This window comes from Parapedobacter sp. ISTM3 (assembly GCF_016533505.1).
In the GTDB taxonomy this organism is placed as follows: Bacteria; Bacteroidota; Bacteroidia; order Sphingobacteriales; family Sphingobacteriaceae; genus Parapedobacter; species Parapedobacter luteus.
Genome location: NZ_JAENGN010000014.1, coordinates 57,672 through 115,342 on the forward strand (window position 1 = coordinate 57,672; position 57,671 = coordinate 115,342).

A 57,671-nucleotide genomic window follows, 5' to 3' on the forward strand; every position below is an offset into this window, starting at 1 on the left:
ACCTAAGGGGCGTCAAATACTTGTTTGAAAAAGGACCAAAAATCGATAGTTATTTGGCGGTAGACGGTAGCGACATCGGCCAGATTACCAATCAAGGGATTGGATCACATCGTTATCGCATTACATTTCAAGGTCCTGGCGGTCATTCTTATGGCGCTTATGGCATTGTCAACCCCCATGTTGCCATGGCTAAGGCGATGGCCCAATGGGATGAAGCGGCACGCAAACTCATTGACAAGGGAGGTGCTAAGACCACTTTCAGCGTAAGCGTCGCAGGTGGCGGCACGTCCGTCAACAGCATACCTTATGAGTCGTGGGTTATTGTAGATATGCGATCGGAAAGTCAGGAAAAACTGGCAGAAATTGATAGGCTACTGCATGATGCCGTGGCGGGAAGCGTTGCCGAAGTGAATAAAACGAAGAAGACAGGGAACGATCTTGCGGTAACCATCGAACTAATAGGCGATAGGCCGACAGGCACAGCTGCACCCGAATCCCCCTTGGTACAACGGGCCATGGCCACGGCTAAGTATTTAGGAAAAGAGCCCTCATTGTCGGCTGCATCGACGAACGCCAACACACCCCTCTCGTTGGGCGTCCCTGCGGTAACTATCGGGCGTGGTGGCAAAGGCGGCGGGGGTCACTCACTCAACGAATGGTGGCTTGATGAAAATGGAGACGAAGCCATTCAATATGCCTTGCTTCTTTTATTGGCGGAAGCCGGTATAAGTGCTAATTAATACAAAACTCAATATAAGCAAAACATGAAAAGAATCAAAAACTACACTTCTTTATGGTTGCTATGCCTATGGCAAGCGGTAGCGCTTGCCCAGTCCATACCAACACCTCAATCGCATTTCGGCTTCGCTATGGGGGATGATTATAGCTTAACAAATTACACGCAAACAGAAGCCTATTTTAAAAAATTAGCGGAATCCGATCGGGTCCGGCTGGTGGACATCGGCAAAACCGAAGAAGGCCGTCCCCAATACATGCTTATCATTACGTCGCCGGCGAATATGAAAAAGTTGGATGAATATAAATCAATCTCAACGAAACTGGCTTATGCTGAGGGATTAACCGACGACGACGCCAAAACCCTGGCTTCCACAGGCAAGGCCATCGTGTGGATTGACGGAGGCCTGCACTCCACGGAAATGGTGGGTACACACCAATTGATCGAAATGGCTTACCAACTCACCTGCAAGACCGACGAGGAAACGCTCCGCATATTGGATGATGTCATTGTCCTGCTAACACACGCCAACCCGGATGGGCACGAGCTGGTTGGCAATTGGTACATGCGAAACAACGACGTAACCAAGCGCGCCATGAACATCCCCGTACTGTACCATAAATACATCGGCCACGACAATAATCGCGATTTCTATATGGTAAATATGAAGGAATCGGAAAACATGAATAGGCAGCTCTTCCTGGAATGGATGCCACAAATTATGTATAACCATCATCAATCGGCTCCCGCGGGTGCCGTGGTCGCCGGCCCTCCGTATACGGACCCATTTAACTATAACATCGACCCCTTGCTAATGACCGGCATTGATGCTGTCGGTGCCAGCATGATCAATCGGCTTAACGTGGAGGACAAACCTGGCTTTACTCGTATGAAAGGCTCCCCTTTCAGCACATGGTACAACGGTGGGCTACGCACCACCACTTATTTCCATAACATTATTGGCCTGCTGACCGAAATCATTGGAAATCCAACTCCCATGGAAGTGCCTTTGGTCCCCGAACGGCTTGTGCCCAATAACAATACGCCGAATCCGGTCACTCCGCAAAAATGGCTTTTCAAACAATCCATCGACTATTCCATTTCGTTGAATTACGCCATTTTGGATTATGCGGCCCGTCATCGTGAACAGGTGCTTTATAACATCTATAAGATGGGCAAAAATTCCATTGAAAAAGGAAGCAAAGATTATTGGCAGCTGACGCCCAGAAATATCGATCAAATCCAGGCAAATTATGACGCAGATAAAGCCCGCGGGGCGACCACCGAAACCGCCGAATCCCTTGGCGGACGCATGCCAAGTAGCCGACTGCCCACTTCATATTATGAAAGTGTCTTTGGCAATCCAGAAAAACGGGACGCCCGCGCATATATACTTCCGGCTGACCAGAAAGATTTTCCCACGGCAGTAAAATTCATCAACACGTTGATAAAAAACGGTATCTTCATTCACAAAGCAACTGCTGATTTTACCCTGAATGGCAAAAAGTATCAAAAAGGCTCTTACATCGTCAAAACAGATCAGGCATTCCGCCCCCATATCATCGACATGTTTGAACCGCAAGATTACCCTAACGATTTTGCCTATCCGGGAGGCCCTCCGACCCGTCCATATGATGTTGCCGGCTGGACATTGGCTTACCAAATGGGTGTCACCTTCGATCGCGTCCTCGACGGGGTGGATGGCCCATTTGAACGGCTCCCACATGGTGTATTGGAAGTACCTCCCGCAAAAGCTGTTCCCACTTCGAGCAGGGGATTTTTTATCAGTGCAAACGTAAACAATGCATTTATCGTGGTCAATGACTTGCTAAAAGCGGGTATCGATGTACACCGCATCCAGCAAGCGACGGATGGCATGCCTGCTGGTTCTTTCTACGTATCTGCCAAAGGCGCCGATCTACTTAAGCAAGCCGCCACCGAATTGGGAATAGAGGCTGTTCCAGTCTCCCGGACACCAACCAACACGGTGCAAATCAAGCCCGCACGTATAGCACTTTTTGACAACTACGGAGGCTCCATGCCTTCAGGTTGGGTGCGATGGATGCTCGAGCAATATCATTTCGAATTCAGCCTTATTTTCCCTCAAGAAATAGACCGCGGCAATCTCAAAGACAAGTACGACGTCATTCTATTTATTGAGGGTGGAATCCCGCCGTTTGGCCGTGGTGAAACGGGAGGCCGCGGATTCGGCGGACGAGGCCCAGACCCTGCCGACTTACCGGAGGAATATCGCCACATGGTAGGCAGCTTGACGGCAGATAAATCTATCCCGCAACTGAAAGCGTTCCTTGAGGCTGGAGGCTCCATTCTTACAACAGGAAGCAGTACTGCCCTCGCCTACCACTTGGGGCTTCCTGTCAAAAACGCGTTGGTTGAGACTGTCGACGGCAAGGAACAACCTATCCCCGGCGAACGATTCTATATACCGGGGAGTGTGCTGCGGGTAAAGGTTAATCCTGAGATTGACGCCGCTTGGGGAATGTCGGAAGACACCGACGTGATTTTCAACAGCAGCCCAGTCTTCGGTTTGAAGCCCCAAGCGAGCTTACAGGGCATCCAAGCGCTGGCCTGGTTTGCCACGGACAAGCCCTTACGGAGTGGCTGGGCCTGGGGGCAAAATTACCTTGAAGACGGCATTGCAGCCTTTAAGGCGCCTGTGGGCAAAGGCTACCTCTATGCCTATGGCCCTCAGATTACCTATCGGGCGCAGCCGCATGGCACATTCAAGCTCTTATTCAACGCGTTATATCAAAAGTAATTTTAGGGTGTTAGGCCGTAAGTTTTCCTGTCTGCAATGTAGGCAGGAAAACTTACATTGACCAGTAGTTATCCCCGAATAAAGCAACATTAATTTAGTACAAATTTTGTGTAATCAAACCGGTATTCATATATTTGTATATCGCTAGCCAACAGTACACCAAATATTAAATTGCTATTTTTTTATAGAATGTAAATGGCAAATTAATGGTTACAAAATGAGCGTTCATTTCAATGAAAGAGTTGTGCTGGAGGAGTTAAAGGCGGGAAGCGAGCAAGCTTTTGAAAAAATCTACTTCCAATTTTGGGAATCACTATTCAACCATACCTATCAACGGGTCAAAAACGAAGATGAGGCCAAAGAATTAATTCAGGATTTGTTTACGGATTTGTGGCATAAGCGGCATAGCCTTGATATCCGCACCTCCCTAAACGCCTACCTGCATGCTGCAATTCGCTACAAGTTATTTAAGCATACGAAACTGAAAATTGCCCATGAAAATTATGCCAGTAACTACAAGCACGTTAATTCGGCAAATTCAACAGGCGATAGGTTGGATTTTAATGAGCTAAACCAAGCTTTTGAACGTGCGCTCGCCTCGCTGCCTTTGCAACCTCGCCGGGTATTCGAGTTGAAATATTATCAGGGCATGAGTTACCTGGAAATCGCCAATTCTCTGCATATATCGATAAGCACCGTCGAAAAACACATGATAAAAGCCCTCAAACGCATCCGGAAGCAGATAAAACGATTTTCGGCCTGCTGACCGTGAGTTGTCCCGCTGAGCTGCGCTCCTTTGCGTTGGATGGTCAGTCGATTCAATTTTTCTATACAATCCATGGATATCACAAAATTTAGCCCTACCTTAGCGCTTATAAAAAAGGTATTGTTATGTTGAGTATAATATTCGCCTTCCTGAACATTGGAACAAGTGAAATGATGCTTATCGTGTTTGTGGCATTGTTGGTGTTCGGAGGCAAAAAACTACCTGAATTGGCGAGGGGCTTGGGCAGGGGCATACGCGAGTTTAAGGATGCCTCAGAAAGCATTAAACGTGACATCAGCGATCAAATTAATAATTTCGAGAAAGATTTGGAGGTGAAGGACGTAATAGTAGAAGATGAACCCAAAAAATTAAACGAAAATAATCCATCTGCCCCGGCGGGCACTTACCAACACAATCCTGGGCGCGAACCAGACTACTATGGCAGTCAGGGTCCGTACTATGGCGACGCCTATCAAACATCGGATAATGCTGCTTCAACCCCGGAAAGTGGGCCAGTGGAAGAGAGCGGAGAGAAAACGCACAAATAGGTGGGATCGATCGCGTATCAAGCCCCTTAGCCTCCCCAGATAATCAGTACGCTTAAATGACACACGAAATACGTATTTCTAAGGAGCTTGCTTTGTCCGAACGCCAAGTAAGCACCACAATAGCCCTTCTCGACGAAGGTGCAACCATTCCCTTCATTTCCCGCTACCGCAAAGAACTAACGGGGAGCCTCGATGAAGTACAAATCACCGGTATCCGGGACAGGCTTCAGCAATTGCGAGACCTGGACAAACGCAGGGAGGTCATCTTAAAGTCCTTAACAGACCAAGGTAAATTGACGCCGGACCTTGAAGCCCAGCTTTTCGCGGCTGAAACAATGGCCAATTTGGAAGATATTTACCTTCCGTACAAACCGAAACGGAAAACGCGGGCAAGTGTAGCCCGCGAGAAAGGCCTTGAACCGCTTGCGCAGCTCATTCTTGCCCAGGATGGTACAGATATTAATCAGGCGGCACAAGCTTTGGTAACATCCAATAGCGGAATAAAGGATGCGGAAGAGGCGCTTGCCGGGGCACGTGACATTATCGCCGAGGTCATCGCCGAAGACGCGTCCATCAGAGCGAAAACCCGACAGATTTTTCTTGAAAAAGGGCAATTTGTTTCTCGGGTAGTGCCCGGCAAAGAAGAAGCCGCGATTAAATACAAGGATTACTATGAATGGGCCGAGCCATTGAAAACAGCTCCTTCGCACCGCATCCTTGCGATGCGCCGCGGGGAAAAAGAAGAAATGCTCTACCTCGACATTGAAATCTCCGAAAACGAGGTATTACCTATTTTAGATAATGCATATATAAAAGGTTCTGGACCTGCCAGTGCGCAGGTACGTATGGCCATGCTCGATGGGTATAAACGGTTGCTAAAGCCTTCCATGGAAACCGAAGTGCGCATGCTTACCCGTCAACAGGCGGACGAGGAGGCTATACGCGTTTTTGCTGAAAACGCGCGGCAATTATTGCTTGCTGCACCACTGGGCCAACGACGGGTAATGGCCATTGACCCGGGGTTCCGTACGGGATGTAAAACGGTGTGCCTTGATGAACAGGGCGCATTACTGGAAAACACAGCCATATTTCCGCATAATGGCGCCGCGAAAGCAGACGAAGCGGCTAAAACCCTTCGCTACTTGATTGAAAAACATCGTATACAAGCCATCGCTATCGGCAACGGGACGGCTGGCCGCGAAACCGAAGAATTTGTACGCCGATTGTCGCTACCCGAAGTCGCTGTGGTGATGGTCAATGAAAGCGGTGCCTCTATTTATTCGGCATCCGAGGTGGCGCGCGAGGAATTCCCCGACCACGACGTCACAGTCCGTGGCGCAGTATCCATCGGCCGCAGACTGATGGATCCCCTGGCAGAGCTCGTCAAAATTGACCCTAAGTCTATTGGTGTAGGGCAATATCAGCACGATGTGGATCAAGCTAAGCTGCAAGCCGCGCTGGATGATACGGTGATCAGCTGCGTCAACGCAGTGGGCGTTGAGTTAAATACGGCTTCCAAACAAATCTTATCATATATCTCGGGCTTAGGGCCTTCATTGGCCCAGCAAATTGTCAACTACCGTAACATGCATGGTGCTTTCAAAAACAGGGAGTCACTGAAAGGTGTACCGCGTTTAGGGGAGAAAGCGTTTGAGCAAGCCGCCGGTTTTCTCCGGATTCGGAACGCCGAGAACCCGCTGGATGCCAGCGCGGTTCATCCAGAGCGCTATGCTCTCGTTGAACGGATGGCAACTGATCTCGGCTGTCGCGTGGCAGACTTACTCCGCGATGAAAAGCTCCGCAAACAAATTGACTTAAAAAAGTATGTGAGTGACAGCGTTGGAATGCCCACACTTCACGATATTTTGGCCGAACTGGCTAAGCCAGGGCGCGACCCGCGGGAGCAGTTCGAGCAATTCTCCTTTACGGAAGGGGTCAATAGCATTGCCGACCTCCGTATCGGAATGCGTTTGCCTGGCATCGTCACGAACATCACGAATTTCGGCGCTTTTGTAGATATCGGCGTGCACCAAGATGGCCTTGTACACCTCAGCCAGCTAGCCAACCGTTACATAAAAGATCCCAATGAAGTGGTCAAAGTACAGCAAAAAGTGATGGTAACGGTAACTGAAATCGATGAAAAACGTAATCGAATCAGTCTTTCGATGAAAACGGAAGCCGAGAAAAAATCCGGAAGTCCGAAAAATCAGAAGTCCGGGGGCCAGTACCCGCGCAAGCCGAGTCGCCATCTGCAGCGGAAAGAGGAAGATATGGCCGCGAAGCTTGTCGCCCTAAAAAGTAAATTCGGCTCTTAGCCGAATAAATCACTCGACAAATAGCGATCGCCCCGGTCACACGCGATGAATACGATAAGTCCTTCATCCAATTCTTGCGCTAACCGGGCAGCGCACGCCATGGCCCCTCCAGTACTCATACCAACAAACAAGCCCTCTACCTTGGCCAGTTGCCTGGCCATTTCGGTTGCCTCGGCCTGCGAAACATCCATTACACGGTCCACCCGTTGCGGATCATAGATCTTGGGCAGGTATTCAGTAGGCCACCTGCGGATGCCGGGGATAGCGGAGTCTTCCGTCGGCTGACAGCCCACAATCTGTACCGTAGCATCGCGCTCTTTCAAAAACATTGAATTGCCCATGATGCTGCCCGTGGTGCCCATAGCGCTGACGAAATGGGTAATTTGCCCTTGCGTATCCCGCCATATCTCCGGCCCTGTTGTTTTGTAATGAGCAAGGTAATTATCCGGATTGGCAAATTGATTTAGAATAAAATAATTCGCTTGCTGACCTTTATCTTCCGCATAATCCCTGCAAATCTCAATCGAATCCAACAACGTCACTTTGGCACCGAATGCTTCCATGGTGAGCGTACGTTCTCTGGTGGAATTTGATGGCATAACCAACTCGATATCCAAACCGTAAATGCGGGCGATCATGGCCAAAGCGATACCGGTATTGCCACTGGTCGCTTCAATTAACTGCATACCGGGTTTGATATCGCCACGTTCGATCGCACTGCGAATCATATGGAGTGCTGCCCTGTCTTTTACACTCCCCCCAGGGTTATTGCCCTCAAGCTTAGCATATAGCTTAACGTCGGGATTGGGGTTAAGTTTGCTGATTTCCACCAGCGGCGTATTGCCTACACAATCGATTAACGTCCGCATAAAGTCAATGTGTTGTTTTGGAATCCACAATTTTCACCGTGGGCTGATGGTATACCGTGGAATAAGGGGGTATACTGGACGTCAGCCATACATTACCTCCGATGATGCTATCGTGACCGATAACCGTATCGCCGCCTAAAATCGTTGCCCCGGCATAAATAATCACCCGATCTTCGATAGTCGGGTGCCGCTTGGTATTCGCCAGGAGTTTTTCCACGCTCATTGCACCCAGCGTGACCCCCTGATAAATCTTTACCTTGTCTCCAATCACCGCTGTTTCGCCAATGACAACGCCGGTGCCGTGATCTATGCAGAAATACTCACCTATCACTGCCGCCGGATGGATATCAATACCGGTCTGTGAGTGCGCATATTCTGTAAGTATCCGAGGAAGCAGCGGCACCGATAAATTCATCAGTGTGTGCGCAACACGATACAGCGCAATGGCCAGAAAGCCCGGATAGGTACGAATCACTTCAAACTCACTGACCGCGGCCGGATCGCCTTCGTAGATCGCTGAAGCATCGGAATACATCACACGGTATAATTCGGGGATCGCACTGTAAAACTGTTGTGCCACCAACCCGTTGTTGCAGTCCTGACATGCTTTTGTTCGGTTCAATATGGCGATCAATGTGCGCTCTGACTGCGCAAACTGCTCGCGGATTTGTGCAATAGTCCGGTCGGGATGTGTCTGTCGTTCGGGGAAAAGCAAATCAAGCAAGCTCAATGCCCATGCGGCAATCGCGCCGTTTGGCGGCACGTCGGCTATATCCTGCTGTTTATGATAAAGTTGTTTAAAAAACTCGTCATTCATCGTCTGTTGTTGTTATACAACTAAGGAAACAAATTATTTGGACGCTGGCAACAATTTCGTTTAATTATTACAATAATTTTAATTTCGGCAGTACCGCAGAATCCGACAGTTTTTGTTGGACACATTCGCGAATACCATGCATTTTACCTATGTTTGCACCCAATCTTAGACAGGTATACAACAGCAAAACATGAAGTTACTTGAAGGAAAAACCGCTTTGGTTACCGGCGCCTCCAAAGGAATTGGTCGGAAGATAGCCGAAAAATTTGCCGAACATGGGGCAAACGTGGCATTCACTTACCTATCTTCTGTCGAAAAAGGGGAAGCACTGGAAAGGGAGTTGCAAACAAATGGCACTAATATAAAAGGCTATCGTTCTGACGCTTCGAAATTTGAGGAGGCGGATAAACTTATCAACGACATTGTTGCTGATTTTGGCACGATTGACATCGTCGTCAACAATGCAGGCATTACAAAAGACGGCCTCCTGCTACGGATGACCGAAGAGCAATGGGATGATGTACTCGACGTCAACCTGAAATCGGTATTCAACGTCACGAAGGCTGCTTCAAGGATTATGATGAAAAACCGGAAGGGCGTATTTATCAACATGAGCTCGGTGGTAGGTGTGCAGGGCAACGCTGGACAAGCCAATTACGCGGCTTCCAAAGCAGGCATTATCGGTTTTTCCAAATCGGTGGCCAAAGAGCTGGGGTCACGGAATATCCGTACGAACGTCATCGCCCCCGGATTCATCCGCACGGAAATGACCGATGTATTGGATCCAAAAGTTGTGGAAGGCTGGGAACAAAATATTCCGCTGAAACGTGCCGGGGAGACCGAGGATGTGGCCAACGCCTGCTTATTCCTCGCCTCTGATCTGGCTTCCTATATCAACGGACAGGTGCTTTCTGTGTGCGGCGGGATGCTATAGGTGCGTGTAAAACGCTACCTTTGCTGCGATGAATACAGCAATGGTGATTCCGTCCGCATATGATATTTTTTCCATACGACATGCTCAAGCTTTTGAGGAAGCTTGCCTGCGTATCTTCGCTTTCCAAGCACGGCACTGCGCCGTATATCGCGCGTACTTATCGCTGATCAAACGGGACCCCGAAACGATACGCCGTGTAGAAGATATCCCGTTCCTGCCTATTGAGCTTTTCAAGCACCATAAAATCATGTCGGTGGATCAGGAACCGCAAATTGTCTTTAGCAGTTCGGGGACTACCGGCAGTGTGCAAAGCAAACACTATGTAGCCGATGTATCGATTTATGAACGGAGTTTCCGGCAGGCGTTTGCCCAACACTATGGCAACCCCAAGGATCTAACCATCTTAGCGCTCTTACCGGCATATTCCGAGCGGGAAGGTTCTTCACTCATCTATATGGTGGACGCGCTTATCCGAGAAAGCGATCACCCGTTGAGTGGATATTTTCTTTATAACCACAATGAGTTGCATGACGTTTTGCATGAATTGAAAGCCAAAGGCACAAAAACGCTGCTCATCGGTGTCACCTATGCGCTATTGGATTTTACAGAAACACATGCCATCGATTTTCCCGAACTAACGGTCATGGAAACCGGTGGGATGAAAGGCAGACGGCATGAAATGATTCGTGAGGAAGTACACGAGCGGCTGCGTGCGGGGTTTAATGTACCGCTTATCCACTCGGAATACGGCATGACCGAACTTTTGTCTCAAGCCTATTCGACCGGGCAGGGCTTATTCCAGTGCCCGCCTTGGATGAAGGTCGTTATCAAGGATACCAATGACCCTTTCTATACACTTCCTTCGGGACAGACCGGTGCAATAAACGTTATCGACCTGGCCAATGTATATTCCTGTTCATTCATTGCTACAAAAGATTTAGGGAAAGTGCAGCCCGGTGATCGCTTTGAAGTGTTGGGACGTTTTGATAACAGTGACATCCGGGGTTGCAACCTGCTGTTATTGTAAGTCCAACACTCCACTATTTACAACAAAAAAGCCCTGCACATTGATGCAAGGCCACTTATATTAGATTACTATCTTCTTGGCTATTCCAATTAAAACGAATAATCATCTTTAGATTCCGCATCTTCAGCTACCCCTACCCCATTATTTTCAAACCCAGGCTCATAACGTTTTTCCACTACTTCCTGATGGGCTTTGATGTAATCAACCACTTCATTCAAACCTTCAGCAAATTTCTCAAAGTCCTCTTTATATAAGAAAATCTTATGTTTGATAAACACGCCGTCCTCAAACCGCTTCTTGCTTTCTGTGACGGTGATGTAGTAATCATTTGAACGGGTCGCCTTTACGTCGAAAAAATAAGTCCGCTTACCAGCCCTTACCTTTTTTGAAAAAACCTCTTCACGCTCTTTGTTGTCAAAATCTCCCATTGTTAAGCTTTTAATTTTTATTCTCAGAATCGGGATAAATATAAAAGAATTTAGTCGATTAAAACAAATGTTTGCCGGATTTTGTAAAAAATATTTTTCATTGTCTCTTATTAAACACACTTCGCGGCAAAAGATGGCAGCGTTAACCGAAATAAAACGGCCGTTCACCGAAAAAAAGCCTGCTACCGCCTAATCGCTATTGCATAAGGCGTTTATTCAATATACCTTTGGAATATCATATACAGCAGCGTACAGAACAATAAATTAAGATTTTAATAACATATCATGAATAAGCAGCAGTATCCGACACGTAACAATGCCAATTCTGGAAGAATGTGGGCGGGGATTATAATCTTGGGCATCGGTGCGGCGTTACTTGCCGGAAAATTGGGGCTCGACTGGATCTTTCCGCCGTGGCTATTTAATTGGCACAACCTGTGGCCCGTCATGTTCATTGCCGTGGGCCTGATCATCGGAGGCAACTCGAATTTCAGAAATCCAGCGTCGCTGTTCTTCATTTGCTTCGGCGTCTTTTTTATCCTGAAACGGGCATTTGATTTTAATATTGGCCCGTTTATTTGGCCTATGATCATCATTGGCATCGGTTTATGGCTGTTGGCTGGAAGGGGCAGGTCTGGCACCCCCACACGCGGACCTGGCGGAGGCCATAAATGTTATAGCAGGAACCCGCAACGCCATGAAGAGCCTTACGATTGGAATAAACGAGTGGTAGACGAGACCGACAGCCCTGCATCAGACGGGCCTACTGCGTTTAGCGAAACCGAGACATCGGGCATCGACCAAGGTCCATTGTCCAGTGAAGACTACCTCAAGTCGACAACGATTTTCAGCGAAGTCAAAAAGATCGTGATCTCCAAGCGCTTCCAGGGTGGCGAGATGGTCAATATCTTCGGTGGAACAGATCTTAATCTGATTCAAGCGGACATACAGCATCCCATTGCCATCGATGTTTTCCAGATATTTGCGGGTACCAAAATCATTGTACCTGCCCATTGGAAAATACAGTCCGAAGTGGTATCGGTTTTCGGTGAAGTGGATGACAGGCGGTTTACACAGGGCATCCCTCCCGATGATCAAAAGGTTGTTTATATTAGAGGTACCTCGATATTTGGGGGAATTACTATTAAAAACATCTAACCAAAGCGCAGGACCACAATAACGCATGCCAACAAATACGAACGTAGTGAGTGCCACACCATATACTGCCTCCAAACAACGACTAATCAATATCAGTTGTTTTATTATCTGGGTAGCTTATGCACTTATACAAACCGCATTGCTATGGTGGTTTGAGGTCGATTTCAATCTGGCATTGAATGACAGCCTCATAAGCGCGACCGTCCTTACGTTATGCTGCTATGCCATTGCGAGTGCGTTGAATCATTATTCCCCCAGAAGGAAAGGATATTTTTATATTGTTGTGTGGGGTTTGGTGTTAGCAGGCATTAGCATATCCGCAGACCGATGGATCTTACAATATGTCCTGAACGACAAAACATACCTGGACCGCCTTGATGTATCTCTCCCACTGCGTTTTTTCATCAATGCGTTGCTCATTGCGTGGATAGCCGTCATCAACATTCTGTGGAATATTCAACAGGAATATAAAGAAAATGAACAACGTAAAGCCGATGCCGAACGGCTCGCGCGCGAGGCCGAACTATACAATCTTCGCCAACAGCTTCAGCCTCATTTTTTATTTAACAGCCTGAATTCCATCATTGCGCTTATCGGCCGCAAACCGGACGAAGCCCGGAATATGACTTTTCAATTGTCAGATTTCCTCCGGGGCACACTACGAAAGGATGACCAGCAACTTATCGCTTTAAAAGACGAACTTGAACACCTGCAGCTCTATCTGGAAATCGAGAAAGTACGCTTCGGCCACCGGTTGGAGACACAGGTCGATTACGACGAAGAGTGCCTGAACATGACCTTGCCTGCCATGATCATGCAACCACTCGTGGAAAACGCTATTAAATACGGGTTGTATGACACGACGGATAAGGTAACGATCAGTATCGCCTGCACATGCAGCGACCACTTACTGGAAATTCAGATCGAAAATCCATATGATAGCCAAAGCAACAAAATCAAAAGGGGAACAGGCTTTGGCCTCCGGGGAGTGCAACGCCGCCTATATTTGCTATTTGGCCGTACAGATTTGTTGGAAACTAAAGCGACAACACATATCTTTACCAGCATAATCAAGATTCCTCAGCTATGATTAAGGCGGTATTGGTAGACGATGAACCTTTGGCTCGAAGTATGGTGGCGGAGTACCTCGAAGGTTACTCTCAGGTGGACATTGTGGCAGAATGTAATGATGGATTTGAAGGGGCCAAGGCGATTATGCAGCACCAGCCCGACATTGTTTTTCTGGATATTCAGATGCCTAAAATCAATGGGTTCGAAATGCTTGAAATCATCGACAAACCGCCCGCTGTTATCTTTACAACGGCTTTTGACGAATATGCAATCCGGGCTTTTGAACAACATGCCGTGGACTATCTTTTAAAGCCCATCACCAAGGCAAGGTTTGATCAGGCCATGGCTAAATTCCTTGATACGAGGCAAATGGAGACCGGAAAGGAAAATACGCGGAAATTATTGGATAACGCAGCACATACGCCCGGAAAATTAGAACGACTAGTTATAAAGACGGGTGCTAAAATCAAAATTGTCCCGGTAACCAGCGTGTTATACTTAGAGGCGGATGATGACTACGTAAGGATACATACGGATGATGGTACATTCTTGAAGAATAAAACAATGGCTGCGTTCGAAGCGCAATTGGATCCACTTCAGTTCGTCCGCGTCCACCGTTCTTTCATTGTCAAAATAGACCATATCATCCGCTTAGAGCCCCATGAAAAGGACGGCCATATCGCCATACTCACTAACGGAAAAAACGTCAGTGTGAGTAAAGCCGGTTATGCACGCCTAAAACAATTATTAGGAATGTAGTTTGGTTTCACGTAATTTTGCTGAATGTTTGGAACCATGAATAGCATAGTCTGCGCCTTATTCACATTACTATTATCCGTATTTTCAGCCATTGCCCAAGACGAAGACGCCCAACGCATCAACCAGGCTGTTTTCAATAAAATAGAATATCACTTCAACCTACAGGAAACCGATTCTATCTACGCGCTGGCCGGTCCAAAATTTAAGCAATCATTCTCGCTGCAAGCCTTCCAAACGGTGATGACCCAACAGCTCTATAGCCTTGGACAGATTCAATCAGCCGAATTAAAAAGCTATGAAAAAGGCGTAGGCGTCTATAAACTGAATTTCCTCAGTACCCCCTTACAAGTTGTTTTGGGACTTGATAGCCTTCACCGGATTGAAACATTGCTTTTCCAACCCTATGCCGGTGATCCGGTGGCAGAAAAACCCGAACCTGCCTCCCCCAGCAATGCCGTGGCCGCAAAATTTGACCGATATGTAGATTCTGTTGCCTTAAGTTATAGCCGCAAAGGCCATACCCATGCGCTCGCCATCGGTATCTTCAACGCCGGCAAGACCAGCAGCTTCTACTATGGCGAAACGGAAAAAGGCAACAAACAACTTCCGGATGAAAACACCCTCTTTGAAATTGGCTCAATAACCAAAACATTTACAGCTACATTGCTCGCTTACCTGGATCAAACGCAGCAGCTGAGCATCGATGATACCATTACCAAATACTTGCCAGACTCCGTAGCATCAAACCCTGATCTTCAACGAATTACACTCAAACAATTAGCTAATCATACCTCTGGCCTGCCACGCCTGCCCAGCAATATCAACGCTACTGCGGCTGCACATCCGTTGGATCCGTATCGCGGCTATTCCAAGGAACATCTGTATGCTTATTTAAAGTCTTATCAAGCGGATACGCCTCCTGACTCTGTCTATCTGTACAGCAACTTGGGCTTTGGCTTATTAGGCGACATACTTGCAACGAGCTATGGGAAGCCATACGATGAGATGGTACAAGCGATTATTTGCCAACCATTGGGACTGAAAAACACCACTGAACACCCTAACCCGGAAAGCCAATATGTGGCAAAGGTATACAACCAAAAGGGCGAAGAAACACCATTATGGACGTTCGATGCCTTTACGGCTCATGGTTCACTGAAGTCCACCACGGCAGATTTGCTCAATTACGCCAAAGCTCACTTTAAGCTACCCGAAAGTGATCTGGAACACGCCTTGGCACGCACTCGGCAGTTTACGTACTTCAACCCTCCGGATACCGACATCGGTCTTGCATGGCATATGAACCTCATCGGCGACGAGCTTGTCTATTGGCACAACGGCGGCACGTCCGGTAGTAATAGCTACATGGCATTTACCCCCGACAAAAGAATAGCGATAGTTGTACTTTCCAATACCGCAGAATCCGTAGATACCATCGGCGTAGCAATTTTGAATTTTATCCTGGCCATGCAATAACCGAACTCAAGTTCGTCTATTTTTGTATCTATTCCGTTGCATCATTCCTCTTGTAGGTAGAATTGATATTTTTGCTGTGAAAGAGCATACACACCATGAAACGGTTTCTTTTTATTGCATTAATCGGCTTCGGACCATGTGTTGTGGCCCAGCAGACAGCCTTCGAACGCGACAGCAACACGACGGCCACTTATAACGAAGTGATAGCCTTCTATCAATCACTTGACACAAAATACCAGACTTGCACGCTGCTTACCTGCGGCCTAACGGATTCAGGTAAGCCACTGCATTTATTTGTTATCTCCAAAGACGAACAATTCGACCCCCAAAAACTTCATCAACAAGACAAAACCATTATCCTCATCAACAACGGCATCCATCCGGGCGAACCGGAGGGAATCGACGCCTCAATGATGCTGGCCAGGGACTTGCTGGCACAAAATAGTCTTCCCGCCAATGCGGTATTGTGCATCATTCCGGTTTATAATATTGCCGGAATGCTCAACCGCGGTACATCACGCGCCAACCAAAATGGGCCGGAATCTTATGGCTTCCGTGGCAACGCTCGTAATTATGACCTCAATCGAGATTTCCTAAAGACCGATTCGCGCAACGCTCGTTCCTTTCAGGAAATCTTCCACGTGTGGCAACCGGATGTCTTCATGGACACGCACACAAGCAACGGCGCTGACTATCAATACGTCATGACACTCATCGACACACAGGTTGATAAACTGCATCCCGCAATACAACATACGGCGTCGGCGTTCACGGCCGAATTATATAAACGTATGGAAATAAGCAACTTCGGCATGGTTCCTTACGTCAACTTTCGTGGGCGAACACCCGAATCGGGATTGGTATCGTTCTTTGAAAGCCCACGCTACTCTACGGGGTATGCTGCCCTACACCATACATTCGGCTACATGCCTGAGACTCATATGTGGAAACCTTATGCCCAACGCGTATGGTCTACCTACACGCTATTGAATCATTTTATTACCTTAGCTGATGAACGGGCTACTGAAATCCATGCCCAGCGAAAGCGGGCCCGTGAACAGTCCAAGATCCAACAACAATTCGTACTTACCTGGGAGCTCGACACCGCGCAATACGAGCACATCCTGTTCAATGGATACGAATCCAATGAAAAGCCAAGCGATGTAAGCGGCTTTCCGCGCCAATACTACGACCGCAAGAAGCCATTTACAAAAGAAATCCCCTACTATAACCGCTATAAGCCGGGGATAACAGTGGAAAAGCCATATGCATACGTCATCCCGCAAGGATGGCAGGATGTGGCGGACCTCCTGACATTGAATGGCATACAGGTAAACCGATTGGAGAAAGACACCTCACTCATGCTTCAACTTTATTACATTGAAGATTACCAAACGGCCCGTACCCCCTATGAAGGACATTATCCCCATAGCAATGTCAAACTGCGCACGGATAACCAGCTCATCCCGTGTTACCAGGGCGATTACCTCGTCATTACAGACCAACCCGGCAACCGGTATATCATCGAAGCACTGGAGCCACAGGCGACAGATTCTTACTTCAATTGGAACTTCTTCGACAGTATTCTTAGTCAAAAAGAACATTTTTCGGCGTATATCTTCGAAGATGAAGCCTTCCGGATGTTAAATGAAGATGCCGAACTGAGGCGTCAGTTTAATGCCGCAAAAGCTGCAGACGAACAATTGCGCAACGATGGCCGGGCGCAATTGGAATGGATTTATAAGCGATCGCCATATTACGAGAAAACCCACCTTCGGTACCCGGTAGGAAGACTGCTGGAACGGTAAACCGCCATTTTTGTAAGCTACTTACACCTCCTTTCGCAGGATCTCCAATGGCGGACGTAAGGTAATGGCTCTGCTATTGACCAGACCGACGAACACCGTAAGGACGGTAACAGTAAGCATGAGCAGCAATATCGTAATGATGTCGGGCGCAAATGGCACTTCAAAACTGAAAACGGCAAGCACCCAACTCGCTCCCAAGGCAAGGAATACACCCGTGAGTGACGCAATCATGCCCAAAAAGAAATACTCAAGACCAGTGATGATCAGTATTTGCCGTTTGGACGCGCCCATCGTACGCAGCAGCACACTTTCCTTAATCCGTTGGTATTTACTTATCATCACCGATGCAATCAGTACCACAAAACCGGTAAGAATGCTAAATCCGCCCATGAAACGGATAACAAAGCCAATCTTTTCTAATATTTCGTCCAACACCGACAAAATCAGCCCCAGGTCGATGATGGAAACGTTCGGAAATTGGCGTACCATCGCCTGTTGCATCCTTGCCGATTCCACTTCATTTGGCACCCGAGTCATGAGCACATGAAATTGCGGAGCATTGTCAATCACACCTACCGGAAATATCAATCTGAAATTGGTCTGTACGCGGTTCCAGTCGACCTCCCGGAAACTTCCAACAATAGCTGGTATACGGACGCCTTGCACATTGAATAGCAGTTTATCACCGATATTCACACGGATACGGCGGGCGTAATCTTCCTCCAACGATACGCGGGCTGTATCGCCCGGAGCGGCCGTGCCCGCCCATTCGCCTGCTGTGATTTTTTCCGAATCACTCAACACTGCACGGTAGGTTGCCCTAAGTTCGCCCCCCAAGGCCCTACGCGACACCTGAATGGTGCTGTCCTTGCGGGCATCGTCGGCCGTAATGCCGTTGATTGCCTCCAGCTGAACCGTCACGATGGGCACTTCATCCAATACCGGCAATCCCTGCGCGCTCACCAATTGTGCCACCTCCGCCTTCTGCGAAGACTGGATATCAAACAGCACCATGTTTGGCTGATTTTCGCTTGCCGATAGCGCTACACGACTAATGAGCATGCCCTGCACCAAAATCAACATTGCGATAAATGCAGTACCCAGCCCGATCGCCACCACGAGAATGGCGGTTTGATTATTGGGCCGAAATAGATTAGAAAGCCCTTGTCGCCATAAATATCCCCATGACGCAGGAAAAAGCCGTTTAACCAGCCATATTAGCAAACGGGCCACCATATACAACATCGTAAAAGCCAAGGCGACACCACCGGTGAATAGCAAAGTCTGCGCCATCCCATCGAGCTGCAGGTAAGCATAGACAACGATAAACAACGCGATTAGACCGTAGACAAACCAGCTCCACCGGTCCTTAAGCGGACTGGGTGCATCCAGCGATAGCCGTAGTGTATTCAATGGTGCGATGTTGCGAATACCTATCAGCGGCAACAGTGCAAACAACACGGATATCCACACGCCCAGACCAACACCCTGTGCAATCGCCCCCCATGAAACATCATTGCTAATCTCCACCGGCACGAAATCCTTGAATATGGAGGGCAGGAGCTGTTGAATGAGCGTGCCCAGCAACGCACCTATCAGCGAACCGATAATACCCACCCCAAGCACCTGCACAAGATAAATCAGAAAAGCTTGCCGCGCACTCGCACCAAGGCAACGTAATATCGCAATACTATTTAACTTTTCCTTGATGTAAATGTGTATCGCGCCGGCAACGCCAATGCATCCCAGTAAAAGTGCGACGAAGCCGACCAAAGACAAAAATTTGTTCAAGTCCGAAAATGAGCGACCCGTCTCCTCTTTACGTGACGCGATGGTATCATATCCCATGCGATGCGTTTCCAAAAGCGAATCGCGGTTCGCCACAATGGCATCAGCATCCATCCCATTTTTCAAATGGAAATAATAATCGTAATTTATCCGACTTCCTTTCTGGTTAAGTCCGGTAGCCGGCAAATATTTCAATGGGATGAATACGGCCGGGGCTACCGTCGCGGATATTCCGCTTTGTCCCGGCGCCTGTTCTAACTGGCCCGCGATTTCGAAGGTCAGCGCACCTATTTTAACCGAATCTCCCACCTTAGTATCGAATTGCAGCATCAATGTCTTGTCAACCAAAGCCTGCCTAAAATTTCGGAAACTGGTTCCAGCAGTTTCTGGTATTGTTTCCAACTGCCCATAATAAGGGAAACCTTCGCTCAAAGCCCGTACTTGTACCAATCGGGTGCCGCCATTACTTGTAAACAGCACCATAGATGCAAAGCTTTGTTCCTCTGAAAAACCTTGACTCAATCCACGGATCGAATCAATAAGCTGCCGTGCTTCCCCTGTCAATTCGCGGTTGCTGTGCAATACCAGGTCCGCCCCTACCAATGTAGCGGCTTGATTGTCGATATCACGTTGGAGGTTATGGCCAAACGAATATATGGCTACAAGCGCAGCTATTCCAATAATGATGGATGAAATGAAGAGCAACAACCGCGAACGGCTCCTACGGCTGTCACGCCACGCCATGCGGATAATCCAGTCCATCGCAATCTTGTTTTGTAATGGCTGCATGGCTTACAACGCGTTGTCTTGTACAACAGTATCCGATACCACTGCGCCCCCTTTCATTCGGATGACACGTCGTGTTCTGGAAGCCAGATCCAAATCATGGGTAACGAGTATCAGGGTCGTTCCCATCTCTTTATTGAGGTTAAACAATAAATGTTCAATGGTCTCACTTGTATCGGCGTCCAGATTACCGGTCGGTTCATCAGCAAAAAGAATTTTAGGGGAGTTCGAAAATGCCCGCGCGATAGAAATACGCTGTTGCTCGCCTCCCGACAATTGCAATGGATAATGGTGCCCCCTGTTGGCCAACCCTACCCTATCCAACAGCTCAAGCGCTGTAGTCCGGCTGTTTCGTTGTCCACGCAGTTCGAGGGGAACCATTACATTTTCAAGCGCAGTCAACGTCGGGAGCAGTTGAAAATTCTGGAATACGAAGCCGACATGCTGATTGCGAACCCTCGCACGTTCATCTTCATTGAGGTCATCAAGGGGAATCCCGTTCAATACAATACTTCCGGTGCTCGCGCGGTCTAAACCTGCACATAGCCCAAGTAAAGTGGTTTTACCACTACCTGACGGGCCAACAATGGACAGCGTTGAACCCGCCTCTACTTCGAAATTGATATGTTGCAAAACCGTCAGCGATTTACCGCCGCTCTGATACGTCTTTCCGACGTTTTTTATACTTAAAATAATGGTCACGTACTCGCTAATTATTGATCGTTCTCTGTAAAAATAAACGATTTAACACCATAAAAGGAAATCCAAAACGAAAACAGGACAAAAAACCTTTGGTTTGACGCATTTTTGACGTTCTTGTTACGCTACAGAAATGACGGCAGTCAGCCCATCGAGTGATTTTATGTAAAAATGATATTACAGCCCCTTACAATAACATCTTTTTGTGCCAATATTGCACCATGAATACCCAACCCCACTTAACCATGCAAAAGATTGCTACCTTTTTTTTACTACTTTTTGTCGCCGGTACAACGCTAGCGCAAAAAAAGCCCCTTGACCATAGCGTTTACGATGGCTGGCAAAGTATCAGTACATCTGCGATTTCTAAAAATGGCCAATTCATTTATTATATCATCAGTCCACAGGAGGGCGACGCGGAACTGGTTGTTACCACGCCCCAAAACCAGCCGTTGGGCCGCATACACAGGGCAGCCAACCCAAGTTTCTCGCCCGATGGCAAGTTCTTGATAGCTCAAATCAAGCCATTTTTCCAAGATACCCGCGAAGCAAAAATAAAAAAGAAGAAGCCCGATGAGATGCCGAAGGATTCGCTGGCCATTATGGCATTGGGAACAGCTGACGTATACAAGATACCAGCCGTAAAATCATATAAGACACCTGAAGAATCAGGCAATTATATCGCCTATATCAGCGAGCAGAACCCTGTGCGTCCGGATACGACGGCGGCAGACACCAGCAAAGCGGGCAAACCCGAACGCAAAAAGGCCCAGTCCGTTCTGCATATCCGGCACCTCACGGACGGCGAAGAAACAACCATTGAACGCGTTGAAACGTATTACTTCAGTAAAGACGGGCACGTACTGATATACGTACGTACTGCCGCCGAAAAGGACAGCATTGGCACTGATGCGGGACTATACTATTATGATTTGGCCACCAAGACATCCAGACATATCAGCCGTGGCAAGGGTGTGTATAAAAATATAGCCTTCGATGAATCGGCCTCGCAATTGGCGTTTGTAGCCGATAAAAGTCCGGAAAAATCGCTTCAAAAAACGTTCAACTTATATTATTACACATCCGATCAGGACACGGCCATAATCATTGCGCATCGGCAAACCGCCGGCATGCCGCAACATTGGAGTGTCAGTGGCGAAGGCAATGTACGGTTCAGCAAAAATGGGGCGAAGCTCTTTTTTGGCGTGGCTCCCATTCCTGCGGTCAAGGATACCACGTTGGTTGAGTTCGAACACGCCAAGGTAGATATCTGGCATTGGAAAGACGACTACTTGCAATCCCAGCAACTGGCTAACCTGCGCCGCGAACAAAATCGGAGTTACCTGGCGGTAACCTATCCCAAACAGGGGCGCAAGATCATCCCATTGGCAGACGAACAACTGCCGGACACCAGGCTTACGGAAGATGCTGATAATGAATATGCACTTGCAACTACAGACGTAGGCAGACGCATTGAAACGCAATGGCAAACTGGATCATTCCAAGATATCTACGCAGTTTCCACCGTTGATGGAAGCCGAAAAAAAATAGCGGAAAACGTCAGGGGCTCCATCAGCCTTTCCCCTCAGGGCACCTATGCGGTATGGTTTAACCGTACTGATGGCAATTGGTACAGCCATGACATCCAACGCGGCCATACGGTGCAATTGAATACTGACGTACCTGTTAGTTTTGCAGATGAAGATAATGACGTACCCGATGAGCCCAATGGATATGGAATAGCCGGGTGGGATGAAGACGACAAGGAAGTCTTTATTTATGACAAATACGACATCTGGGCATTTCGCCCAGATGGCACCAAACGCCGGTTAGTCACGAACGGCGCAGGAAGGAGCAATCAGATCACCTTCCGTTATCAGGACTTAACAGACGGGCGGCCAAGCATGTTCAGACGGGGTGGCGCTGCTGTCATCGACGTAAAGAAACCTTGGATATTATCGGCTTTTAGCCACGTAACCAAAGAAAACGGCTGGTATACCACCGATGGCCGCAATAACCGTGATCCCAAAGCCATTGTCATCGGCCCATACCGATACGGTCAAATAAAAAGCGCGGAAGATACTGATTTATATGTTTATACAAAAGAAAATTACGTATCCCCGCCCGATCTCTATACATCTACCGATCTTATCAGGGAAACAAAACTCAGCAGCATCAATCCACAGCAACAACAATACAACTGGGGGACTGCTGAGTTGGTGAAATGGACCACTCCCAAAGGTTATGCTGCAGAGGGCATTCTTTATAAGCCCGAAGATTTTGATCCCAGCAAAAAATATCCCGTCATCGCGTATTTCTATGAGCGGTTGTCAAACGGACTATACAGCTATATTCCGCCATCCCCTACACCTTCACGGCTCAATATTAGCTTCTTTGTAAGCAACGGCTACCTCGTCTTCGCTCCAGATATCCGGTATGAAATTGGCTATCCGGGGCAATCTGCCGAAGAATATGTAAACTCGGGCATGGAGGCCTTAAAAGCCCAGCCTTGGGTAGATGGTGAACACCTGGCCGTCCAAGGCCAAAGTTGGGGTGGGTACCAGGTCGCCCATCTCATTACACGCACCGACATGTATGCGGCGGCTTGGGCTGGCGCACCGGTTGTCAACATGACTTCGGCCTACGGTGGTATCCGTTGGGACAGCGGAATGAACCGGCAGTTTCAATATGAACGCACACAAAGCCGCATCGGTGCGACATTATGGGAAAACCCACAACTGTATATCGAAAATTCTCCCTTATTTCATTTACCCAATGTCATGACTCCTGTGGTCATCATGAGTAATGATGAAGACGGCGCAGTGCCCTGGTATCAAGGAATCGAAATGTTTACGGCATTACGCCGTTTACAGAAACCCGTTTGGATGCTCAATTACAACGGCGAAGCGCACAACCTCGTACAGCGGCAAAACCGTAAAGATATTCAGCGAAGACAACTGGAGTTTTTTGACCACTTCCTGAAAGGAAAGCCAGCAGCTCCTTGGATTGAAAAGGGTGTTCCTGCTGTATTAAAGGGTATCGATTGGGGCTTCGGCAAATAACGTCCACCACTCACGGATATTTACTTTTTTCATGATTCAGCGTCCAAAATCACTTGGTATTTTGGGCGCTTTCTTATGATCGGAAAAGCAACCTTATTATAAAATAAGCAATAGAAAAAAAGCAAGTCCAACAAATCTGCATAAAATGTTATTTTTATTTCCACTTTTAGTAAAAAAATAATGAAATGTCATTTTTTTTTTCGAATATTGGAGCAGAAAACAAAAAAACAACAAAGCGTATCAAACAAATAAACACAAATTAAATGTCAGGTTTGAGATTCAAGGCAGTTGAAACTGCCATATCCCGGTTAAACAACAACAAAATCTACGAAACGATTAAACCTTCTTCCTATTACTGCAAAAATGTTTTTACAACGGCGAAGATGAAGGAATATCTTCCTAAGAATGCCTATGCCGAGTTGGTAGAAACTATTGACGAAGGAAAAGCCATTAGCCTTGACCTCGCCGAGCACATTTCTCAGGCAATGAAAAGCTGGGCTATCAGCAATGGTGTAACACATTATACCCATTGGTTCCAGCCACTTACGGGCGCAACTGCCGAAAAACATGATGCGTTTTTCGAACCGCTTCCGGATGGTTCGGCTATCGACAAATTTACAGCAAGTGCTTTGGTACAACAAGAACCAGATGCTTCCAGTTTTCCAAGCGGTGGTATTCGTAATACATTCGAGGCAAGGGGCTATACAGGCTGGGATCCCTCTTCTCCCGCATTTATTTATGAAACTGGGGGCGGCAAAACACTTTGCATTCCTACCATCTTCGTATCGTATACCGGTGAGGCCTTGGATTACAAGGCACCGTTATTAAAAGCAGTCAATGCTTTGGATAAGGCGGCGGTGGACGTTGCCAATTTCTTCGATAAGTCCATAACCAAAGTCAATGCCTCCTTAGGGGTAGAGCAAGAGTATTTTCTCGTAGATTTGGCGTTGTTCAATGCCCGACCCGACTTACAACTTACTGGGCGCACGTTGTTTGGCCATATGTCTGCTAAAGGTCAGCAATTGGAGGATCATTACTTCGGTGCCATTCCTGAGCGGGTATTGGCCTTCATGGTGGATCTGGAGCAAGAAGCACTCAAATTGGGTATTCCGCTGAAGACCCGGCACAACGAAGTAGCCCCTTCACAGTTTGAATGTGCACCGATGTTTGAGGAAATCAACCTAGCTATTGATCACAACCAGCTATTACTCAATGTCATGGAGCAAGTAGCCCTACGGCATAAATTCAAGGTGTTGATCCACGAAAAACCTTATGCCGACATCAACGGCTCAGGCAAGCACAACAACTGGTCAATGATTACCAACACTGGGGTAAACCTGCTTTCTCCCGGCAAGACACCGAAAAACAATTTGATGTTCCTTTCGTTTTTCGTCAATGTCATCAAAGCGGTACATGACAATGCAGACCTCCTGCGCGCATCCATCGCAAGTGCCGCCAATGACCATCGCTTGGGTGCTAACGAGGCCCCACCTGCCATTATTTCCATCTTCCTTGGCAGCCAACTAAATGCTGTGCTTGACGAAGTAGAAACCGCAAGGGTAGCAAAGAAAGTCAAAAACGAAACGTTACTTTGGCATGGTATTCCCAAAATTCCTGAGCTGCAATTAGACAATACCGATCGGAATCGAACGTCGCCATTTGCGTTTACGGGAAACAAATTTGAGTTCAGGGCAGTCGGTTCGTCGGCAAACAGTGCCAGCCCGATGACCGTCCTCAGTGCTATCGTAGCAAACCAATTAATCGAATTCAAGTCGGAAGTTGACAAGCAAATCAAAAAAGGCACGAAGAAAGATTTGGCGCTGCTTAACGTTGTACGCAAATACATCAAAGAATCCAAAGCTATTCGTTTCGAAGGCAACGGATACAGCAAAGAATGGGAAGAAGAAGCGCATAAGCGGGGCCTTTCCAACATTAAGACGACGCCAAAAGCACTGGACGTTTACGTTAGCGAGAAATCACTCGAACTTTTTGAAAAACTTGGCGTACTAAGTAAGCGGGAGAGCAAGGCTCGCCACGAGATCTTACTGGAAAACTATTATAAGAAGATCCAGATTGAGGCACGGGTATATGGTGAAATTGTAAACAGTCTTATCGCTCCGGCCGCTTTTAACTATCAGAATGATCTGATAACCAATGTCAAAGGGCTAAAAGACATCGGATTAAAAGCGGATACTTATAATGCTCAAGTAGAGCTTATTGAGCGTATATCCACGCATGTCAATACCATTATTGCTGAAGCTGAGGCCATGCGCCAAGAACGCAAAAAAGCCAATGTATTGGAAGACACACGCGAAAAGGCCATAGCTTATGATGAAAATGTAAAACCTTATTTTGACAAAATCAGGTATCACATCAATAAACTTGAGCAGATAATTGACGACCGCAAGTGGCCATTGCCAAAACTGCGGGAGCTCCTTTTCGTAAGATAACTTACCTCCCTCTAAACTTAAATTTAGTGGCCCTCCGATTGAGGGCCACTTTTTTTCTTATCAAACTTTTTCTTGATGTAGTCGACCAGTGACCTGTCATCTCCTTCTTCCATATCGCTCAACTCCAGTTCCAGGGCTTTATTGCTGACCTGAATCTCAAGCAACGAAATAATGAGCGATATAGCAAAAAAAAGCAGGCTCAGCGCAAAGGTCAGCTCTGAGAAGTAGTTGTTTTCAATATAAATGCAGTACATGCAAACGATGCAGGCGACGAAGCTCAATACACCCATGGCCTGCATTTGCTTAATCAACTTCAACCGATACCGAAGATTCTGAATCTGTCCATGCAAAACACCGCTTTTATTGTGTTCAAGATATTTTGCATGCAGGCTGCGGACCAACGCAGCTAACGCCAAAAACCGATTGGTGTAAGCCAACATAATTAAACTGATTGCCGGAAATAGCAGCGCTGCTGTATTAAATGTAATATTCATTGGTACAAAAAAATCAAAAATACTTTGCACATACAAATCGCACAACCTATATTTGCACTCGATGTGTGCATGCACACACAAATCAATTCCTCTTCAAAAGGTCTTGGTTTATAAAGAAGTGGCGAGAGACTGGCTCAATGACCCACTGGCAACCATCTGAAGCGACGGAAAAGGTGCCAAATCCTGTCCCAACCAACATTGTTGTTGGGAGCATATAAATAAAAAGACAATGAACATGTATCCAACAAGCAGCAATCGTTATCCAGCCAATTGGGAATCTGGGCATCAGACCGCCTCCCTTACCGTCATTCAAGCCATCCGAATGTGCAGCGGAACGATGTGTACATGCTGCTAATCCCGTACACGCAATAGGTATACAAGTTGCTGGCTAGCGCCCGCAGCGATACTGGTGTACCGTAGCGCATGCATCCTTTGTAATATCAGATTAATCCACAAATAAAAACAGCAGATTATGGCTAATGAAAATCTAAAATTTGAGACCTTGCAAGTACACGCTGGCCAAGAAATCGACCCCACTACGGGTTCGCGTGCGGTACCCATCTATCAAACCACGTCGTATGTATTCAATAGTGCGGCACACGGCGCGAATCTATTTGCCCTGAAAGAATTTGGCAACATATACACACGGATTATGAACCCAACCACTGATGTGTTTGAAAAGCGCATCGCTGCGTTGGAAGGCGGAGTGGCCGCATTGGCTGTTGCGTCAGGACAAGCCGCTCAATTCATCGCATTGACCAACATATTAGAAAACGGTGATAATTTTGTCAGCGGCGCAAACCTATATGGTGGCACATTCAATCAGTTCAAGGTATCCTTCAAACGATTAGGCATAGAAGCACGATTTGCAAAAGACGACGCTCCAGAGAATATCGAGGCGCTCATCGATGACAATACCAAAGCGATTTATGTAGAAACGATCGGCAATCCGAGCTACAGCATTCCAGACTTTGAGCGGATTTCGAGTATCGCGCAAAAATACGATTTACCACTCATTGTAGATAACACATTCGGCGCAGCCGGCTACCTTTTCAAACCATTGGAACATGGTGCACATGTTGTGGTTGAGTCGGCCACTAAATGGATTGGCGGCCATGGCAACAGCATCGGCGGCGTAATTGTTGATGGAGGAAACTACAACTGGGGAAATGGCAAATACAAGCAATTCAGCGAGCCGTCTGAAGGCTACCATGGCTTGGTATTCAGTGACGTGTTCGGCGTGGGCGGCCCATTCGGGAATATTCAATTTGCTATTCGTGCACGTGTGGAAGGGCTTCGGGATTATGGCCCCGCGCTGTCGCCGTTCAATGCCTTTCTGTTATTACAAGGCCTGGAAACACTTTCGCTACGCGTACAACGCCACGTAGACAACGCCCTTGAAGTAGCCAAATGGCTTGAAAGCCACCCACAGGTTGAGCGGGTAAGCTATCCGGGCTTAAAAAATCATCCACACCATAACAACGCCCAAAAGTATCTAAAAAATGGTTTCGGCAGCGTATTGTCATTTATCATCAAAGGAGGTGCGGATAAGGCCAATGCATTCATCGATGCCCTGCAATTGATAAGCCATCTGGCAAATGTTGGCGATGCGAAAACATTAATCATACACCCTGCAGCCACCACACATCAGCAATTGAGTGAAGCTGACCAGCTGAACGCCGGCGTATTTCCTGGTTTACTCCGTATTTCTGTGGGTATCGAACACATTGACGATATCAAAGCCGATCTGCAACAGGCATTTGATAAGATTAGGTAACCCCGATCACTAAGCAGCAAACAAACACAATGCATGTTACATATATTGACAAATTCCAGAACATTTAACTTGAAAGTGGAGCGCACGTTGCCACGTTAGCTGAGCCAGACATTAAATAACGTAACAGTAAACATGAACAACAAACTTACCTTGGGGATTTTCGGTTTTGGTGTAGTGGGGCAAGGGCTGCACGATATCATCAAAACCAAAAATCTCAACCTTGCAATCAAACGATTCGTCATCAAACACCCTGAAAAGAAACGCACATTACCCGCCGAACTGTTTACCACCGATGCCAACGCCGTGCTGGACGACCCGGAAATCAATACTGTTGTAGAGCTTATCGACGATGCGGAGGCTGCCTTCGATATCGTGTCCAGCGCCCTCCGGTCGGGGAAAAACGTCGTTTCTGCCAATAAAAAAATGATCGCAACCCACTTAGCTGATTTGATAGCCATCCAGCAGGAGTATGGCACAAGTTTGCTATATGAAGGGGCGGTATGCGGAAGCATTCCCATTATCAGGAACCTCGAAGAGTACTATGACAATGAACTGCTCCATGCAGTGACGGGTATCTTCAATGGTTCATCCAACTATATTTTATCTAAAATATTTAACGAAAATCTGGCATATGCTACGGCGTTGAAACAAGCTCAGGACCTCGGTTTTGCAGAGACTGATCCTACATTGGACGTCGGTGGGTACGATCCAAAATTTAAGCTGGCTATTGTAGCATCGCATGCTTACGGCCTTTATATCGCCCCGGAAGCGATTTTGAATATCGGAATAGACAAGCTTAGCGCATCCGATATCCAATTCGCCAAAGAAAAGAATTTCAAAATCAAATTGGTCCCTACAGCGCGGGAAATCAATGATAAATCTGTCATTTTATATGTGTTGCCAAAGCTGATTCCTCGCGACAACATATTGTATGGCGTAGAGAACGAATACAACGGTGTGCTGGTTAAAGCCGCATTCGCCGATGAGCAATTTTTCTATGGCAAAGGCGCCGGCGGCCATCCAACGGGATCCGCCGTACTATCCGACATAGCGGCTTTGCGGTATGGTTATAAATACGAGTACAAAAAACACATTGATGCCAACGGGCTTGCTTACAGCACGGATTGGGAAATAGAAGTCTACCTACGTTACAAAGAGGAGAGCTTTATTGAACATCTCAAGTTCACTTCGATCAGCGAGCGCTATTATGCCCAGGACTTTAAATATATTATAGGAAAAGTTAATCTGAGCAATATCCTAAAAAATCGGGATATTATCGATAGAGAAGGGTATTTTCTCGCCGAGATAGCGTAGCAAGCCAGGTATTTGATAAAAAAGTAAAAATAATAAAACATAAGCTTCGGTTGTGCATTTAAATATATATATTGCTTTAAAAATCCTGATATTATGCACAGTATTGCTGCCTTATTACTTTTTTTATTGACAAACTCCGCTAATATTGCGTTCGCCCAGCAGCACGATACGGTCCAGGAAACCGCATGGCAAACTTATGGCTATATCGTATTAGGCGCGATCGTGCTCATTATAGTCGTAGTGGTTTTGATTCGGAGACAGTATCGGAAGTTCAATGAATGAACAGATGGGATTGCCCACGGCCTGGTGCCGTGGGCATGAAAACCTAAGCTTCTCTTTTTAAACCGTATTTTTCTATCTTGCTATAAAGGTGGCTACGTTGTATGTCGATTTCGTCCGCGGTCTTTGACACGTTCCAGCCATTCTTTTCCAGCTTATATTTGATATATTCCTTCTCTGTATAGTCCTTGAAATCCTGAAAGGAAGAGAAATCGTCATAGTGGTTGGCAGAAACACTGTGGGATGTAGCGACGACAGCGGGCTTCGCTTCGATGGTAGGCTCCGTCTTGATTGGAGCAACAGGCGATGCTTCAGAAAAAGAGCCTGGATTAGCAAATGCCCGCACATCGTGGTCTGTAACGGATTTATCACTGAGGATAATCAGACGCTCCACCATATTACGGAGCTCACGGATATTTCCCGTCCATGGTAACGCTTTCAGTGCTTCCATGGCCTCTTCAGTTATCTGTTTCACCGGCATGTTGTATTCTGCACAAATCTCCTCACAGAAATGCTTTGCCAATACGGGAATGTCATCTTTTCGCTCAGTCAAGGGCGGCACATGAATAATGATTACACTCAGCCGGTGATACAAGTCCATACGGAAGTTGCCTGCATCGATTTCTTTAAGCAAGTCCTTGTTGGTAGCAGCAATTACCCGTACGTTTACAGCAATTTCTTTCTCACCACCCACCCGCGTAATTTTGTTTTCCTGCAGGGCCCTAAGCACTTTGGCCTGTGCCGAAAGACTCATGTCTCCGATCTCATCCAAAAAAAGCGTTCCGTTGTGTGCTTGTTCAAACTTTCCAATACGTTGTTTAACAGCCGACGTAAACGACCCTTTTTCGTGCCCGAACAGTTCGCTTTCAATAAGTTCCGACGGGATAGCGGCGCAATTCACTTCAATAAGCGGCGCATTTGCACGAGGCGACTTTTCATGCAGCCAACGAGCCACAAGTTCTTTGCCGCTGCCATTCGCACCCGTCACTAACACCCTGGCATCTGTTGGAGCCACCCGTTCAATAGTTTCTTTGATGCGTTGAATAGCACTCGAATCGCCAAGAATATCCCGTGTCTTACTTACTTTCCGTTTCAGCACTTTGGTCTCGGTAACCAGTGTACCGCGCTCCAACGCATTGCGGACTGTAATAAGCAACCGATTAAGATCTGGCGGTTTGGATATAAAGTCGTACGCCCCTTTCTTGCTAGCTTCGACGGCTGTTTCAATTGTACCGTGGCCGGAGATCATGATAAAAGGCAGATCCGGTTTGATTGTCAGCGCTTCAGTAAGCACCTCCATGCCGTCCATCTTGCTCATCTTGATGTCACAGAGCACCAGGTCTACATCTTCCCTCTTGATGATGTCCAGACCGTCGATTCCATTATCCGTGTCGATTACCTTGTAATCCTCGTATTCAAGGATTTCCCTTAATGTACTTCGAATCGCTCTTTCGTCGTCAATGATTAATATCTTGGTCATATTTTGTATTGGGTATAGCGTATTGCGTACCGGATACACAAATAAAAGTATTCTTCCATTTTGCTGTCCTCCAAATACACTTTTCCCTCCGCATATATCAAAAAAAGCAAACCCTGTAAGCCGGATTCTGTATCCCAATAGCCTGCTACAGCAGGTGCATGGGACTTCTATCATTTATCTAGGCTTGCCATCACTGGCAAGCTCCAGCGGCCTACCCGTTGCGGTTCCCATGAGGGATGGAAGCGAGCAACCTCCTAATCTCCGCAACCTATTTGGCCTTTCAACCCCCGGGGTTTACCGCGATGCGTGTCACCACGCAAAGCCGTGGGCTCTTACCCCACGTTTTCACCCTTACCTATGCCGAAACACAGGCGGTTTTTTTTCTGTGGCACTTTCCGTATTCCGGCCATCGCCGAAACCCTTCCCGTTAGGAAGCGGGGTGCTCTACGTTGTCCGGACTTTCCTCCCCGGCATCCGGCCGGAGCGATAGAACAGGTTTGCTACCCTGCAAAGGTAAGCAATAAGTCACGAATTTGGAAGTGCAGCATATCCGTGCGGCTGCCGAGCTTTTTTACGTAAGAACACAGGCTCTATGTACTTGTTTTATAAAACTTCGCTCCAAAAAGGAAAATCACGAAGTAGCAGATGATGGGCAAGTAATAAGCGACGGCAACATCATAATCAGCGACCCGCCCCATGAAAAACGGAAAAACAGCCGCTCCTACAACACCCATCACAATGAAGGAAGATGCTTGTTGTGTATGCGGCCCAAGATTCTTGAGGCCAAGGCTGAAGATCGTGGGAAACATGATACTGAAAAAGAAATTAAGCATCAGCAACGCAATGAACGACGGCCATCCCCAGCTCTGTGCAATAATTAGGCACATGACGATATTGCATGCGGCAAATGCAGCTAATAACTTATTGGGAGCTATATACTTCATCAGGAATGTGCCCACAAACCGGCCGATGGTCATCATGACCATACTCGTGGCAAAATAATAACCGGCTAATTCATCGGACAGTCCCATTTTCTCATGCCCATAGTTGATGAAAAACGCCCATGTACCTCCTTGCGCGGCTGCGTTGAAAAATTGTGCTACAAAGGCCCAGATAAAATGGCGATGCTGGAATAAACCTTTTTTAGCCGGCATAGGTGCTGTCTCCTGTGCCGTGCCATGTACATTCCCGCCTTCAAATGGTAGCGCTGGAATGCGCAACAAGCTAAACATGATGGCAACAAGGACAATGACTACACCAATCCCTACATAAAGCATCTTGACTGATGTCAAGCTCCCTGCTTCGCCGATATTACCGCTTAATATAAAATAACTTCCCAGCGTTGGACCGATGATGGTTCCGAGTCCGTTGAAGGATTGCGCAAAATTAATGCGCCTGTCACTCGATGCTTGATCACCCAACGAAGCAATAAATGGATGCGCGACCGTTTCCAAAGTGGCCAATCCGCACGCTAATATAAATAATGCTACACGGAAAAAGGTAAAGGACTCCGCATCAGCAGCCGGAACAAACAAGAAGGCGCCCGCAGCGTACAAAGCCAAGCCAAGCAATACACCCGATTTGTATCCAAACCGCTTCATGAAGAGACCGGCCGGAATGCCCATCACGGCGTATGCGCCGAAAATTGAAAACTGTACAAGACCTGACTCAGCCCTCGACACGCCAAGTACGTTCTGGAAATGTTTATTCAATACATCACCCATGGTGATGGCGATACCCCAAAGTAAAAATAACAGCGTGACAAAGCCAAATACGAGCCAATATTTACGTTCGGTAAGCTTAGATGTTTGGTTAGCTGGCAACTCCTGACTGCCAGATTTCGACAATAAATTTCCCATGCAATTTTAAGGTTAAATCAGCTCGGTCAAAGCCATAACGCATTACGACCTGCCAAATATATAAACCGTTTTAGCTATCCGAAAGAAAAAGCTAATTATTTTTTCTTCCGAGGTAAGCTTGGGCCTCTATCAACATCAAGCCGCTTAATTGAGCGGACAGGTCCACCACACCATGGTGCAATCTATTCCAATCTGGCCCTACCAACAGTTGCGGTCTTATTAATGCTTGGCCCGCCACGGCCGACGCGTTTGCACCGATAAATTGGACATATTCATCCCGTTTACCTGCCGGTACAACCGTATCTTGGGCAAGTCGCGCAAGGTAGCGAACAAAAATACCTTTAAATAATCCTCCATCGCCCTGCCCCTCATAACGAAGTATACCATTGGGCGAAATGACGCTGCTTTTGAGCGATGCATCCGCAGTGCAGCGGGCATCATCCAGATAAGTTCGCTTGTTGGTCACCTCATAAAGCGCATGAGCAGCTCCCAAAAAGACACCTTGGTTATAAGTAAAAAGCCAATCTTTGTCAATGCGGCCATCCCCCTGCCGGTTAATGCCATCCCATACCACTCCGGATACCGGATCCACGAGTGTGGCTTTCAGCCAGTCATAGAGAGCGATAGCTGTCTGAAGATCCGATGCTCGTCCAAAATGCTGGTATAGCCGGCATGCCAGTATAATTGCCGGCGCATTTGCCGGTGTATTTTTATAGGCTCGTTGGTCTTTGCGCCATGCCACACCACCGCCTTGATGCGGGTTGATACCCGTTTGGATATCAGACCAAAGAATATTTACGGCATCGAGAAACACGGGATCTCCTCCGGCTTCATACGCTCTTAAGCTCGCCAACGCCAGCCACAGCATATCGTCGTAAAACACATTCGGGTATCGGCTGCCGTTGGTTTCATGCATTCCGCTCAACAGCCGTTTTGCCCGTATAAGATACGTACTGTCTTTTGTACGCAAAAAGCCATCCACCAGCACATCGAGGGCATGCGCATTCCACCAATAGTGGAACGTGGTGTCTCCCGCGTTGTCTTGAATGTAATAATTGCCATTAGCGGATAGATAGGTCGTGTAGGTGGATTGCTGCAGCGAATCTGCCAGCGCAGCCCAGTAGTCAATACCACGGTTTTCCGCTCCTTGCTTCGAGCAAGTCAAAAGATGCCCAACAAGTATCAAAGATTTCAAAAACATCATGACGATATAATTTTTTTTATCAAATTGCTTGCGCGATCACATATCCACTTGCCCAAGCCCACTGAAAATTGTACCCCCCCAGCCATCCCGTCATGTCTACGCATTCGCCGCCGAAATACAATCCGGCTACTTTCTTTGCTTCCAAGGTTTGCGGGTTCAATTCGTCTACGGCCACTCCACCGCGCATTACCTCTGCCTTGTCGTACCCCTTGTCGCCCGCTGGCCTTACGACGAACCGATGGATCGTTTCTGCGATCCGCTTGGAATCTGTCTTTCCCAATGACGCGATTTTTGTATCGATCGGCAGAAATCTACCGAACGCTTCCACCAGCCTACGGGAGTAGAAATTGCCGAGCACTTGCGAAACTAACCGCCTCCCTCCTGCCTCCCGTTCATCCTTTATCAATCGTTCGATGGAGAAATGGGGCAACAAATCGATTGCAATGGTCTCGCCTGGCCGCCAGTACGATGAAATCTGCAATATCGCCGGACCGCTTAGTCCCCAATGGGTAAATAGTATATTCTCTTCAAAGCTGATGCGTTCATTGGCGACGCGGCAGAAAACGCTGTTGCCCGAAAGCGCAGCAAACCATTCGGCATTTTTTCCCGTAATGGCCAACGGCACCAACGCTGGAGCTACAGGCACGATGTCCAAGCCAAACTGGCGTGCAGTACGCAACGCAAAGTCACTGGCTCCCAACTTTGCCACCGGCAGCCCCCCGCTCGCGATGACCACCGCCTTCGCTTTCGCTTGTTTCAGCTTCCCCTCATGTTCATAGCTTACCTCAAACATGCCGTCCGGTGTTTTGGCAACGGATAGGACCTGACTATTCAGGTTCAGCGCCTGCCCGTGCCGTTGAATCAATCTGGCGAAAGCCCGTACCACATCTTTGGCGCTATCACTTACGGGAAAAAGCTGGCCCAGTTTTTTCTCCTTCCCGATAATTCCCTGCTGTTCAAAAAAGGCAACGGTATCGGCCACCGTCCACCTCGCAAACACTTGATCGGCGAATGCCGGATTGGCCGACACAAAGTTCGCCGCCGATGTATGTAAGTTGGTATAGTTGCACCGCCCCCCACCTGATATGAGTATCTTCGCCCCCGGACGGTCATTACGTTCCAATACCAATGTATGCCTGCCACGCATGCCCGCTTGTACGGCGCACATCAAGCCGCAAGCCCCACCACCGACAATAATGGCATCGTATTGTTTATCCACAAGCAATTGTAAGCTATAAGTTAAAATCCACCGTTCGCCGCTCCATCCAACTTTTTTCAGCCAGCTCTATGATACGGATAACGTTACGTGCCTCTTCGGGCTTTACAGCAAGTGTTTGCCGACCCAAAACGGCGGCCCAGATATTCCGGTAAAACGCTGGATAGTTACCGCGCTCACTTTCGATATATTCAATGATATCCGTACCGGCTTGAAGTACATTCAGTTTTCCCCATATGTCACTGGATTCCCTCCCCCAATCGGGATTCCCACGAGGTGATTCCCCTGCTTTGAGGGCTGCTTCCTGAGGATCCACACCGTATTTTACAAAAGCTCCGTTCAAACCATACAGCGCATAGCGCGGCGACGGCTCCTTTACAAGCATCGCACCTTTCAACGACACCTTGAGTTGCGGGTAGTGAAGGATAAGTTCAAAGTCATCCACCGCCTGTGCACCAGGCCGCTGCTTGCGCAGATCGGCATTGATGGCTTCGGGGGTTCCAAACAGTTGAAGGGACTGATCAATAAGATGTGCGCCCAAGTCGTAGAGAATACCCGATCCGGGCAGTCCGGCCTCACGCCAGGCACCTTCCCTAAGCGTATTACGGAACCGGTCATATCGCGCTTCAAAGGAAACCAGCCGACCTAGTCGGCCACTTTCCATCACCTTTTTGACTGTCAGGAAATCGCTGTTCCAGCGGGCATTGTGGTGCACGCTGAGCAGCAACCCTCGCTCCTTGGCCAACGTTATCAGTTCATCCGCCTCCGCTGCGGTATTGGTAAAAGGCTTCTCTACCACTACATGTTTGCCGGCGAGCAATGCAGCTTTGGCGAGTGTATAATGCACATCGTTCGAAGTAGCCACCACGACCAAATCTATGTCATCATCATGGATGATGTCATCCGCATGTGCCACAACGGCTACCCCGGGATACCGTTCTCGCAGCACTTTTTGTTGCTCCGGCTTGCGAGCACTTACACTACGCAACCGCAAACCGTCGATAGCCGTAATGACTGGGGCATGAAACACTTGCCCCGCCATACCAAAGCCGATAAGTCCAACGTTAACCTCGCTTGCCATCACATTCGCTCTGGAACCGCAATTCCCAACAATTTCATGCCTCCTGCAAGTATACGGGCCGTAGCTGACGATAGATGTAGCCTGAACACCCGCAATTCCTCTTCATCGGCCTTAAGAATAGATTCCTCATGGTAAAATTTGTTATATTGCTTGGCGACTTCATAGCAATAGTTGGCCAATTGTGCTGGGCTGAACTCCTTAGCCGACGCTTCGATGATAACCGGATAATTATACAACAGCTGAATCAAGTCGCGCTCGCTGGAAGCTAGCGTTGCAGGCATCACTAATGGCGTATCCAATGAATAAGCCCCTTTAGTCAGTACCGATTTGATCCGTGCGTGAGTATATTGGATAAACGGCCCGGTATGTCCTTGAAAATCGATTGATTCGTTGGGATCAAAGAGCAATCGCTTTTTTGGTTCCACTTTAAGCAGGAAGTACTTTAATGCGCCCATACCGATGATATGGTAGAGATACTCCTTTTCCGTATCCGACAGCCCTTCGGTTTTTCCCAATTCTTCCGTCCGTTTTTTGGCGGTTTGATACATCTCGTCCATCAGGTCATCAGCATCAACCACCGTGCCTTCACGTGATTTCATTTTGCCGGATGGCAGGTCGACCATGCCATATGACAAGTGGAATAGGCCGGAAGCCCATGGCTTACCCAGCTTTTGGAAAATCAGGAAAAGCACCTTGAAATGATAATCCTGTTCATTCCCCACAACATAGATGGATTCGTCCATTTGGAAGTCATTATATTTCAACTGGGCAGTACCTAAGTCCTGTGTTATGTAGACAGACGTGCCGTCCCCTCTCAGTACCAACTTTTCATCCAGCCCATCCCCTGTCAGGTCTATCCATACGGAGTTGTCAGCCTTCCTGAAAAACACCCCTTTATCCAACCCTTCTTGAATGATATCCTTACCGAGAAGGTAGGTATCAGATTCGTAATAGTATTTATCGAAATCTACGCCAAGGCGGTCGTATGTCTGCTCGAATCCAGCGTATACCCAACCGTTCATCAACTTCCACAACGTAATCACCGATTCGTCGCCGGCCTCCCATCGTTGGAGCATTGCCTGCGCTTCGCGGATGATAGGTGCTTGTTTCTTGGCTTCCTCTTCGCTGAAGCCTTGCGACATCAATTCGTCTATCTCTTGTTTATATGCCTTATCAAACTGTACATAATATTTGCCTACGAGGTGATCCCCTTTTAGTCCACTGCTTTCGGGTGTTTCTCCGTTCCCCCACCGCTGCCAGGCCAACATCGATTTGCAGATATGGATACCGCGGTCGTTCACGAGGTTAGCCTTGATAACCTCATACCCGTATGCTTTCAGTATTTCAGCAACCGAATAACCCAGCAGGTTATTACGGATGTGTCCCAAGTGTAACGGCTTGTTGGTGTTTGGCGATGAATATTCGACCATTACCTTGCTTCCGTTCGAAGGAAATTTACCAAAACTTTCCCCAATAATGTGTGTTTTAAACACATCGGTCCAGTACGCGTCAGACAAGCTAAGGTTGAGAAAGCCCTTGATGGTGTTAAACGCGGCTAGTTCGGGAAGCTGTTCCTTTAGGTACGCGCCAATTTCGGCACCTGTGACTTCCGGAGATTTTTTGGAAAACCGCGTGATTGGAAACACAACAATGGTTAGCTGCCCCTCAAATTCTTTCCGCGTTTCTTGTATTGTTAGCTGATTTTCCGGGATATCGGAGTCATATAAGGCTTTGACTGCCTGCTGGGTATGATAAATAAGCTGTTGTTGTATCGTATTGACCATGTAAGTATTTAAGCATTAATTTCTTAGCATTGATATGCGAAATCGCAAATTTACATTAGATATATACATCGTTTCGTAGCGAAAATATATCTTTGCCAAACTTAGACAAACAGGCCATCATATGCAAATTGATGTTTGTCCAATTCGCCTCTGCCATTGAAACGCAGACGATTATTTAGAAGAAAAATATACAAAAAATGCAGAGCTATCAGGAATTTCTTGACCTAAGTGTAGGTTTCCCTCAGGATGGGTTTGAAATCATAGACGACGAGCTGTACTTCCATGATCTCAATCTGATGGAAATGATTGAGACATATGGAACGCCGTTGCGTTTCACCTACCTACCCATTATCAGTAAGAAGATACAGCAAGCCAAGATATTATTTCAAACGGCGATATTGAAACACAACTATCGCGGCACCTACAAATATTGCTATTGCACGAAAAGTTCGCATTTCAAGCATGTGGTGGAAGAAGCATTGAAAAATGACATCCACTTGGAGACTTCCTCAGCTTTTGATATGCCCATGATCGATGCATTGGAGAAGAAAGGAGTGGTTAATAAGGATATTACGGTCATCTGCAACGGATTCAAGACCTATCAGTATAAGCAGTACATTATCGATATGCTGCACGATGGGTACAAGAACATTATTCCCGTATTGGACAATAAAGAAGAGTTTAATATCTATGACGACGAGGTAGAGCTTGAAGAGCCCTGCAACCTTGGTATCCGTATTGCAGCGGAGGAACAGCCGGATTCACCGTTCTATACTTCCCGGTTGGGTATCCGTTTGGAGGATATCCTCGACTTCTATAACAACAAAGTTGCCCCCAATCCCAATTTCAGGGTCAAATTACTCCATTTTTTTATTAATTCAGGCATATCGGACACCCCCTATTATTGGAATGAGCTGGAGAAGTATGTCACACTTTACTGCAAGTTCAAAAAAATTAACCCAGACCTGGACACCCTTGACATCGGCGGGGGCATGCCGTTTAAGGATTCCTTGGTGCACGATTTCGATTATGAATACATGGTTAATGAAATCGTGAACCGTATCAAGCAAATCTGCGCAGTGCATGACGTTATGGAACCCGATATCATCACCGAATTCGGTAAGTATACCGTTGCGGAAGCTTCCGGCATTCTCTATAAGGTAATTGGCCGCAAGCAACAAAACGACCGCGAAAAATGGTTGATGCTGGATGGTTCGTTCATCACTAACTTACCTGATGTATGGGCGCTCAACCAAAAGTATATCTTACTGCCGATCAACAACTGGGACGCCGAATATGAGCGCGTAAATTTGGGAGGTATTACGTGTGACGGACAAGATTATTATAGCCAAGAGGCACATATCAATAGCGTGTTCATGCCGAAAACGCGTAAATTGCAATATCTTGGCTTTTTTCACACTGGCGCATATCAAGAGGTATTGAGCGGTTATGGCGGCATCCACCACTGTCTGCTCCCCTCGCCCAAGCATGTACTGGTGCGGAGAAACCGCGACGAAACGTTCAATTTTGAAGTGTTCGGCGAAGAGCAGAACAGCAAGCAGGTACTTCGGCTATTAGGTTATCAATAGCGCTTTGCAACATTGGAATAACTTTTGCAATATACTATATTTGACAAAGATATCTTCCGCATATGATGATCGTCAAGCATCAATCGCTAATTGTGATCCTCACGCTGTTGTGGGCCGCCTGTGGCAGTGATAAGTCCATCAGTGATCGGGTGGCGCTAAGTGAGGTAACTTATCACCTGGAATCCAATCCCGTGTTTGAGACCGCCGAAATGGAATACGGCGAAGTGAAATTCGACCAAAAATCAGATGCCGATCTCCTGGCAACGTATAAAGAATTGGAAAAAGGAGGATATGTGACACTCGAATTGCTTAAGGAGCGAAAGCGTTTCCTGGCCAAAGACAGCACCTTCGTATACCTTGTTAAGTTGACCAATAAGTCCATCCCATTCGTGCTTGAAAAGACGGATAAGAAAGCAACCGTGAAGACCGTCGAATATACGCTTGACGAAGACGGTGGAATTGCTGTTGAACAGACGGGCAAAAACCGGGCGAAAGCAACCGTAACACTCAAAAAGACCGAAACAGACTTCGTGGACTTTGCAAAAAAAGGTGCCGACAACAACGCTTCGTTTACTAAGAAGACCTATACACTCCGCTTCAATAAAGAAACGGGATGGGGCGTCACCAAATAGCAAACTCCCAGCAACAGGATGAAAGGAATAGGAACACTTATTGCTGTACAGGCCTTGCTTGCAACTGTTTCCGGCGTGCTGATATCACAGATGTCATTTGTCGGAAAGATGGGTATCAGCGTACTGTACAGCCAATATAACGTTTTCAAGATATGGTGGAAAATCGCATTATTGCTTTTTGCAATCCAACTGGCGCTCATTTTCGTATTATGGCTGGTAAAGGTACGTCTGAGCGGAAGAATGGCTTTCATTACCATCCTGCTATTTCTCATCGCCGGCCTTATCGGATCTTATTTCACCTATCTTGATTTTACGACGACCACCCATCGGTTAATGAAGGCGAGATTTCATTCCGGAGGCTACTTATTCTGGGGCGCTTGGGGGCTATCCTGCATTTATTTTATTATGATGCGCATCGTACGAAAACCGATTGACCAACAAGCGATGCCTGCTGCCACCGAGCCGGGGGCCATAAACGCCGCCATTTCCCAGGGGCCTCCTACTCCACCTCCTCCATTGCCTTGAGGGGAGTGCCTGCAAGCTGGTAACATATACCAAACAGCGACACCAATATGGTCATGCAGGAGAATAATAGCGCCACCGAGACAGCCACTTCAGGATCAAAGTCAAATCGCTGAGACGCCTGCAAAAACAGCCATTCCCGCACCCCAATCCCCGAAAACGACACCACACTTAGTATGGCGCTCAATAAGAATACCAAAAAATACACCAAACTTGCCGTTGTTGCTTTAAAGGCTGCCAACATCAGGTAAACACAAAGCAGTTGGAGCATCTGCACCACTAAGGAATACCCCAAACTTTTAAAAAAAATACGCCCGAACGTCGGAAATAGTTTATGGAGCACAAGGCGGGCTATCCATATGGTCATAGCAATGCCCGGCAGTACCGCGAGTTTCCATATACCCGGCAACAACACAACACCTATAGTCAACACCAACAACACGATGGCCACCAATCCGGATAGCCGGTCATTTAATACACTGGACGTAAGCGGTTTTACCGCCCACCCAAACCGCCTATTGAGTACATATATTTTATAAGCATCCCCACCGATCCCCCCGGGGATAAAAAAATTGTAAAACATACCTAATAAGTACAGCGCGTGGTTGCTTCCAGCATTTAGGTAGAACCCATTCGCATGAAAGTAGATCAGCAGGCGGAGCGACGAGACCCACTGCGAGGCGGTAAACGCTATTACTGCGAGTAGTAGGAACCCAAAGCGGGAAGTACTCACCAACGACCTCACGCCTGTGAGATCAATTTTGGTGAATACGACGTACAGCAAAACTGCACTGATAAGTATCCTAGCCAAACTGGCTACTACTTTCCTTGCTTTTTTCAAACGTACTGACTTTTCTGATAATAAACGGGCGTTTGTCCTGCGACTCATAATAGGTTTTCATCTGCAGATCCACCACGATGCCGATAGTGAAAAACTGTATCCCCACGAATACTAGCAGCACACCCAAAATAAGCAACGGTCGGCCGCCTATCTCGTTGCCAAGCAATTTTTCGATCAACAGGTATACATTGATGATGAAGCCCAGCGAAAACGTCAACAGCCCCAAATTGCCAAACAGGTAAATGGGCTTTTGAAGGTAACGTTGCGTAAAAAGCAGCAGCAGGAGATCATTAATCACCTTGAATGTACGGCCAATACCATATTTTGAGACACCAAAACGACGGGCATGATGTTTCACGGGCACTTGCTTGATGCGCGCGCCATTGAGGTGAGCCAACAGCGTGATGAATCGATGCGACTCGCCGTACAGTAGGAGTTCTTTAGCGGTATCCCGGGTGAACACCTTAAGGGCGCACCCATGGTCGCGGATATTGAGCTTCGTTGTACGCCGGATGATGGAATTGGCTATCCGCGATGGGAATGTTCGGATAATATTGTCTTGGCGTTTCTGCCTTTCGCCGATGACCAAATCGTAATCGCCAGCCTCCAATACATCGACCATCATAGGGATGTCCGATGGATCGTTTTGCAGGTCGCCGTCAAGCGTGATGATATAATCTCCGCGTGCACTGTCGATCCCTGCCATCAATGCCGAGCTTTGTCCATAATTCTTCTTGAATTCGATTAGGATCACGTGCGGGTCTGCACTTCTTTTGACAGCGTGACGTGTGCCGTCTGATGAGAAGTCATCAACCAAAATCAACTCGTACCGCAGGCCCCGCATTGCCTCGGTAATGGCTGCGATCAATAAAGGCACATTCTCCTCCTCGTTGTATAACGGGATGACTATTGAGTAAAAACGGCTGCTGTCCATGTTGTATGCTGATAGTTTTGTTTATTTTTGCGCCTCCAATTGCACCTATACGGGCGCAAATTTATTGATTTAATGCAAGTAATGAGCACGCAATTATCAGATAAGGATTTCATCGTCCTTTATGTCGCCCTTTCGGTTGCTTATTTTTTGGGGTTATTTGTCCCATTGATGGAAAACGACGCAGCGCAACACGCCTCCATGGCTATGCGCATGGCGTTGAATAACGACTATTTCCATATCTACAAGGGAAATGAACCATATCTCGACAAACCACACCTCCATTTCTGGCTGGCCGCCTGGTCAATGAAACTATTTGGCATTAACCATATCGCGTACCGCATTCCGGCCTTTCTGTTTCTTGCCATGGCAGCGGCATGCACTTATAAACTCACACACATGCTGTACCGCGACCGCGCGATGGCTCATGTAGCAGCTTTGATGTTCTTGTCGGCACAGACCATTGTACTTTCAGCGCATGACGTCCGTACCGACGCAATACTTACCGGCGCAGTCATCTTTGGTGTTTACCACGTCGTCGCCTATATAAAAAACGGAGCAAGCGTACACATCCTGTTTGGCGGATTAGGGGCAGCAATGGCGCTGGGTGCAAAGGGGATGGTCGGTGTGGGTATTATTGGCGTGTGCGTGTTCGCTTATCTGTTGTATAGCCGTGAGTGGGGCCAGTTCTTTCGCTGGAAAGTGCTTTTGGGGCTCATGTCCTTTGTTGTGGGGATAACGCCCGTCCTTTATGCATATTACCAGCAGTTCGATCTGCATCCCGAAATGCTTGTACGTGGCGAATATGGCGTTTCTGGTGTGCGCTTCATCCTTTGGGATCAAAGTTTCAAACGGTTCAGTGGCGAAGATTTCGGGGCCAACAGCCCTGATTACCTTTTTTTCTTTCATAGCCTGCTATGGGTGTTCATACCATTTTCTGTGCCGTTGTATGGCGGCGTCTTTAGTCGGACATGGTATTTTATCAAAAGCAGATTTTCCAAATCCAATGGATGCGAGTTCCTTACCGTTGGCGGGTTTTGGATGATTATGTTGATTTTCAGTTTTTCGAAGTTCAAGTTGCCTCACTACCTCAACAGCCTTATTCCGATTATCAGCATCCTCACGGCCTCTTACCTATTCCAATTGGGCAAACAGCCTGCAGTGCGGACAACTAAAATCTATTTGCTGGCCGAATACCTGTTGATCGGCATTGGGCTTGCACTGATGTTCTATCTAGCTGGCTTCGCGTTTGGCGTTCCAAGCGTTGGCGGCCTTCTACTGGTGGCGGGCGCAGGCGTGCTTCTCGCACGCTCCGTCTGGTCGAACAAGGCCCTTACATCACGTATCGTTGCAATAGGCATATATTTTGCCGCCATGCTTAATATTTTCTTAAATACGCAATTCTACCCCCAACTAACACAGTATCAAGCCGGTTTACAGATCGCCAAACAAATTCGGGAACAGGGAATCGAGCCGAAAGACATTGTCATGCCTGATCACTACACGAACTGGACGCTGGACTTTTATACACAAACCAATATTGAGCGAATTCCCATGGACGCCGCCATCCAAGCAACGGCAAAATACCTTTTTATATCAGCTCCGGATATGGAACAGTGGAAAGCTGCCGGACGATCGTATGAAACCGTAGCTGAAGCTTCCCATTACCGGATTACCCGGTTGAAGCCGGCTTTCCTCAACGCGGAGACAAGAAGCGAGCAATTGAGCCGCTATATATTGGTCAAGGTGATGTAACCCCAAAATCAACAGAAATGAATGTATTAGTTACCGGAGCTGCAGGTTTCATTGGTTTTCACTTGGTGCGTATGCTCCTTGATGAAGGACATCGTGTGGTTGGGCTCGACAACATCAATGATTATTACGATGTCAAACTCAAATATGCGCGATTGGCTTCCTGCGGAATCCGCCAAGTCGATCTTCCGGCTGACCAGCTGGTCCAAAGCGAGACCCATGAAAACTATCATTTCGTGAAAGCAGACATCGCGGGCATGGAGCAGCTCGAGCCGCTTTTCCGCAACCAGCATTTCGATGCCGTGCTGCACATGGCTGCGCAGGTGGGCGTACGTTATTCGCTCGAGAATCCACAGGCGTATACACACTCCAACCTCATCGGCTTCATCAATATCTTGGAATGTTGCAGACACTACAACGTCGGGCATCTTATTTATGCGTCCAGCTCATCGATATACGGACTGAACAATAAAATACCGTTCAGCGAAGCTGATCGTGTGGACCAGCCCGTGAGCTTATACGCAGCTACCAAAAGGAGCAATGAACTCGCTGCATACAGTTACAGCCACCTTTATGGATTAAAGACCACCGGACTACGCTTCTTTACCGTATACGGCCCGTGGGGCAGACCCGACATGGCCATGTTTCTCTTCGTTGATGCTATTCTCAAAGGCAAGCCGCTTAAGGTATTCAACAACGGTAACTTAGCTCGCGATTTCACTTACATTGATGATATCGTGGGTGGAATAAAGCTCGTGTTAAACAACAAGAATCATGCGATGGACTTGCCAAAAAACGCGGTGTATAATATTGGCAATAGCAAATCCGTGAAGCTCCTCGACTTTATTGAGGCCATCGAAAAGCATACGGGCAAAAAGGCCGTTAAAGAACTGTTGCCTATGCAACCGGGGGATGTAGAAACGACCTGGGCTGATGTCAGTAAGTTGGCAGATACCTTCGGCTACAAACCCCAAACGCCTGTCGATATCGGGGTCAAACATTTTGTCGAATGGTACCTGTGGTATACCGGGCAAAGTCAGTTTATTGCCTGATACCTTCTGGTATTTCTGCCTCATCAATTTTTGGCGAACCACTAATTATTTTAGTATATTTGCCGGTATGGGGCGCCCGTCTGCACATACCGAATACGCCATCGTGGATATTGAGACCACCGGAGGATATGCGTCCGGAAGCGGCATCACGGAAATTGCCATTCTCATTCATGATGGACAAGAGATAGTTGAACGGTTTGAGTCGCTCATCAACCCCCAGTGTCCTATACCATTGTCCATCCAAGCCTTAACAGGCATCACCAATGAGATGGTTGCCGATAGCCCGACATTTGATAAATTGGCAAGCCGCATTTATCAGCTACTTGATGGCCGTGTTTTCGTGGCGCACAACGTCAATTTCGACTATTCATTCTTGAGGCATCACCTCGAAATAGCCGGGTTTCACCTTTCAGCACCTAAGTTGTGCACAGTACGTATAAGTCGAAAAATCAAACCGGGCTTCCTATCTTATAGCTTGGGGCGGTTATGCGATGCAATGGGCATCCCTATAAATAGCCGTCACCGGGCGGGAGGCGACGCCCAGGCCACAGCCACCTTATTTACCCAGTTGATGACACTGGATGTCGATGGAATCATTCCCGAAATGTTGAAGAAAACATCCAAACATCAACAGTTGCCTCCTAACCTTCCGAAGGAACAATTCGACAGCCTCCCCACTGCTCCGGGCGTCTATCATTTCAGGGATCAGGGCGGCCAGGTCATCTATGTAGGTAAAGCACGGAATATACGCAACCGGGTAGCGCAGCATTTCAGCGGACACAACCCCAACCGTCAACGCCAACATTTTTTGCGCCATATCCATTCCGTTACATACGAGCGGTGCGGCACTGAACTACTCGCGCTGCTCCTCGAAGCGATCGAAATCAAGCGGCTGTGGCCTGTTTACAACCGTGCGCTGAAACGCTTTGAACCGAAGTATGCTTTATATACTTACCAAGATCAAGGGGGGTACCTTCGCCTTGCCGTTGGAAAGCATGCCAAGCACCACCAACATATCCAGCTATTCCACAGGCAACTGGATGCCTTTAACTTACTCCATCGATTAATCCGGCAATTTGACCTTCACGCCCATCGTTGTATCTTCGGGATACAGCCATCCGATTCCGTTCCATCTAAAGCTACTTCAGCCCTTCCAAGCGACGCTTTGTTGGACGTCCCACAAATGGAGTACAATCAACGTGTCCTATCGGCAATTGAACACCTCAACCAGCACTTGCCCACTTTCGCTGTTTTCGATAAAGGCCGTGAACCAGATGAACTAAGTTGCATCTGGGTCGAAAACGGGCATCTTTATGGCATGGGCTATGTAAGTCGTCAGACCGACATATGTGATGCAGTGGATATGAAAGCGTGCCTCACCCGCTACGATAGCAACCATTACATGATGCAACTCATTTACAGCTACGCAGAAAAACATCCGAGTCATATATGGAAACCCGGACAACCGCCCCCCAACTGTACTTGATGAAAACTGAAATTGTATCGCCCCTGTCCGTCACTTTCCAAACAATGTACCCGATCTTGCCAATACAAAGCTACCTAATAAGAGATGCTGGGGGCTTTCTACATAGCATAAACTCACCACCAAGCAGCAGACTAAAAAAACTTTATGCAATAGCCGGCTGCCATAGGGCTGTCAGCGAGGCCTGTTTTCTTTGTTACGGTAATCAAAAATAAATTGCAATGGAATCATTACAACAGGAAACCACTATCACGCTTTCGCAGTTACTGGCTCATTGGCAGGGGCACCGAAGCCTTACCCGGAAAGTTATCGACGCTTTTCCAGAAGACCAACTCTTATCGTACACCATTGGCGGCATGCGTACATTTGCTGAATTAGCGATGGAGCTGAACCGTATGGGGGCCACCGGCGCCCATGGTATCGCGACCGGTGAATGGAAGGAATTACATGACTTACGCGGCGCGGAAACAATAGACACAAGCCCGCAAACAAAAGCTGGCATCCTCAATCTATGGGATTGGAGTACAGCATACATCAACGGTATATGGCCGCAAGTTGCCCCTTTTCGGCTACAGGAGATCGATAACGCCTACGGCCAGTGGGAAGGCCAAGTTTGGTGGCACCTGTGTTACTTTATCGACAATGAAATTCATCACCGGGGGCAAGGCTACGTCTACCTTCGCGCGTTGGGCATCGAGCCGCCGGCATTCTGGGATAGGTAACATCTGATATCACGGCATCAGTCATTGATTTATCCGTGGCTGATAGCCGGAGATATGGCTTAAACAGGCACGTACTTCCGGTTGATGTGTTGCCAGATGTAGATAACGAAGCCCATAGCGATGAGCGATCCAGCTACCCCTTGGAAGAGCAAAGTATAATGAATGCCCCAAACCTGGGCGAGCGCACCGATAAACAGGCTCCCCAGCGGAAAAACACCTTGGAAAGCCATGATGTAGTAGCTGATAGCACGCGCCCGGTATGCTGGCATGGCATGCGTCTGGATATAGGTATTGATACTCGAATTCTGCACCATCATTCCCATGGAAGCAAGCAACGTGCTTACCAACGCAAGAGGTAGCCAAGAGGCAAATGAGAGCGCCAAAATACCAAGCGCGAATAATCCCGAAGCCTTCATTACACGGAAGCGCAGGTTAACGCCCATCGGCGTCCGAGCCATATAAACAGCTCCTGCCATCGCTCCCAAACCCGCCGCGCTCTCGAACCAGCTGAATGTGGTCGCATCACCATCAAACATTTCCCTTGCGATTACCGGCAGCAATGTTGTGTACGGGATGATTAACATACTGGACGCTGTCAGCAATAATATAAGGGACAGTATATGTGGCGAATGCTTTAAGTAAATAAAGCCCTCCTTAAAGCCATTCCAAGTGCTAGCCTGCCTGGCTTCTATCGGCTTCGTCGTTAGTCTCATGGATAATAGCGAACCGATCACCGCAATAAAGCTTACAAAATTGACCCCGAAGCAAACTGCCTCGCCGTAGGTACTTAGTAAAACACCCCCTAACGCCGGCCCGAGCATCCGCGCAGCATTGAATGCCGAAGAATTAAGAGCAATCGCATTAGGCAAATCGGCCTTATCGTCCACCAATTCGACCATAAGAGACTGTCGAGCAGTTACATCAAACGTGTTAATTACACCCTGAATTAAACTAAGCACTCCAATCCACCAAACGCTATAATATCCCAAAAACACCATCAGGGCCAGTGCACCGGCCTGAAGCATCAAACCACACTGCGTAATTACCACGATGCGATATTTTTGATGCCTATCCACGAAACTTCCGATAAACGGTGACAATACCAGCGATGGAATAAGCGCCGCAAAGGATACCAACCCTAGAATAAAGGCCGACTCAGTAAGCCGGTACACCAACCAACTGACAGCGATTCGCTGCATCCACGTACCCATCAGGGAAATGGCCTGTCCTGTAAAATGTAACCGGTAATTGCGATGTCTGAGCGCTCGGAAGAGATTCACCTCCATACTCGCACAAAAGTCATACCACGCGCGGCTACCGCCTTCAATCTAAACTACTTAAATATTTCGCTTTTTGCCACATTATCGTTATTTTTACATGCTGAAATTCACTGTTTCATTTTAACTTCTTTATCATTCAGACATGAAATTTTTTATTGATACCGCCAATCTACAACAAATCAAAGAAGCGCAAGATTTGGGCGTGTTGGACGGGGTAACGACCAATCCAAGCCTAATGGCCAAAGAAGGCATCACAGGCGAGGAAAATATCATCAACCACTACAAAGCCATTTGCGATATTGTAGACGGGGATGTCAGCGCAGAGGTGATTTCCACTGATTTCGATAATATTGTGAAAGAAGGGGAAGCTTTAGCCAAATTAAACGATAAGATCGTCGTGAAAGTACCCATGATTAAGGAAGGTATAAAAGCCATTAAGTATTTTACAAGCAGCGGCATCAAGACCAATTGCACACTGGTGTTTTCCGCCGGACAAGCACTGCTTGCCGCAAAAGCGGGAGCTACGTATGTATCCCCGTTCCTTGGCCGCCTCGACGATATATCAACGGACGGATTGTCGCTGATAGAAGACATCCGGTTGATATATGACAACTATGGATACGAAACACAAATATTGGCAGCCTCCATACGCCATGTCATGCATATTGTGGAATGCGCAAAAATCGGAGCTGATGTCATGACAGGGCCATTATCAGCCATATTGGGTCTGCTCAAACATCCGCTTACCGACAACGGCCTCGCCCAATTTTTGGCTGACCACGCTAAAGCCGCAGCCGGAAAGTAACAGTTGTATTGATCTTTTAAGCACCCATGGTCCGGCCATGGGTGCTTCAGCAAGCATGTGATGTTGACAGCAACAGGAAGAGAACAGGGCATCGCCGACGAAAAGTTCGTCCGCTTGCTCCGCCAAAACAAACTGAAAGTAACGCAACCCCGCCTCAGTGTACTTCAAATTGTTTCCGACAAAGACACCGCTATATCCCAGCCGGAACTTGAAAAATTACTGGGCGACGCGGTAGACCGTGTGACACTGTACCGGGTGCTTGCCACGTTCGAAGAAAAAGGCATCCTGCATAAAATATTTGACCTGCACGGTACAGCCACTTATGCGCTTTGTTCAACAGACTGCGACGAGCACCACCACCATGATGAGCATGTGCATTTTATCTGCTCGGCTTGCAATAGCATATATTGCTTAGACGAAATCAAGCTGCCTAAAATCAGCCTTCCTGAAGGTTACCAACTGACGTCCGTAGGCATTAACGCAGTGGGGTTATGCGCCCAATGCAAATCAGCCAGCAAATAACCCTCCTTTCCTCTGCAGATTGCCGTTTCCCCGTCAAACAGCAACAGGACAGCAGCTAAAACAGACCACAAAACCATCACTAAAGGAATAGCTAATTAATACATAAAAACCTATGAAACAACTCGTTATAACAGCAATATAACTTAGTTATACATGTCGGCCATTTTAGCAAACAATCATTTACCAACCCCGCTCCCTATCAGTTGCCGCCCACGCTTGAATTTGCTAACAATATAGCCATAGAATTAAGTAAAGCTTTAGCAAAATCATTTTTAAATATCAGATATTCTAATTGATAATATAATTACATGAACAAAATATACATTCATGTATTTTTAGCAAAATCCAAAACCATAGCTTGCCAAGGTGTCATGATATTTTGTACTTTAGCAAAATGATGACGGGGGTGCAAACATGGGCAAAGCGTTTCACTGGCTTTGGTAAAACGCCGAAAGGGGCGTTGGTCCTGACGTTGGCCGTTTTAATGACTGTCGTTTTCTATTTCTCGTTGCCCAAACCACTTTTCCGTACCCCTACCTCGTTTGTGGTCGTGGACGAAGCCGGTGCTCTTTTAGGTGCGTCGATAGCGGAAGACGGCCAATGGCGTTTTCCGATAGCGGATACCATTTCGGAAAAATTCATCGAGTGCATCATCGCCTTTGAGGACAAACGTTTTTATTTCCATCCAGGCATCGATCCTCTCGCGTTGCTACGCGCTGGGTGGCAAAATACGACAGGCAGGCGCGTGGTTAGCGGAGGCAGCACCATTAGTATGCAGGTTATCCGAATGAGCAGAAACAAACCGCGGACGGTTTGGCAAAAATGCATTGAAGCGTTTCTGGCGTTCCGGCTGGAAGTCAGTTACAGCAAGACGGCTATCCTTCGGATGTATTGCGCAAATGCCCCTTTCGGCAGTAATGTGGTCGGGTTGGACGCCGCTTCCTGGCGATATTTCGGTCGTGCATCACAACAGCTTTCATGGGCAGAAGCCGCGATGCTAGCCGTACTGCCCAACGCTCCATCGCTCATCCATCCAGGACGCAATCGGCAGCTGCTACTTGCCAAGCGCAATGCACTGCTGGATAAACTGTCCGCGCAAGGCACCCTCGACAGTGCTACCGCAGCATTAGCCAAGTTGGAACCGCTACCGGACAAACCGCGCCCCCTCCCGCGATTGGCTCCTCACCTTTTGGATCGGTTCAGGAAGGAATATCGCCAGCTCGGTACCGGCACCTCACGCCTCGAAACGTCACTCAAAGCCAATTTGCAACAGCAAATAGTCGATATTATTGATCGCCATCATCGCAGCCTGAGCGCCAACGGTATCCTCAATGCTGCAGCACTCGTGCTGAACGTCGAGACTGGCAACGCATTGGCTTACGTGGGCAATGTACATACTCCGCAAAACGTCGAGGCCGAAAGCCATGTAGATATGATAACCGCACTTCGTAGTCCCGGCAGCACACTGAAGCCCTTGCTCTACGCGGCAATGCTTACCGACGGGCTGATCCTGCCCCATACGTTGATCCCGGACATCCCCACGCAAATCGGCGGTTATACGCCACAAAATTATGATCTGGGCTATGACGGTGCTCTTCCGGCTTCCCGCGCGTTAAGCCGGTCACTCAACATTCCGGCAGTGAAGATGTTGCAACAGTACAAATACCAGCGCTTTCAGCCTTTTCTTCGCCAAGCAGGTATCGGCACGCTTAACAGACCGGCCGATTTCTATGGGCTATCCATGATTCTGGGGGGATGCGAGGTGACTATGTGGCAGCTTGCGGGAACATATGCCAGCATGGCTCGTACGTTGAACCATTATCGACGCCATGATGGTGGATACAGCCCGGCCGATTATCACGCCCCAAGCTATCAGAAAAACACCCATAGACCGCCTGGCGACGGCAGGGATCGAGCATCGCTGATTGACCACGCTTCGTTATATTTCACTTTCCAGGCGATGAACGAAGTAATGCGCCCTGGCGAGGAAGCGCTATGGGAGCAATTCACCTCATCGAAGAAAATAGCTTGGAAAACCGGCACAAGCTTCGGCTTCCGCGATGGATGGGCCATAGGACTTACACCCGGCCATGTGGTATGCGTATGGGTAGGCAATGCCGATGGCGAGGGACGGCCCGGCCTGACCGGTATTGAGACCGCTGCCCCAATCTTATTTGAAATTTTCGGGTTGCTGCCTCACCAAGGTTGGTTTGAAGTGCCATTAGACCGGATGGTGCAGACCGCTGTATGTCGCGAAAGCGGTCACCTCGCGGGGCAAGACTGCCCTAAACCCGATACCATCTACATCCCTGCACCGGGCCACCGCTCGTCCGTTTGTCCTTACCATCAACTTGTGCACACGAATAAGGGCGGCACACGACGGGTGACCGCCGACTGTGCCGCCCCGGGGGATATGATAACCACCTCCTGGTTTGTACTACCTCCGGCCATGGAGTTCTATTATAAGTCAAGGCACGCCAATTACCGCGAACTACCTCCTTTTGCCAGCGATTGCGCGGCCCACACGGAAGATTTGGTCATGGAAATGATTTACCCCAAAAATGACGCGAGAATTTACATACCTTTAGAAATTGATGGCCAGCGCGGTCAGGTCATCTTTAGTGCCGCACATCGCAGCAAAGGCAGCAAAATATATTGGCATCTTGATGAAACATTTGTGGGCGAAACGGAGACATTTCATCAGCTTGCGCTTGATGTGCCTGCGGGAATACACCGCATCACATTGGTTGACAACACCGGCGCACGCATTAGTCACCGATTCGAAATTTTAACGAAATAATATGCTAGAACTTTTGGACCTACAGCAAGTGTTGGTACTGGATATCGAAACCGTGCCTCAATACGCTTCGTATGACGCGTTAACACCTCATTTCCAAGAATTGTGGTGTCACAAAGTAAAAAACATATTGCAAGACGGAGAGTCTGCTGCCGACGTCTACCACACCGCCGGACTACATGCAGAATTCGGAAAAATAATCTGCCTGTCTGTCGGCATATTCTACCAACGGAACAGCCGGATGGGGTTTCGCGTGAAGTCGTTTGCCCAAGCCGATGAAAGAGAATTACTGACTGGCTTTTCCACACTGCTCCGCAGACAGCCGGCAAGCCTCGTGCTTTGTGGGCATAATGGCAAATCTTTCGATTTTCCTTACATCTGCAAGAGAACAATCATCAATGGGCTTGGGCTTCCGCCGCAACTCGATGTATCGGGCAAAAAACCGTGGGAAGTCAACCATTTAGATACCATGGAACTGTGGCGTTTCGGGGATTTCCGCAATAACGTGTCTCTCAACTTGATTGCGGCGGTCCTGGGGATACCTACGCCCAAGGACGACATTAGCGGCGAAGACGTCTACGAGGTGTATTACAAAGAAAACAATTTAGAACGTATCCGTGTCTACTGTGAAAAGGACGTTATCACCACGGCACAAATCTTGCGGAGATTGCGCGGCGAGCCATTGATTGAGCCGGACGATATTAGTTTTGCGGAATAAATTATCTGGTGGTTCCTATTTGATGTTTCAAATCTTACGTACCAATACTCAACTATGTCAAACAAAAAAAACAACGCATTCAAACATATCCTCACGCAACTGATTTCGGATGTGATCGAAAAGTCCGGCAATAAGCCGATGAACTATAAGCAGGTAGCCGCGAAACTCAACCTGGCTGATCCGGAATCGCGCAACGCCATACGCGACATCCTGCAAGAGGAAGCCCACATCGGCCTATTCAAGGAGATCGAAAAAGGAAAATATATACTGAAAGAACTAAAAGCCTTTGTCATAGGCCGTGTTGATATGACGGCGGATGGTTCAGCCTACATTGTACCCGAAGACGAGTTCGAAGACGATGTTTATATTGCACCACGTAAACTCCGGCAAGCCCTGCACGGCGACCGCGTCAAAGTACACGCCTATGAAAAGCGCCGGGGCAAGCGCAAAGAGGGGGAAGTCGTGGAAATACTCGAACGTTCCCGCACGGAATTCACAGGCACCATCACGATATCGCCCCGGTTTGCCTTTTTTGTTGCTGACGACCGAAAGATGCTCAATGATATCTTCGTGCCATTAGCCGATCTCAACGGCGCGCAAGATGGAGAAAAGGTCGTGGTGACGATAACCGAATGGCCCCAGGATAGCAAAAACCCGGTCGGCCGGGTCAGACACGTCCTCGGCAAAAAAGGCGAGAACAACACGGAGATGAATGCCATTCTTGCCGATTTTGGCTTTCCATTGGCATTTCCAGAAGCCGTCGAACGGGATGCGGCAGCCTTCCCTTTGGAAATATCGGCAGATGAAATCGCCAAGCGACGTGATTTCCGCCCCGTCACTACGTTCACTATCGACCCCGCCGATGCCAAAGACTTTGACGATGCCCTTTCGTTCCAGCAGTTGCCCAACGGCCATTACGAAATCGGGATACACATCGCTGATGTCACCCATTTTGTACGGCCGGACACCGCACTCGACAAGGAAGCGTTCGAACGGGGCACATCGGTGTACCTGGTAGACCGCGTTATTCCGATGCTTCCCGAACGCCTTTCTAACGACCTATGTTCGCTACGACCGCACGAAGATCGGCTCGTCTTCTCTGCCGTATTCGAGATGGACAAAAATGCCAACGTCATCAATGAGTGGTTCGGCAAAGCGATTATCCATTCCGACCGGCGGTTTAGCTACGAAGAAGCCCAGGAAATACTCGACAACAAGGCGGGCGAATTTGCCCAGGAACTTCTTACTCTTAATGAGCTGGCTTACATGTTGCGCGACCGCAAATTTAAGCATGGCGCCATCAGCTTTGAAACCACCGAAGTCAAGTTCCACCTCGACGAAAACGGTAAGCCGCTTGGCGTATATACCAAAGAACGCAAAGACGCCCATAAACTCATCGAAGATTTTATGCTACTGGCCAACAAGCGCGTTGCCGAATTCATCGGTAAGCAAGGTAAAGGAAAGACAAAAAAGACATTCGTTTACCGCGTACATGATGCGCCCAACGCAGAGACCATTGCCGGCTTCGCGCAATTTGCCGCACGCTTCGGCTACAAGCTCAATACCAAGTCCGACCGGGAGACCGCCCGTTCGCTCAACGCCCTGATGGAGCGCATTGAAGGCACAAAGGAACAAAATGTGCTGACCACCCTGGCCATCCGCTCCATGGCCAAGGCCATTTATACGACAAAAAAAACCAGTCATTATGGTTTGGCGTTTGATTATTACACCCATTTTACCTCCCCTATCCGGCGTTATCCCGATGTCATGGTGCACCGGTTGCTGGAACATTACCTTGCAGGAGGCAAATCGGCCAACGCCGAAGCCTATGAGAAATTCTGCGAGCATTCTTCACAGATGGAAAAAAAAGCAGCGGATGCCGAGCGGGCTTCGATAAAATACAAGCAGGCTGAATTCCTGCAGGACCAAGTGGGCGAAGAGTATCTGGGTATCGTCTCCGGCGTAACCGAATGGGGTATGTATGTAGAGATTGAGGAAAACAAATGTGAAGGTATGGTACGATTGCGCGATATCACGGACGACTTTTATGCCCTTGATGAAAAGAACTACGCCATCATCGGCCAGCGAAAGAAAAAAAGGTATCAGTTGGGCGATGAGGTGCGTATCCGGGTGAAAAAAGTGGATTTGGCCAAGCGCCAAATTGATTTCACGCTAACGTCTTGATCGCAAAAATTTTGCTTATCTTTGAGAAAGGCATAAAGAACGTTATACTATGCAGGAAACACCCACCAAACGACCCTATGCCCTGGAGCTGGCGGCAACGCTGTTTGCGCTGGCCCTTATCATCGCGCTCATGTATGCATTGCAAAGCGTGCTGGTGCCACTGATGTTTTCCATCCTGATCGCCATTTCACTGTACCCAGTAGCGCGTTTCCTGGAGCGCTTGCGCTTCGGCAAGGCTTTTTCGGCACTGCTGGCCGTCATATTGGCTATCGCAATTATCTCCGGTTTGATCTGGTTTATCATCCATCAAGTCATCGTCATCGGCAGGGATGGCACCGAAATCCAATCAAAATTCCTTTCCATTTTTGACACGATACAACGATGGCTGCATGACCGTTTCGGCCTTGAGCCCACGGAGGTCGCCGAAAGGTTACGGGGCCAAGCCAACCAGTTTTTATCTAATGCAGCCTCCCATATCACCGCAGCCTTTGGTTCTATTGGCAACTTGCTCGCGGGAGCGGTGCTGGTCCCCCTGTTTTCGTTCTTCCTGTTGTATTATCGGGTATTCTTCCGTGAGTTCTTCTTCCGCGCATTTAAATCCACACCGCAGGAACGCGTCCACAATACACTCAACAAAATTTACACGGTCGTACAAAGCTACTTGCTGGGGCTTGTCACCGTGATGGGCATCGTAGCTATTTTAAATACGGTGGGGCTATTGCTCATGGGTATCCAGTACGCTTGGTTTTTCGGCACGCTGGCTTCGCTACTCATGCTGCTACCTTACATTGGTATCGCTATCGGGTCAATCTTGCCCGCCCTTTTTGCATTGGCCACCAAAGACAGCTCTTGGTATGCCATTGGTGTCATCGCCTGGTTTCAGGTGGTGCAATTTTTGGAAGGCAACGTCATTACCCCCAACATCGTGGGTGGAAAAGTCAGCATCAACCCGTTGATGGCTATCATATCCATTCTATTGGGTGGCATGCTGTTCGGTTTGGCCGGATTGATTCTCGCACTGCCCATAACGGCGACCATCAAGGTGTTGTTCGATGCCATCCCTTCCATGAATGCTTT

General features: G+C 47.8%; 44 protein-coding genes, 1 other RNA gene and 1 riboswitch (2 of these 46 cut by a window edge). Of the genes, 29 read left to right on the forward strand and 16 right to left on the reverse strand.

Annotated features, from left to right (window positions below; genetic code table 11):
• The 5 genes from JHJ32_RS17070 to JHJ32_RS17090 form a co-directional block, all read left to right on the forward strand.
• Positions 1–740, forward strand: the 3' portion of a protein-coding gene (locus JHJ32_RS17070; RefSeq protein WP_233632719.1) for a M20/M25/M40 family metallo-hydrolase. The gene continues 577 nt to the left of window position 1, outside the view; only the last 740 of its 1,317 coding nucleotides appear in the window; its start codon lies off the left edge, out of view; the stop codon is at positions 738–740.
• A 24-nt stretch (positions 741–764) separates the two neighbouring features.
• Positions 765–3,515: a M14 metallopeptidase family protein gene (locus tag JHJ32_RS17075; protein WP_200121774.1), complete on the forward strand. Its 2,751-nt coding sequence runs from the start codon at positions 765–767 to the stop codon at positions 3,513–3,515.
• 217 nt (positions 3,516–3,732) lie between these two features.
• Entirely contained in the window at positions 3,733–4,281 is a 549-nt protein-coding gene (locus tag JHJ32_RS17080) for an RNA polymerase sigma-70 factor (protein ID WP_079715585.1), read from the forward strand.
• 125 nt (positions 4,282–4,406) lie between these two features.
• Positions 4,407–4,829, forward strand: a complete 423-nt coding sequence (locus JHJ32_RS17085) for a twin-arginine translocase TatA/TatE family subunit (RefSeq protein WP_079715584.1) — start codon at positions 4,407–4,409, stop codon at positions 4,827–4,829.
• Positions 4,830–4,885: 56 nt separating this feature from the next.
• A complete protein-coding gene (locus JHJ32_RS17090) occupies positions 4,886–7,144 on the forward strand; it encodes a Tex family protein (RefSeq protein ID WP_079715583.1) in 2,259 nt (752 codons plus the stop codon).
• Here JHJ32_RS17090 and cysM read toward each other — a convergent pair.
• Both cysM and epsC read right to left on the reverse strand, forming a co-directional pair.
• Positions 7,141–8,013: a cysteine synthase CysM gene (gene cysM, locus JHJ32_RS17095; RefSeq protein WP_079715582.1), complete on the reverse strand. Its 873-nt coding sequence runs from the start codon at positions 8,011–8,013 to the stop codon at positions 7,141–7,143. The genes JHJ32_RS17090 and cysM overlap by 4 nt on opposite strands.
• A 4-nt stretch (positions 8,014–8,017) precedes the next feature.
• Entirely contained in the window at positions 8,018–8,830 is an 813-nt protein-coding gene (epsC, locus tag JHJ32_RS17100; RefSeq protein WP_200121775.1) for a serine O-acetyltransferase EpsC, read from the reverse strand.
• Between the two features lie 190 nt (positions 8,831–9,020).
• Here epsC and fabG point away from each other — a divergent pair, with 190 nt between their 5' ends.
• Together fabG and JHJ32_RS17110 are read left to right on the forward strand one after the other, a co-directional pair.
• Positions 9,021–9,764 (forward strand): 3-oxoacyl-[acyl-carrier-protein] reductase, encoded by a 744-nt coding sequence (fabG, locus tag JHJ32_RS17105; protein WP_079715580.1) that lies wholly within the window; start codon positions 9,021–9,023, stop codon positions 9,762–9,764.
• 28 nt (positions 9,765–9,792) lie between these two features.
• Positions 9,793–10,791: an acyl transferase gene (locus JHJ32_RS17110; RefSeq protein ID WP_233632720.1), complete on the forward strand. Its 999-nt coding sequence runs from the start codon at positions 9,793–9,795 to the stop codon at positions 10,789–10,791.
• Between the two features lie 89 nt (positions 10,792–10,880).
• On the opposite strand, the gene JHJ32_RS17115 is transcribed toward JHJ32_RS17110, so the two are convergent.
• A complete protein-coding gene (locus JHJ32_RS17115) occupies positions 10,881–11,219 on the reverse strand; it encodes a DUF3276 family protein (protein WP_079715579.1) in 339 nt (112 codons plus the stop codon).
• Between the two features lie 285 nt (positions 11,220–11,504).
• Between JHJ32_RS17115 and JHJ32_RS17120 the strand changes: the two genes are divergently transcribed.
• The 5 genes from JHJ32_RS17120 (at position 11,505) to JHJ32_RS17140 (ending at position 17,491) form a co-directional block, all read left to right on the forward strand.
• A complete protein-coding gene (locus JHJ32_RS17120) occupies positions 11,505–12,377 on the forward strand; it encodes a hypothetical protein (protein ID WP_200121776.1) in 873 nt (290 codons plus the stop codon).
• A 25-nt stretch (positions 12,378–12,402) separates the two neighbouring features.
• The gene (locus JHJ32_RS17125) at positions 12,403–13,467 is read left to right on the forward strand and encodes a sensor histidine kinase (RefSeq protein WP_079715577.1); all 1,065 of its coding nucleotides are present in this window, start codon (positions 12,403–12,405) and stop codon (positions 13,465–13,467) included.
• On the forward strand, positions 13,464–14,207 hold the full coding sequence (locus tag JHJ32_RS17130) for a LytTR family DNA-binding domain-containing protein (protein WP_079715576.1): 744 nt from the start codon (positions 13,464–13,466) through the stop codon (positions 14,205–14,207). The genes JHJ32_RS17125 and JHJ32_RS17130 overlap by 4 nt, the downstream gene beginning before the upstream one ends.
• Before the next feature lie 36 nt (positions 14,208–14,243).
• Complete coding sequence (locus JHJ32_RS17135) at positions 14,244–15,683, forward strand: serine hydrolase (protein WP_176146094.1); 1,440 nt, start codon at positions 14,244–14,246, stop codon at positions 15,681–15,683.
• A 95-nt stretch (positions 15,684–15,778) separates the two neighbouring features.
• Positions 15,779–17,491 (forward strand): M14 family zinc carboxypeptidase, encoded by a 1,713-nt coding sequence (locus tag JHJ32_RS17140; protein ID WP_200121778.1) that lies wholly within the window; start codon positions 15,779–15,781, stop codon positions 17,489–17,491.
• Positions 17,492–17,512: 21 nt separating this feature from the next.
• Here the strand turns inward: JHJ32_RS17140 and JHJ32_RS17145 are convergent, their stop codons facing one another.
• On the reverse strand, positions 17,513–20,041 hold the full coding sequence (locus JHJ32_RS17145; RefSeq protein ID WP_233632721.1) for an ABC transporter permease: 2,529 nt from the start codon (positions 20,039–20,041) through the stop codon (positions 17,513–17,515).
• 30 nt (positions 20,042–20,071) lie between these two features.
• Positions 20,072–20,767, reverse strand: coding sequence for an ABC transporter ATP-binding protein (locus JHJ32_RS17150; RefSeq protein WP_139378530.1), 696 nt, complete (start codon positions 20,765–20,767; stop codon positions 20,072–20,074).
• A gap of 242 nt (positions 20,768–21,009) precedes the next feature.
• On the opposite strand from JHJ32_RS17150, the gene JHJ32_RS17155 reads away from it, so the two are divergent.
• The gene (locus tag JHJ32_RS17155; protein ID WP_200121782.1) at positions 21,010–23,826 is read left to right on the forward strand and encodes a S9 family peptidase; all 2,817 of its coding nucleotides are present in this window, start codon (positions 21,010–21,012) and stop codon (positions 23,824–23,826) included.
• Positions 23,827–24,089: 263 nt separating this feature from the next.
• Positions 24,090–26,276, forward strand: coding sequence for a glutamine synthetase III (locus tag JHJ32_RS17160; protein WP_079715572.1), 2,187 nt, complete (start codon positions 24,090–24,092; stop codon positions 26,274–26,276).
• 23 nt (positions 26,277–26,299) lie between these two features.
• On the opposite strand, the gene JHJ32_RS17165 is transcribed toward JHJ32_RS17160, so the two are convergent.
• Entirely contained in the window at positions 26,300–26,770 is a 471-nt protein-coding gene (locus JHJ32_RS17165) for a DUF2721 domain-containing protein (protein ID WP_079715571.1), read from the reverse strand.
• 105 nt (positions 26,771–26,875) lie between these two features.
• Positions 26,876–26,991: riboswitch (SAM riboswitch) on the forward strand.
• 251 nt (positions 26,992–27,242) lie between these two features.
• Between JHJ32_RS17165 and JHJ32_RS17170 the strand changes: the two genes are divergently transcribed.
• Together JHJ32_RS17170 and JHJ32_RS17175 are read left to right on the forward strand one after the other, a co-directional pair.
• On the forward strand, positions 27,243–28,547 hold the full coding sequence (locus JHJ32_RS17170) for an O-acetylhomoserine aminocarboxypropyltransferase/cysteine synthase family protein (protein WP_200121783.1): 1,305 nt from the start codon (positions 27,243–27,245) through the stop codon (positions 28,545–28,547).
• Positions 28,548–28,679: 132 nt separating this feature from the next.
• Positions 28,680–29,861 carry a homoserine dehydrogenase gene (locus tag JHJ32_RS17175; RefSeq protein WP_079715569.1) on the forward strand — a complete coding sequence of 394 codons (1,182 nt, stop codon included), beginning with the start codon at positions 28,680–28,682 and terminating at the stop codon, positions 29,859–29,861.
• 325 nt (positions 29,862–30,186) lie between these two features.
• Here JHJ32_RS17175 and JHJ32_RS17180 read toward each other — a convergent pair whose 3' ends face one another.
• The 7 genes from JHJ32_RS17180 to argS all read right to left on the reverse strand — a co-directional run bounded on the left by JHJ32_RS17180 (position 30,187) and on the right by argS (position 38,764).
• Positions 30,187–31,620, reverse strand: coding sequence for a sigma-54 dependent transcriptional regulator (locus JHJ32_RS17180; protein WP_079715567.1), 1,434 nt, complete (start codon positions 31,618–31,620; stop codon positions 30,187–30,189).
• 100 nt (positions 31,621–31,720) lie between these two features.
• Positions 31,721–32,123, reverse strand: an RNA gene (gene rnpB / locus JHJ32_RS17185) — RNase P RNA component class A.
• 87 nt (positions 32,124–32,210) lie between these two features.
• Entirely contained in the window at positions 32,211–33,479 is a 1,269-nt protein-coding gene (fucP, locus tag JHJ32_RS17190; protein ID WP_200121785.1) for an L-fucose:H+ symporter permease, read from the reverse strand.
• Between the two features lie 91 nt (positions 33,480–33,570).
• A complete protein-coding gene (locus JHJ32_RS17195; protein ID WP_079715565.1) occupies positions 33,571–34,683 on the reverse strand; it encodes a glycoside hydrolase family 76 protein in 1,113 nt (370 codons plus the stop codon).
• A 19-nt stretch (positions 34,684–34,702) separates the two neighbouring features.
• Positions 34,703–35,902: an aminoacetone oxidase family FAD-binding enzyme gene (locus JHJ32_RS17200; RefSeq protein ID WP_200121786.1), complete on the reverse strand. Its 1,200-nt coding sequence runs from the start codon at positions 35,900–35,902 to the stop codon at positions 34,703–34,705.
• A gap of 13 nt (positions 35,903–35,915) precedes the next feature.
• Complete coding sequence (locus JHJ32_RS17205) at positions 35,916–36,980, reverse strand: oxidoreductase (protein ID WP_200121788.1); 1,065 nt, start codon at positions 36,978–36,980, stop codon at positions 35,916–35,918.
• Entirely contained in the window at positions 36,980–38,764 is a 1,785-nt protein-coding gene (gene argS, locus JHJ32_RS17210; protein ID WP_200121790.1) for an arginine--tRNA ligase, read from the reverse strand. The genes JHJ32_RS17205 and argS overlap by 1 nt, the downstream gene beginning before the upstream one ends.
• Before the next feature lie 197 nt (positions 38,765–38,961).
• Between argS and JHJ32_RS17215 the strand changes: the two genes are divergently transcribed.
• From JHJ32_RS17215 to JHJ32_RS17225, 3 genes are all read left to right on the forward strand, one after another.
• On the forward strand, positions 38,962–40,353 hold the full coding sequence (locus tag JHJ32_RS17215; protein ID WP_079715561.1) for an arginine decarboxylase: 1,392 nt from the start codon (positions 38,962–38,964) through the stop codon (positions 40,351–40,353).
• A gap of 62 nt (positions 40,354–40,415) precedes the next feature.
• Positions 40,416–40,985, forward strand: coding sequence for a hypothetical protein (locus JHJ32_RS17220; protein WP_079715560.1), 570 nt, complete (start codon positions 40,416–40,418; stop codon positions 40,983–40,985).
• An 18-nt stretch (positions 40,986–41,003) separates the two neighbouring features.
• On the forward strand, positions 41,004–41,510 hold the full coding sequence (locus JHJ32_RS17225) for a hypothetical protein (RefSeq protein WP_176146093.1): 507 nt from the start codon (positions 41,004–41,006) through the stop codon (positions 41,508–41,510).
• Here JHJ32_RS17225 and JHJ32_RS17230 read toward each other — a convergent pair.
• A complete protein-coding gene (locus JHJ32_RS17230; RefSeq protein WP_200121791.1) occupies positions 41,485–42,318 on the reverse strand; it encodes a lysylphosphatidylglycerol synthase transmembrane domain-containing protein in 834 nt (277 codons plus the stop codon). The two genes, JHJ32_RS17225 and JHJ32_RS17230, sit on opposite strands and share 26 nt — an antisense overlap.
• Positions 42,311–43,282: a glycosyltransferase family 2 protein gene (locus JHJ32_RS17235; protein WP_079715558.1), complete on the reverse strand. Its 972-nt coding sequence runs from the start codon at positions 43,280–43,282 to the stop codon at positions 42,311–42,313. The genes JHJ32_RS17230 and JHJ32_RS17235 overlap by 8 nt, the downstream gene beginning before the upstream one ends.
• Positions 43,283–43,363: 81 nt before the next feature.
• On the opposite strand from JHJ32_RS17235, the gene JHJ32_RS17240 reads away from it, so the two are divergent.
• The 4 genes from JHJ32_RS17240 to JHJ32_RS17255 all read left to right on the forward strand — a co-directional run bounded on the left by JHJ32_RS17240 (position 43,364) and on the right by JHJ32_RS17255 (position 48,288).
• Positions 43,364–45,034 carry a glycosyltransferase family 39 protein gene (locus tag JHJ32_RS17240; protein ID WP_200121793.1) on the forward strand — a complete coding sequence of 557 codons (1,671 nt, stop codon included), beginning with the start codon at positions 43,364–43,366 and terminating at the stop codon, positions 45,032–45,034.
• 17 nt (positions 45,035–45,051) lie between these two features.
• The gene (locus JHJ32_RS17245) at positions 45,052–46,083 is read left to right on the forward strand and encodes an NAD-dependent epimerase (RefSeq protein WP_200121795.1); all 1,032 of its coding nucleotides are present in this window, start codon (positions 45,052–45,054) and stop codon (positions 46,081–46,083) included.
• 67 nt (positions 46,084–46,150) lie between these two features.
• Complete coding sequence (locus tag JHJ32_RS17250) at positions 46,151–47,569, forward strand: exonuclease domain-containing protein (RefSeq protein ID WP_200121797.1); 1,419 nt, start codon at positions 46,151–46,153, stop codon at positions 47,567–47,569.
• A 218-nt stretch (positions 47,570–47,787) separates the two neighbouring features.
• Complete coding sequence (locus JHJ32_RS17255) at positions 47,788–48,288, forward strand: DinB family protein (RefSeq protein ID WP_200121798.1); 501 nt, start codon at positions 47,788–47,790, stop codon at positions 48,286–48,288.
• A 59-nt stretch (positions 48,289–48,347) separates the two neighbouring features.
• Here the strand turns inward: JHJ32_RS17255 and JHJ32_RS17260 are convergent, their stop codons facing one another.
• Positions 48,348–49,574, reverse strand: a complete 1,227-nt coding sequence (locus JHJ32_RS17260; RefSeq protein WP_233632722.1) for an MFS transporter — start codon at positions 49,572–49,574, stop codon at positions 48,348–48,350.
• A gap of 136 nt (positions 49,575–49,710) precedes the next feature.
• On the opposite strand from JHJ32_RS17260, the gene fsa reads away from it, so the two are divergent.
• From fsa to JHJ32_RS17290, 6 genes are all read left to right on the forward strand, one after another.
• Entirely contained in the window at positions 49,711–50,373 is a 663-nt protein-coding gene (fsa, locus tag JHJ32_RS17265; protein WP_079715553.1) for a fructose-6-phosphate aldolase, read from the forward strand.
• Between the two features lie 60 nt (positions 50,374–50,433).
• The gene (locus JHJ32_RS17270) at positions 50,434–50,895 is read left to right on the forward strand and encodes a Fur family transcriptional regulator (RefSeq protein WP_079715552.1); all 462 of its coding nucleotides are present in this window, start codon (positions 50,434–50,436) and stop codon (positions 50,893–50,895) included.
• A gap of 406 nt (positions 50,896–51,301) precedes the next feature.
• Complete coding sequence (gene pbpC, locus JHJ32_RS17275; protein ID WP_370584534.1) at positions 51,302–53,695, forward strand: penicillin-binding protein 1C; 2,394 nt, start codon at positions 51,302–51,304, stop codon at positions 53,693–53,695.
• A gap of 1 nt (position 53,696) precedes the next feature.
• Positions 53,697–54,410, forward strand: coding sequence for a 3'-5' exonuclease (locus tag JHJ32_RS17280; RefSeq protein ID WP_079715550.1), 714 nt, complete (start codon positions 53,697–53,699; stop codon positions 54,408–54,410).
• Between the two features lie 54 nt (positions 54,411–54,464).
• The gene (gene rnr / locus JHJ32_RS17285) at positions 54,465–56,594 is read left to right on the forward strand and encodes a ribonuclease R (RefSeq protein WP_200121800.1); all 2,130 of its coding nucleotides are present in this window, start codon (positions 54,465–54,467) and stop codon (positions 56,592–56,594) included.
• 49 nt (positions 56,595–56,643) lie between these two features.
• A protein-coding gene (locus JHJ32_RS17290; protein ID WP_079715548.1) for an AI-2E family transporter crosses the window boundary here: on the forward strand, positions 56,644–57,671 show its 5' portion. It continues 166 nt past the right edge of the window; the window shows 1,028 of its 1,194 coding nt (coding positions 1–1,028); it begins with the start codon at positions 56,644–56,646; the stop codon falls past the right edge of the window.

What these genes read in the sequence shown, in the direction of transcription:
- JHJ32_RS17205 (WP_200121788.1), bottom strand. Translation starts at nt 36,980, where the DNA reads ATGGCAAGCGAGGTTAACGTTGGACTTATCGGCTTTGGTATGGCGGGG.
- JHJ32_RS17245 (WP_200121795.1), top strand. Translation starts at nt 45,052, where the DNA reads ATGAATGTATTAGTTACCGGAGCTGCAGGTTTCATTGGTTTTCACTTG.
- JHJ32_RS17165 (WP_079715571.1), bottom strand. Translation starts at nt 26,770, where the DNA reads ATGAATATTACATTTAATACAGCAGCGCTGCTATTTCCGGCAATCAGT.
- JHJ32_RS17160 (WP_079715572.1), top strand. Translation starts at nt 24,090, where the DNA reads ATGTCAGGTTTGAGATTCAAGGCAGTTGAAACTGCCATATCCCGGTTA.
- JHJ32_RS17175 (WP_079715569.1), top strand. Translation starts at nt 28,680, where the DNA reads ATGAACAACAAACTTACCTTGGGGATTTTCGGTTTTGGTGTAGTGGGG.
- JHJ32_RS17135 (WP_176146094.1), top strand. Translation starts at nt 14,244, where the DNA reads ATGAATAGCATAGTCTGCGCCTTATTCACATTACTATTATCCGTATTT.
- JHJ32_RS17225 (WP_176146093.1), top strand. Translation starts at nt 41,004, where the DNA reads ATGAAAGGAATAGGAACACTTATTGCTGTACAGGCCTTGCTTGCAACT.
- JHJ32_RS17155 (WP_200121782.1), top strand. Translation starts at nt 21,010, where the DNA reads ATGCAAAAGATTGCTACCTTTTTTTTACTACTTTTTGTCGCCGGTACA.
- cysM (WP_079715582.1), bottom strand. Translation starts at nt 8,013, where the DNA reads ATGCGGACGTTAATCGATTGTGTAGGCAATACGCCGCTGGTGGAAATC.
- JHJ32_RS17145 (WP_233632721.1), bottom strand. Translation starts at nt 20,041, where the DNA reads ATGGACTGGATTATCCGCATGGCGTGGCGTGACAGCCGTAGGAGCCGT.
- JHJ32_RS17270 (WP_079715552.1), top strand. Translation starts at nt 50,434, where the DNA reads ATGTTGACAGCAACAGGAAGAGAACAGGGCATCGCCGACGAAAAGTTC.
- JHJ32_RS17280 (WP_079715550.1), top strand. Translation starts at nt 53,697, where the DNA reads ATGCTAGAACTTTTGGACCTACAGCAAGTGTTGGTACTGGATATCGAA.
- JHJ32_RS17215 (WP_079715561.1), top strand. Translation starts at nt 38,962, where the DNA reads ATGCAGAGCTATCAGGAATTTCTTGACCTAAGTGTAGGTTTCCCTCAG.
- JHJ32_RS17260 (WP_233632722.1), bottom strand. Translation starts at nt 49,574, where the DNA reads ATGGAGGTGAATCTCTTCCGAGCGCTCAGACATCGCAATTACCGGTTA.
- epsC (WP_200121775.1), bottom strand. Translation starts at nt 8,830, where the DNA reads ATGAATGACGAGTTTTTTAAACAACTTTATCATAAACAGCAGGATATA.
- JHJ32_RS17115 (WP_079715579.1), bottom strand. Translation starts at nt 11,219, where the DNA reads ATGGGAGATTTTGACAACAAAGAGCGTGAAGAGGTTTTTTCAAAAAAG.
- JHJ32_RS17250 (WP_200121797.1), top strand. Translation starts at nt 46,151, where the DNA reads ATGGGGCGCCCGTCTGCACATACCGAATACGCCATCGTGGATATTGAG.
- JHJ32_RS17080 (WP_079715585.1), top strand. Translation starts at nt 3,733, where the DNA reads ATGAGCGTTCATTTCAATGAAAGAGTTGTGCTGGAGGAGTTAAAGGCG.
- JHJ32_RS17120 (WP_200121776.1), top strand. Translation starts at nt 11,505, where the DNA reads ATGAATAAGCAGCAGTATCCGACACGTAACAATGCCAATTCTGGAAGA.
- JHJ32_RS17140 (WP_200121778.1), top strand. Translation starts at nt 15,779, where the DNA reads ATGAAACGGTTTCTTTTTATTGCATTAATCGGCTTCGGACCATGTGTT.
- JHJ32_RS17130 (WP_079715576.1), top strand. Translation starts at nt 13,464, where the DNA reads ATGATTAAGGCGGTATTGGTAGACGATGAACCTTTGGCTCGAAGTATG.
- JHJ32_RS17235 (WP_079715558.1), bottom strand. Translation starts at nt 43,282, where the DNA reads ATGGACAGCAGCCGTTTTTACTCAATAGTCATCCCGTTATACAACGAG.
- argS (WP_200121790.1), bottom strand. Translation starts at nt 38,764, where the DNA reads ATGGTCAATACGATACAACAACAGCTTATTTATCATACCCAGCAGGCA.
- JHJ32_RS17090 (WP_079715583.1), top strand. Translation starts at nt 4,886, where the DNA reads ATGACACACGAAATACGTATTTCTAAGGAGCTTGCTTTGTCCGAACGC.
- JHJ32_RS17180 (WP_079715567.1), bottom strand. Translation starts at nt 31,620, where the DNA reads ATGACCAAGATATTAATCATTGACGACGAAAGAGCGATTCGAAGTACA.
- JHJ32_RS17170 (WP_200121783.1), top strand. Translation starts at nt 27,243, where the DNA reads ATGGCTAATGAAAATCTAAAATTTGAGACCTTGCAAGTACACGCTGGC.
- JHJ32_RS17240 (WP_200121793.1), top strand. Translation starts at nt 43,364, where the DNA reads ATGAGCACGCAATTATCAGATAAGGATTTCATCGTCCTTTATGTCGCC.
- JHJ32_RS17220 (WP_079715560.1), top strand. Translation starts at nt 40,416, where the DNA reads ATGATGATCGTCAAGCATCAATCGCTAATTGTGATCCTCACGCTGTTG.
- JHJ32_RS17110 (WP_233632720.1), top strand. Translation starts at nt 9,793, where the DNA reads ATGAATACAGCAATGGTGATTCCGTCCGCATATGATATTTTTTCCATA.
- JHJ32_RS17255 (WP_200121798.1), top strand. Translation starts at nt 47,788, where the DNA reads ATGGAATCATTACAACAGGAAACCACTATCACGCTTTCGCAGTTACTG.
- fsa (WP_079715553.1), top strand. Translation starts at nt 49,711, where the DNA reads ATGAAATTTTTTATTGATACCGCCAATCTACAACAAATCAAAGAAGCG.
- JHJ32_RS17085 (WP_079715584.1), top strand. Translation starts at nt 4,407, where the DNA reads ATGTTGAGTATAATATTCGCCTTCCTGAACATTGGAACAAGTGAAATG.
- fabG (WP_079715580.1), top strand. Translation starts at nt 9,021, where the DNA reads ATGAAGTTACTTGAAGGAAAAACCGCTTTGGTTACCGGCGCCTCCAAA.
- JHJ32_RS17195 (WP_079715565.1), bottom strand. Translation starts at nt 34,683, where the DNA reads ATGATGTTTTTGAAATCTTTGATACTTGTTGGGCATCTTTTGACTTGC.
- rnr (WP_200121800.1), top strand. Translation starts at nt 54,465, where the DNA reads ATGTCAAACAAAAAAAACAACGCATTCAAACATATCCTCACGCAACTG.
- JHJ32_RS17075 (WP_200121774.1), top strand. Translation starts at nt 765, where the DNA reads ATGAAAAGAATCAAAAACTACACTTCTTTATGGTTGCTATGCCTATGG.
- fucP (WP_200121785.1), bottom strand. Translation starts at nt 33,479, where the DNA reads ATGGGAAATTTATTGTCGAAATCTGGCAGTCAGGAGTTGCCAGCTAAC.
- JHJ32_RS17125 (WP_079715577.1), top strand. Translation starts at nt 12,403, where the DNA reads ATGCCAACAAATACGAACGTAGTGAGTGCCACACCATATACTGCCTCC.